We start from the raw sequence: 57671 nt of genomic DNA on the forward strand, positions 1-57671 counted from the left end.
TGCTAACGAGATACCTGAAGCCATCAATTTAGGGTCACTGCTGCCTTGTGTCGCCATAACATCAAAAACAGAGATCATACCGGTTACAGTGCCGAGCAAGCCCAACATCGGGCAAATAGCGACTAACAGCTTAATAAAATTCAAGTTTTGGTTAAGCAAGATACTCGCTTGCCCTAACCAACCTTCACGAATGGCTTTGGCATGCCAAGAAGAGTGATCTTCTCTTTCATGCCATTTCGCTATCCAAGCTTGGCGTTGCTTAGGAAAGTAGAACGCAAGATAAAGCACACGTTCTACCACAAGCACCCAATACACTAGGACGACAGCCGCTAGCCACCACAGGACGAAACCGCCCTGCTCCATAAAGCTTGATAAAGACAGCAGCCAGTCACTCGTTAACCAACTCGCTGGTAATAGAGAACCCGACAAAATATCCATTACGCAGCAGTCCCAACTGGTGAAACAACAGCGTTTGATTCAACGGTCTTTTCAGCCTGCTCAGCAACAAGACCAATACCTTGCTTCTCAAGAATATTGCGAATGTTTTCTGCTTGAGTGCTAAGAATGTTGTGTGCCAGTAGAAGAGGCATTGCCGCAACCAGACCAAGTACCGTAGTTACAAGCGCCATCGAGATACCACCCGCCATAACTTTAGGGTCGCCATTACCAAACTGAGTGATCACTTGGAATGTTTCGATCATGCCGGTTACTGTACCTAAAAGGCCCAACATTGGTGCTAGTGCCGCCAATAGCTTAAGCATCGATAGACCTTTCTCTAGGTGAGTCTGCTCATCAACTACCGCTTCTAAAAGTCGCAACTCTAACGCTTCAACCGTTTGGTTTTGTTCCTTGTTGTACATCGCAAGAACACGACCTAGTGGGTTATCACCCGCTTGCTCAGGGTTCTTAAGTTGCGCGCGAATTTTCTGGCGTGCGATAGCAAGAGAGACACCACGAACTAATGCGATGATTAGACCAATAGCTAGTAGGCCAAGAATCACTTTACCAACCACACCACCCGCTTGTAGACGGTCAGTTAAACTTGGCGTAAGTGCTAATTGCTCTAGCATAAACCCGCGAGAAGGATCGACAACCACGTTAGATACTTCACCATTCGCTAACGAAGAAAGTGACGCTAACGTTGGACCATTTTGTGGTTGCTTAAGGTAAGCGATCGCATCTTCACGCTGAGTGTTCCAGCTAACATAGCCTTGCTCTGTCACAAGACCAATCGAACCTAGTCGGTAAGCGTCAACCTTGTTTGTATTGCCTTCACCATTAATGAATGCAATTTGAGATTTGCTAAGCTCAGAACTCGCTTGGATCTGTTCAACCATGCTCATCCACAAACCGGTCAGCTGTGGCATTGAAGGCAGTGATTTAGCATCAATGATTTGATCAACAGTTGCAGTGTGTTCAGCACGATCAACACTATTCACGGTTGAGCTAAGCTCTGCGCCGAGTTCTTTTGCGTTTTGACGAACGACACCGAACAGCTCGCCTAAGCTACCGGTTTCTAAACGCAGCTTCTCTTCTAAGCGAGCAAGCTTGTTTTCGTTATCACTGAACGTTTGAGTCAGAACATCTGTCGCACCTTGGATAGACGTACGCTTCGCTTCAAGCTGAGCTTTGATCGCTTTCAGTTCTTGTTCTGTCTTTTTGAAATCAGCTTCACGCACTACGTTGTGAGAAGCTTGAGTTCGACTCTCTGATTTTGCTTTATTAACTAGCTGAGCCGTCGTATCTGATGCAGAGAAAGCTGAAAATGAAAGTGATGTAATGCAAAGCAATGCTGCTAATGGCTTTAAGTTCATTACTTAACCTCCGCAACAGTTAAAGAAACAGGTAAAGTAATTAGGCTTGGCGCCGCTTGTTGGCTTGCAATGTCGTAAGCTTTATCTAGCTCAGATTTCATTGAAGAATCTAGCTCTTGCCACTGATTTTGTGTTTGATTCCAAGACCAATATTGGCTGCCATTTAGGTTACGAGCCACCAAAGAGATACGACCTAGGTGCAACACGTCAGCTTCAATCGTTCTGTCGTTGCTCAATGCAACGCGGCCTTGGTAAGCACCGAGCTTGATGCCGTAGTCCATCTCGATTTGGTAAGCTTCCAGGATACGACGATACTTCTCAGCATCACTCACATCAGCACGAGTCATCATTGCTTGTAGCTTTTCTACTCTTTCTAGACGCTGTTCTTTCTTAATCGGCACGTCTTTCTCTACCAACTGTTCAAGACCATCGATCATTTGATACATCAATGGCACAACACCTTGGCGTGTGTATTTGATTTCTTCGATCTGCTCTTCAATGCTTTGAGCTTCTTGGTTTTGGCTCTCAACTAATGCAGCAAGGTGATCGTGATAGATTTCTAGGTTTTTAACTTCTTCTTGCAGACGCTCAATCTCAGCTTGCAGCATTAAAGTCGCTTGTGAGCTTTTATCAATAACCTTTTGGCTCGAAGCCGACGCGTTATTGGTCTTGTTTTGAATTGATTGAGCTTGATCCAAGCTGTTTGCCATAGAAGACGTTGCAACCAAACTGATGGCAAGCGCTAGGCTAGTTTTTAAAAGATTCATAATTGTAGTCATTTACTATAGAAGAAGGTCAAATACATTTTATTGATAAATACTATTATTGATAAGCACTCTCATTATCATTAAAAGTCACTCGCATTACTAGGGATATTTTACTGAATAGCAGAATCACGAAAGGAGAAAGCCGAAACTTTCCCCTTAGTATTTAGGCTAACAATAGTACCCTACTAACAAATTAGTATTTTACCTGTAAAGTCGCCATGTAGTTACGGCCTTCGCCGATTACTACGTCTTCAGCAAATTGGTGGTTTGAAGATGTTGAACCGCCACCCGCTAGGTATTCTTTATCAAATACGTTCTCGACTGTTAGACGCGCTACGAAATCAAGAGAATCGTCGTACTTAAGCGTGTATGCAGCACCCATATCTACACGTGCGTAGCCGTCTTTCTTGAATGTGTTCGCGCTATCGCCGTAACGAGAACCTTCGTAGATAAGACCCAGGTTCACATCAACTTCGTTTGTTGCTGCATAGGTAGACCAAACGCTTGCTGCAAACTCAGGTACGTCTACTGGACGGTTACCTTCATATGTTTCATGGTTCGTGATTTCAGCATCTAAGTACATTGCAGAACCAGACATTGAGAAGCGCTCTGAAATAAAGCCTTGTGCGGCTAGCTCAGCACCACGGTGAACTTGTTCGCCACCTTGTGTCTTCGTCCAATCGCCTGATGAAGTGTCTTCTACATCCATTGAAATGTTTTCTTGGGTAATATCGAATACCGCACCAGAAACGAATAGACGTTCGTCCATCAGTTCCCACTTAGTACCGACTTCGTAAGACACGCCCGTTGCTGCGTCAAGAAGTTCGCCATCGTTGGTGTAGTTGCGGCTTCCGCTAGACACAACACCTTGTGGTTCGAAACTTTCAGAGTAAGAAGCGTAGATACTACCGTTTGATGCTGGGTGGTAAATCAGGCCAAGCTTAGGCGCTACATTTTCTTCTGCTACGCCATCACTTACTTTACGGTCGAAACGAGCACCCGCAAGAACTTGCCATTCATCATTAATAGTAATCAAATCTTGGATGTAGAAGCCCCAAGTATCGTAAGTACTCATCTTACCTAGCGATGTTGGACCCACTGACGGCGCTGGTACTGTTGCATCTGGTGCGTATTCAGCGCTGCTGAAGCGATCCATACCACGGTAATAGCTGTAGCCTAACCAGTTAGCACCGAATAATAGTTGGTGCTCTGTGCCCGCAAGATCAGCGGTTGTTGTTAGATCAACGTAAGCCGTTCTGAAACGCCATTTATCATGACGGTAGTTACCGCCTTGAGTCACGGTGCCCGTACCATCAGGATTCATATTTGAAAAGCTTGGGTAGCTTTCCATATCAATACGTTCGAAATCTTGGTAGTTGAAACCTGTTTTTAATGACCATGTATCAGTCAGGTTAGCAGCAATATCAAAACCAACGTTCTCAACATCATTCTCGATCTGTGACCACTGTGCATCCCAGATGTGCTTGTCGCTACCTACTCGGTTGCCGTTTAGCGTGTATAAAGCGCCAGAATCTACGCTACCTTCGTCGTTAGTTTTGTCGTAATGAACAGAAACTGTCACGTCTTCAGTTACATCGTAATCAACGAATACACCACCAACAAAACGTTCTGTTTGTGGTTCAGTTCCGTCACCATAAGTTCTCCAAGAGCCGTAGCTTTCTTTAGATAGAATCGCGCGACCACGTAGAGTTTCAGCGTCGTTCAAAGCGCCACTTACGTCTACCGTTGTACGAGAATGGTCATTAGAACCAATATCTTGGCTAACACTTACTTGCTTATCGTAAGTTGGCTTTTTGCTTACCATGTTGATCAAACCACCTGGTGCAGAAATACCGTAAAGAAGACCAGAAGGTCCTTTTAGTACTTCAACACGCTCTAGCAGTTCGATTGGTTGGCGGTAGTGAGACCAGTGTTGTTGGCCATTTTTCAGGAAGCCTGAAGAGCTCTCTACCGAGAAACCACGCAGAGAAAAACGCTCACGGTTACGACTAGTACCACCAGCACTGACACTCGCGTCATTCTTAAGAACGTCACCTAAGGTTGTTGCACGCTGTTCATCGATGATTTGCTCATCAATTACTGAAACTTGTCCCGGAGTCTCTAATTGAGTCGCCTCCATGCGCATTGCTGTTGTGTTCGTGTCGGCTTTGTAGCCGTAATCTCGACCTTCAACAACCATATGTTCATCTGTTTTTACTGTTTCTGCCAGTACTGCCGGTGAAGCTAGTACCGCGCCGATCACTAAAGCCAATGGGCTCTTTGAAAACATGTCCTTTACTCCGATTTATTCTTTTATTCGAACACTTTTTATTTTGTTGTGTCCGTTGTTGTCCCGTTTCCGGTACCACTGAGTCATTTCGGAGGTGAATATAAGTGATAATTATTACCATTTGCATTAAATTTACATTCTTTGCATTCGTAAAGTTTTGTAAAGCGCTTAGAAAGACTTTGTCCTCTCCACCAGAAATTGTCGTTCAACACATCATTTGATCCTCTGACTTAATGATTCATTCACAAATAAGTGCACAACACTTTATTACAAGGTTATTTGCTCCATCAATCCAACCCCAAAACCGATAAGAAAACCTTCTATCTTATTTACTACCTTTGAAACGATGTTTTTATGTATAAAAGCCTCGATAAATGTAAATAAATAGTGAATTATTTTGTTTTTATTTGTTTAATTTACACAATTATCAGTGATTTTGATCACATCTATAATTCCAAACTCATTTTTTGTTTTTCGAATTGATTATCCGACTGCTAATCTCCTGCTCACTTTGAAAAGGTATCAAAGTTATAAATAATAAGGAGTGTTCTAAATGAATACCAAGAAACCTATGTCTCTGACTGGTCGAGTAATCCTCGGTATGGTCGTAGGTATATTAACGGGATTCGCCATTCAATCCCTTTTTGCAGACAACGGATTTGTTAACAACTACATCGTTAACGGACTCTTTGAAGTGGGCGGACAAATCTTTGTCGCCAGTTTAAAAATGCTTGTTGTGCCTCTAGTCTTCGTTTCACTAGTGTGCGGTACAAGTTCTCTTAAAGACTTATCAACTCTTGGCCGTATGGGTGGCAAAACGCTTGCACTTTATATCGGTACTACTGCCGTTGCCATCACTCTAGCATTAACTATCGGTAACCTGTTCCAACCTGGAGCTGGTGCGGATCTTACTGCTGCGAGCTCTTTCAAATCAGCGGATGCCCCTTCTCTGGGCCAAGTAATCATCGACATGTTCCCAACCAACCCTATTCAGGCGATGGCTGAGGGCAAAACGTTACAAGTTATCGTATTTGCAGTGTTGTTTGGTATCGCAATCAGTGCAGCGGGCAAACCCGGTGAACGTATCGCTGCAGTTTTCTCTGATCTAAACGAAGTGATCATGAAGCTAGTTGCGCTACTAATGAACCTTGCTCCTTACGGCGTATTCTTCTTGATGGCGAAACTGTTCTCTGGCCTTGGCTTAGGTGCAATTTGGAACCTAGCAGAATACTTCTTAGTGCTTGCTGGTACCCTGCTGTTGCATGGCTTGGTGACTTACAGTGCGATGCTTAAAGGATTCACAGGTCTTAGTCCGATTACGTTCCTACGTAAGATGGAAGATGCAATCATGTTTGCATTCTCAACAGCATCTTCGAACGCAACAATTCCAGTAACTATGGAAACGGCTAAGAACCGTATGGGCGTAGACAACAAAGTCGCTTCTTTCACAGTACCACTAGGTGCAACTGTGAACATGGACGGCACTGCAATCATGCAAGGTGTTGCGACGGCGTTTATCGCGCAAGCGTACAACATCGACCTTTCAATGGGTGATTACCTAATGGTTATCCTAACGGCGACACTGGCGTCTGTTGGTACTGCAGGTGTCCCTGGTGTTGGTCTTGTTATGCTAGCGATGGTATTGAACCAAGTTGGTCTACCGCTTGAAGGTATTGCTCTAATCATGGGTGTTGACCGCCTTCTTGATATGATTCGTACCGCTGTAAACATCACAGGTGATAGTGCCGTATCTATCATCGTTGCTAAGTCTGAAGGCGCTCTAGACGAGTCTCGCTTCAACGACCCAGCAGCAGGTGAGAAAGAAGAAGAAGTTAAGCTAGCTCGCCAACAGGCATAATCTCGCTTATCTTATGCTCTTGTCTTCAAGCTCAGGCGTAATTAATGGCTACGCCTAGCCCATACCAAAGCGCATAAAGAAAAACGCCACTGCAGATGCAGTGGCGTTTTTTATTGGGTATCGCTTAAGTCATTACAACTGAGTTGGGTCAATTATCTATTTAGCGTTCTTCTCAATAAAGAAAGCTAATCACCGATTGGGAACATCAAGTTCACTCTCAGCCCCCCACCTTCTCTATTCTCAGCGTTTACATGTCCATTCATCACACCCATCGCTTCTTTAACAATCGCAAGGCCTAGACCGTAACCGCCAGACTGTTTGTCTCGGGCTGATTCTATTCGTGTAAACGGGTCGAATATACCTGCAATCTTGTTATGAGGAATGCCATCACCGTCATCTTCTACACATATGACACTGTAACGTTTATCTGTGACCTGTTCGTATGTCGTCACGACAACATGAGCGTTCTCACCCGCGTATTTAATGGCATTCCCGACCAAGTTACCAATCACTCGAAGCAGCAGCCTCTCATCAACGTTAACCATTGAAGTCGGTGTCTCTAGAGAGCCAATCAAAGTTTGATTCGGTTTTAAATCGTTTTGCATCTGCGCGATCAACATTGAACAATAGTGCTCAAGGTGCATTAAGCTTAACTTGGAGACATAGCGAGAGGTTTCTAAGCGGCTAAATTCAAGTATCTCACCCACCAGCTTATTCATCTCTTCTGTTTCATTTTCCATTCGTTCTAGCAAACCAATGCTTTTATCATCAACCTTGCTGCGCAGCAGGTGCAGAGCGAGGTTTTGCCTTGCTAATGGCGTTCTTAACTCGTGTGACACATCACGAATCAAACGACGTTGCTTTTCAGCCAGAGATTTAATTTCAAAGGTCATATGATCAAAATCGTGGGCAAGCTCGTTGAACTCCCGCGTGGTGGAATTTAGCTCCGACACCACACTAACAGTGAAGTCACCTTGAGCCAGTCTGCGGCTCGCTTCTCTCAATCGATCCAACGGCTGCTGCAGGCTTTTGGCCATGATAATCGAGAACAGAGACAATACGACCAATGCAATCAGCGCTTTAAGCATATAGGAGTATGGCGCAAAAGATTTTGCGGGGTGAAACTGGTGCGGTAGTTGGATAACCAGTGTTTTACCGTTATCTAGTGGTAGACCGAAGATCGGCTTACTCACACGATCACTAAGTTGGTGATCTAACGTTCTTAAGTATTTGAGCTTAAATTCAAAATGCGGGTGCATGTGACGATGTGTGATCGGGCGATTGTCTTTATCGATGACGAACAGATAATACTGCTGAGCATTACCCCAGTCCGCAAGTTCATCCATGTCCCCTTCTTCAATCAACACATTCGCTTGGTAAGCAAGGTCGAGCATTTCCGCTTTTACCGATTCTGGCACTTTAAGCAGCGCTTTCATCAAGGCTCTTTCAGCAACACCTTGCAGGATCAAAATACTCACCAAAATGACGGTCAGGTAACTGAACAGTTGGAAAGTGAGTCCGTCTTTACGCTTAGCAATAAAATCAGGGCAACGCAGCAGTTTTTTACTCATGCTCCGACCGACTCTAGGTAACTGTAACCTTTACCACGAACGGTTTTTATATGTTGTTTAGACAAACCTGCCTGAACGAGCTTTCTACGTATATTGCTGATATGCATATCTAAATTACGATCGAAGGGACACAATTCTTTCTTGAGTACATGGATTTGCAGATCAGATTTTGAGACGACAATACCGTCATTTTTGACCAAATAATCAAGCAAGTCTTTTTCAGTGCCAGTTAATGGCAAACGAGAGAGTTGTTCACACAAGCCGTGATTAGAGGAAGCTAAAGATTGTCTTTGGCGTTCAAAACCCACTCGGCGCAAGATCACCTTAATACGGGTTAAGAGTTCAGGAACATTGAAAGGTTTAGCGATGTACTGGTCGGCGCCTGCTTGGTAGCCATCGAGCATTGAGGCATCGTCGTTAAGCGCGGTTAGCATAAGAATGGGAGTAGCAAAACGCTGACAAATACGTCTTGCTACTTGAATGCCGCTTAGGTTCGGAAGCATTACATCGAGTAGAACCAAATCGACAGGGTGAGATTGAATAAACTCAAGCGCGGATTCACCGCAATGAACAGTATCAACGTGATACCCCTCATTTTCTAACACTTCACCCAGTAATTCACACAACTGAATATCATCATCAACAACTAAAACGCGAGACATTACACATACCGATAAATAAGAACTGTTTGCATTCTAATTATCGTTATTATTGATTTCAATTATAAAGTGCCCGATTTCCTCTATAGAAGAAAATCTTTTTCAATCGGTACAAATTTTGATGCAGAATCGATAAGATTTTGAGCAGTTAACCCGGGAACACCATACACTTCAACAGGCTTGCCAAAGCGCTCTTTGATTCGCTCTACAAGGATTTCGAAATCACCGTCTCCTGATACCAAAACAATCGTATCAACCGTCTCAGCAAGTTCTATCGCGTCTAACGCAATACCCACATCCCAATCGCCTTTTGCACTGCCATCTCGACGCTGAATAAACGGCTTTAACTTCACATTAAAGCCCACACCACGAAGGATATGATGAAATTGACGCTGCTTTGGATCTTGGCTTGAGATTGCGTAAGCATTAGCTGCAATAACGTTACGCCCTTCCGTGGCAACATACCAAAACTGGTTATAGTCGAAGTTAGAACGGTATTTGTCGCGCGTCGTGTAGTAAACGTTCTGAACGTCGACCAAAATTGCTATGTTTTCCATAAATTCATACCTTTAGATTTTCCGTATACCCTATTCTATTCAATTGTAAAATGCGAGTCGCTTTACTCAATAAAAATGAACCTGCCAGCTATCGTTAACGTAAATCTAATATCTTTAGCGTAAAGCTAAGTGTCTTTACGTAATCCTAACTATGCTTATTGTAAGTGGATTTGTTTTGAGCGTTTCTTAGGTGGTTCTGATCTTCACCTTCTTCTTTACGTAGCGTTCAAATCGTACTCAGGCTTAGAGTTTTTAAAGGGAGGTTGGCAATGCTGCACCGACAAACACACAATTCGATCGTAAGCATCGACACAACCAAAGCGATGCAAACTTTAAATCAACCATCAAACTCTGGTAGCTGGTTTAGTTTGCTTAAACTACTGACCATCAGCACGGTAATAATCATGAGCTTAACCATCAATTCAGTACTCGCCTACCCCGCTTATTCTCACTCAAAGCCTTTGCCACACCGCAGTGTGATTTATTTCGCTCCAAAGGAAGATTCAATCGTTAAAGAGTTTCTGAACGAAGTGTTGCTCAATAACTGTCAATTGGACGAACGAGATGTCGTCATTATGGTTATTGCTGAGAGTGGTTACACAGTCCCAACTTGGTTAGAAGAAGAGTTTAACTTAGAAGCAGTCACCAGTATTTACGAGATCCCGAAAGGATCACATACCGCTGTTTTGATTGGTAAAGACGGGAAAGAGAAGCACCGATGGAGTGGCAAAACAGATTGGAAACAGATCACCAATATCATTGACGAAATGCCGATGCGCCAACAAGAAATGCAGCGACAAGGCAGCCGCTGCAGTATTTGATTCTTGATGGACTCAGTAGTGGCTTAGAGATCCAATTAGAAGGTCAAACGATCAAGCTTGTTTGTTAAACCAAGCAAGTTTTTCATGGAGCTGAGCCACGCTGCCTACAACAATCAGCGCTGGGCTCTTTGCGACGCTCGCAAGGTCAGCTAAATCACGTAACCCACCTCTAAACACCTTTTGTTCTTGGCGTGTACCGTTTTCGATGATCGCAACTGGCATGTCAGCTCGCATACCATTATCGAGTAGATTCTTCTGAATGTTCGGACTCTCTTTCAAGCCCATGTAAAACACGATGGTATGGTTGTGCTGAGCAAGAGATTGCCAGTCAATATCTTCGCCATCTTTCTTCAAGTGACCTGTAATAAACTGCACGCTTTGTGCATGATCACGGTGCGTCAACGGAATGCCCGCATAAGCCGTTGCTCCGGCAGCAGCTGTGATGCCCGGAATCACTTCAAATCTCACGTCATTCTCAGCTAGCGTTTCACACTCTTCACCACCACGACCAAAGATAAACGAGTCACCACCTTTTAGGCGTACTACGTGCTTGTTCTCTTGCGCTTTGGTCACTAATAGTTGGTTGATCTGATCTTGCGGTACACAGTGATGATCAAGCTTTTTGCCCACATACAGCATTTCTGCTTCTGGATTAGCCATCGCCAAAATATCTTTTGATACCAAACGGTCATAAACCAACACGTCTGCTTGTTGAATCACTCGTGCCGCTTTTAACGTAAGTAAGTCTGGGTCGCCCGGACCTGCACCTACTAATGAAACAAATCCTGTGTTTCCTGTTTTAACATTCGATGGCGATACTTCTGACATGCTTTGCTCCGAAAGTTAGCTTGTTATATTTCAAGCTTAATTCTGTATGACGATTCATCGTTGTATGAATCACCAATATCCCTACTTCTTAGACTATCAGTTGTTGCCATAAAACTTTACGATTAATTCTAATCAAGATAGAAGTTTATATAACAAAACAATCTATTACGTTGGAAAACCCTGACATTTGCACCATCATCAAGCACACATTGCTCGCCTTAGGTGCACGGTTATCAAAGTAGAGAGTGTTAAGATCAAAAAAGCCCCAAATCAACAGCTTGGGGCTTAACACACATAATTAGTTGCTCATTAACCTAGAACTATCTAATTACTTAGCGCCTAGAGAAGGAGCTGTTTTAGCATGAGTTAGGTATAGAGGAACACACGTCATTAATAGACCACCAACGATGTTACCTAGGATTGTTGGGATAAGGTTGAAGTTCAACCATGTCGCGATACCAAAATCAGCGCCAAGAATCATACCTAGTGGGAATAGGAACATGTTTACCACTGTGTGCTCAAATACGAGTGCGAAGAAGATGAAGATTGGGAACCACATCATTGCTACGCGGCCAGATACTGTGCGTGCAGTCATGTTGCCAATCACACCTAGACATACCATAAGGTTACAGAAGATACCGCGTACGAAACACGTGATCCATCCGTCCATACCCATGTTTTCAAAACCTAGGCTACGACCTGTAGAAACAGCAATGAACTTTTGAGCAACAGCGTTTGGTTCTAAAGAGAAGTTACCCGTTAGTGATACTGCAACAAGGAAAGCAACAATCAAAGAACCGATAAGGTTACCAAGACCAACAATACCCCAACAACGTAGGATACGACCCCAAGTAATACCTGGGCGGTTGTCGAATTTCGCTAAAGGTGCAAGGCCGAATACGCCAGTTACTAGGTCATAACCCATTACACTTAGAATGACGAAGCCAACTGGGAACACAAGTGCGCCAACAAGGCCAATACCGGTTTGAACCATTGCTGTAATAGCAACAACAACCGCTAGAGAAAGGATGATACCAGCCATAGTGCTTCGAATCAGAAGATCGCGAGTACTTGTTTTCGTTTTCGCTTCACCCACATCAATCATCGTTTGAACGAATTCAGCTGGTTTGTAATCAGGAGACATAAGGTTGTCCTTAAAAAGTTTAAATTAAAAGTTAAAATTGGATAGGAAAAGGCTCTAGTTGCCGAGTTAAGGCAATATCGAGAACTAGAACCCTTGAACTATCAAATCTTACTCATCCGAAGATTAAGCAGAGATTTCTACAGCGCCTTTGGCAACACGAGCTTTGTACGCTTTCACGTTGAAGTTCTCGTCTTCCATGCACACACCTGTTGCTAGGTTAAAGCGTTGCTTCTTAAGTGGGCTTGCTACCCAAAGCTCTTCTTTGTGCTCAACAATCAAACCACGTGATAGCACGTTAGATTGGAAGTATGGGTCTGTGTTGCTAATCGCGAATACTTCTTCAGCCTCAGTTGGGCGGAAGATAGCCACTTGCTCACCACTAACCAACGCACAAACACCTGTACCTGGGATAATGTCTTCGATCTTACAAACTTTGGTAAATGCCATGATGTCGTCTCCCAATTAAACAGATTCTACGTGAATGATGTCGCCCTGATGCTTTGAAGTAATGGCTTCAGGGTGTTTCTCAGTGAATGTCGCAGGACGGTGTTGTTCACGACCATCTTCAACAAACACAACGTTATCATCGCGGTCATCAGCATTGATGAAGTGTGCAAAGCGCTTAAGTTGAGCTTCGTCGTTGATTGTATCTGTCCATTCACAAGCGAAGTTATCAACTAGGCCAGCAATGTCAGTTTCAAGTTGGTCATTGATACCAAGCTTGTTGTCTACAATCACTTCACGTAGGTAATCAACACCACCTTCTAGGTTGTCCATCCATACCGAAGTACGTTGTAATGGCGCAGCCGTGCGGATGTAGAACATCATGAAACGGTCGATGTACTTGATTAGCGTTTCTTGGTCTAGGTCGCTTGCCAGTAAGTCTGCGTGACGAGGTTTCATACCACCGTTACCACATACATACATGTTCCAACCTGCGTCAGTCGCAATAATACCTAAATCTTTACCTTGAGCTTCAGCACACTCACGAGTACAGCCAGACACACCAAACTTCATCTTATGAGGAGTACGGATGCCTTTGTAACGGTTCTCGATCATCACGCCTAGGCCAACTGAATCTTGAACGCCGTAACGACACCAAGTAGAACCTACACATGTTTTCGCCATACGAAGTGCTTTTGCGTAAGCTTGACCCGTTTCGTAACCTGCAGCGATTAACTTCTTCCAGATTGCTGGTAAGTCATCTTTCTGAGCACCAAATAGGCCGATACGTTGTGCACCTGTGATCTTGGTGTACAAGTTGTATTCAGCAGCAACATCAGCAAGAACGCTTAGTGCTTGAGGTGTTACTTCACCACCCGCCATACGAGGGATTACAGAGTAAGTACCGTCTTTTTGCATGTTACCTAGGAAGTTGTCGTTGGTATCGTGCAGCTTCACTAATTCAGGCTTAAGGATGTGTTCACCCCAGCAAGAAGCAAGGATAGAACCTGCTAGAGGCTTACATACTTCACAGCCGTAGCCTTTACCGTATTTCTCTAATAGCTCATCGAACGTTTTGATTTCTTCGATGCGAATTAGGTGGAAAAGCTCTTGGCGAGAGTATGCAAAGTGCTCACACACGTCGTTCTTCACTTCAACACCAGCTTTAGCAAGTTCAGCGTTTAGTACTGAAGTCACTAGTGGAATACAACCACCACAACCAGTACCTGCGCCTGTTACTGCTTTGATATCACCGATTGTGTGGTGACCTTCAGCAACCGCTTGAGCGATCTTGCCTTTAGTCACATCGAAACAAGAACAGATAACAGCAGACTCAGGAAGAGAATCCGCGCCAAGTGTTGGCTTTTCAGCACCAGCATGAGCAGGAAGAATCAATGCATCTGGGTGTTCTGGTAGGTCGATTTCGTTCAGCATAAGCTGTAGAAGATCACCGTAGTCAGACGTGTCACCAACCATTACTGCACCAAGCAGCTTCTTGTTGTCTTCAGAAACGATTAGACGCTTGTAAACTTCTTGTTCTTCGTTTTGGTAAACGTAGCTCTTACAGCCAGGAGTACGACCGTTCGCATCGCCGATAGAGCCTACTTTCACGCCCAAAAGCTTAAGCTTCGCAGACATGTCAGCACCTTCAAATGTGCTTTCGTTACCAACAACGTGGTCAACCGCTACCGTTGCCATTTTGTAACCAGGAGCCACTAGGCCGTAGAACGTTTGGTTCCAAGACGCACACTCACCGATTGCGTAGATGTCTTTGTCTGTCGTTTGACAGTGATCATTAATCTCGATACCGCCACGTGGTGCAATACCCAGCCCCATTTGACGAGCAAGTTTGTCTTGTGGGCGAATACCAGCAGAGAATACGATGAAATCAGTTTCTAGCTCTGTACCGTCTGCAAAGCGCATTACGTTACGAGCTTCAGTGCCTTCAGGAGCAATCTCAAGCGTGTTCTTACTTGTATGTACGTTAACGCCCATACGTTCGATTTTTTGACGAAGTTGGTTACCACCCGCTTGGTCAAGCTGCTCAGCCATTAGCTTTGGAGCAAACTCAACAACGTGCGTGGTTACACCAAGAGCTTTTAGTGCGCCTGCAGCTTCAAGACCAAGCAAACCACCACCAACAACCACACCAGATTTAGAATTCTTAGCGGTTGCTTCGATAGCTTTCAAGTCTTCGATTGTGCGGTAAACGAAACAGTCTTTACCTTCGTTACCTTTGATTGGCGGAACGAATGGGTATGAACCTGTAGCAAGGATTAGCTTGTCGTATTGAATTTCACGACCAGTACTTGAGTAAACTGTTTTCTTTTCACGGTTAACGTTAATAGCACGCTCACCGATCAGCATGTTGATGCCGTGTTTCTCGTAGAAGCCTTCTTTAACTAAAGAAAGTTCGTCCGCAGTATGGTGTGAAAAGTAAGAAGAAAGGTGTACACGATCATAGGCTACGCGAGGCTCTTCACAGAAGACTGTGATGTCCATGTTAGCAACGTCTGTCTTCTCGACTAAATCTTCGATATAGCGATGGCCGACCATCCCGTTACCGATTACGACTAGCTTCATCTTGCTCATAAGAATTCCTGAAGGTTATATATTTCTTAACTGAGCGAATAATGAATTATGAAAGAAAATGAAAATATGATGTAAATCAATTACGAAATCGAACTACCCTAAAGGGGTAGGACAAAAGAGGTAGATCTGCTGATTTATCATACGAAGCAAACGAATAACCGTAGGTTTAATAAGGTTTAGCGGGGTTTTATATACACTTTCGTGCAGTAGATAAGATGTTGTAAAGTTTCACAATAGGTTAGCAGTAACACAAGTAAATGACAATCATTTTCACTTGTGGTCATAATAAGTGTAATAACTCATGAAAGCGTTACAGGATCATGAGCAACTATGTATAAATATGAAGAATTTAATGACGCAAAAGACAGTCGCCCTTTTCCATTCCCCACTCATTCCACTCACAAACGGCGCAATTGGTTAACAGATGCTGTTGGTTGTTTAGCAAATGATAGGTTTACATAAGGAAAAGACCGGCACAAAAGTGATCTGATATAGCTTGTTCTAGTGGTGCTACTGATTAGAGAGCATACGTGGAAGTTTGACCATAGCATGAGGGTTTAGAATTTCAGATAGCAAAAAGGCCAGCATTTCTGCTGGCCTTTCAACTTTGAATAGTGGAGGCGCCTCCCGGAGTCGAACCGAGGTCCACGGATTTGCAATCCGCTGCATAGCCACTCTGCCAAGGCGCCTTCAATAGTGTTTTAAGAGAACAACTCTTTTGATTAATACCAAGCGAGGTAATAATCAAATAGATGGTGCCCCGGGCCGGACTTGAACCGGCACAACGCGAACGTCGAGGGATTTTAAATCCCTTGTGTCTACCAATTCCACCACCAGGGCACGCAATTCTTTATTGCGATGCCGATTACTGAAAAGTAAAACACCATCTTAATGTCGAAATGAATCAACACTACAAAATTTGGAGCGATACATCGGGTTCGAACCGATGACCTCAACCTTGGCAAGGTTGCGCTCTACCAACTGAGCTAGTATCGCATTTTCATTCTTATTATCTCTTAACTTATCAAACTAAGAGAAAGAATGGAGGCGCCTCCCGGAGTCGAACCGAGGTCCACGGATTTGCAATCCGCTGCATAGCCACTCTGCCAAGGCGCCTTTAATAGTGATTTAAGAGAACAACTCTTTGTTCATCACTCTACTCAAAATGTAGAAGCTAGATAGATGGTGCCCCGGGCCGGACTTGAACCGGCACAGCGCGAACGCCGAGGGATTTTAAATCCCTTGTGTCTACCAATTCCACCACCAGGGCAACGCAATCTTGCGAGGCCGATTACTGAAAAGTAAAAACACCATCTCTCAGCGACCTAAGCCGTGAGAACGAGGTGTACTTTAACGGAAGGAAAAAATTCGTCAACAATAAATTTTATCTTTTAATTCAAGTGATTAATTATCGAACTCAAAAGAATAAATTTAGTGCAGCTTGTACGGTTCTTATACTTGGATTTCTAATTTAAACGGACAAATCACTGACAACCATTGATTCAAATACCAATTGAATGCGGTGATTTTATTGTTTTAAACCAAGAAAATGGCGTTTTCATGTGCTTTTCACATTCAACGATTAGAGTTTGAAGTAACTCTTATTAAGAAGTAAACATGTGAAACCACTAAAACGATATCAATATGAGCGCTATGCCGTTCTTTGTAACCTCGCCTACCCTAGAGTTTTTAAGCAGACTCGCTATGGTTTTGACCCTAATGGACAACGCATCATCAAGAACCAGTTTGGTAAAACCATGATTAGAGTGTTGTGGAGTAGCGACAAAGATGAAGTGGTTGTGGTAATCAAAGGATCGCACAGTATCTCAGATTGGCTACTAACCTTTGCTCTATGGACAAGAAGCTGTAAGAGAATTGGGCTCAATTATCGTGTGCATGCGGGTTTCTACCATCTAATGTTTCAAGAGAGCCAGCCAAGTCGTAATGAAGATAAGCTTGGCTTAACCGTTATTGAGCGCTTGGAAGCCACGCTCACACCTCTCATCGAACAAGGAAAAAGAGTGTCTATTACTGGCCACTCTTCCGGAGGCGCTATCGGTTGTGTCTTCGCTGATTACTTTGATCAAAAGTACCCAGGCTGTATTAAACGAATAGTGACTTTTGGCCAACCCGCCATTGGTGATTGGAGCTTTCGAAAGCACTATCGCATGAGTAAGAAGACCTACCGAATTTGCTGTGACATCGACATCGTGACCTTCATGCCACCGGTTCCTTTGCTCTATTGGCATGTAGGTAAAGTGCTTTGGCTTTATAACGGACGAATCTATGAGAACACTCCTACATTAATCCGCCTTGGTCGCTCTATCTTTAGTTGGCTGATAAGACCTTTCTCTTACCACTTGATGAGCAAGTATATCCGTAACAAAGATTTCTTTGATAAGCATTGAAATGGGTACGTAGGAAGCTTTTAGCGGGGCCAGAAACGAAAAAACCAGTCACTAGGACTGGTTTTTTCTGAATTATGGAGGCGCCTCCCGGAGTCGAACCGAGGTCCACGGATTTGCAATCCGCTGCATAGCCACTCTGCCAAGGCGCCTTCAATAGTGTTTTAAGAGAACAACTCTTTTGATCAATACCAAGCGAGGTAATAATCAAATAGATGGTGCCCCGGGCCGGACTTGAACCGGCACAACGCGAACGTCGAGGGATTTTAAATCCCTTGTGTCTACCAATTCCACCACCAGGGCACGCAATTCTTTATTGCGATGCCGATTACTGAAAAGTAAAACACCATCTTAATGTCAAAATGAATCAACACTACAAAATTTGGAGCGATACATCGGGTTCGAACCGATGACCTCAACCTTGGCAAGGTTGCGCTCTACCAACTGAGCTAGTATCGCATTTTCATTCTTAATATCTCTTAACTTATCAAGCTAAGAAAAAGAATGGAGGCGCCTCCCGGAGTCGAACCGAGGTCCACGGATTTGCAATCCGCTGCATAGCCACTCTGCCAAGGCGCCTTTTTAATTCAACACTTTAGGGACTTAAGTAAGCCGCACCGCTGTGTTCGGGTGCCTACTTTACGGATTGAGGGGAGATAGTCAAACAAAAAAGTGAATTTAAATTCCGTTTGCTGACATTTAAATCAAATTGCTGCATGTTCGATCTCTTTAATCAAAAAACACACAGCAAAATCGAGTTAAACAAGATGTTCTAGCGCTACCACTTCTTCATAAAACGACCGACAAGACTCGGATGATACGCCCAGCAGTGGTCAAACATAGTCATAAGTTGAGGGTTGCCATACTTAGAAAGACTAACCGCATGGAAACGGTTTTTGTGTTCTTTCAACTTTTCAACCTGAGCAATCATTTCGTCTGATTGTTTCGGCGCAATAAAGTCAGAAAGTACGATTAAATCGGCATTCTTGTATTTATCACCAGTCATTAGGTCAATCGACTTCATGAGAACAGGTTCCAAATCCGTACCGCCGTGGAATGAGTAACTTAAGAAGTCGCTCGCTTCACGTAGGCCATCTTGCCTTGTTAACTCATAGGTAATCTGCTCAGAAGAAAAAAGAATCACATAACAGTCTCTCTCTTCTGCAAGAGCAATTTGCATTAAGGCATAAGCCATTGCTTTAGCAGACTGCTCAGGGAAACCACTCATAGAACCCGAAGCGTCCACACAGACTATAAACGGGCCCTTTTCAATATCGATGTTCTTGCTATCTGGTTTTTGCGCCTTCACTTTGCGTAACGTGCGTGATTTGCCTTGCGAGCGATAGCTCAGTAAACGCTTGTCGGCCAAGTGCTTGTAAAAGATAACCTCAAGTTCAGGATAAGCTAAGAACATGGTTTCGTTTGGCAGCATCTTGTTAAGGTCATCACTTTCATGAATCCCGACAATATCATCGACCGCTTCATCGCTTTTCTCTTCAACCACCTGCAATTCTTCTACAGGGGCTTTGTGTAGCGAAGGATCATCTTCCTCACCAGCCATACGGCCTAGCTTTTCAGCGATCTCTTGCAAGCCCTTGTGCTTATTCAAGAACTCAGCATGACGTTTCATGATGGTAAGGTCTGTTTTGCTTAATTTGGCAGAAGCCATGTCCCACAAGCGCCCTACACTGCCTTCATCACCCGACTCAGTCACTTTATCCATGTTTTTCATGGTTTCCATGCGCTGATAAAGATCGGCTAAGACTTTTTCTTTGCTTGTTTCAAGTTCAGTTACTTGAGCTTGTTTAATCGCATCAGAAAGTGATTGGTACCATTGGTCGCAAAAGTAGTGTGGAAACATCGCGTTATAAACACCCTTGTTGTTCTCCATAAGGCGTCGAGCTTGTAGATAAAACGCTGAGTGCCACTCGAGCTTTTTGATAACACTGTCTATCTCATCAAAGAACTGAGGTTCATCCCAGTAAATCACTTCTTGATAAAGGGCGATTTCCTCTTGGAATCGATCAGTTTCACACACCTTGGTGACGCGTTTTTTTACTTTACCGCGCCATTTGACTAAGTGGTTTTTCACTGATGTTTTCACACCTTTGTTCTCTGCAGCCATCATGACTTGAGAACGAGCGATGAGATCATTCATCGCGGTATCAATGATTCCGGAATCAGCTACCATCAAAGCGAGGTTTAAGCCGTCTGCTCCTAACATATGCTCTCCTCTTACTCGAAGTACTGGCTCATAAACTTAATACGCTGAGCGATCTTGGCACTCTTCACTTTCGTGGTTTCAAGATCTTGCGTTACCGATTGCAAACTTGCTTCCATCGCTTTTGGTAAATCAGGGTCAATATAGTTATGAGGTAATGCATCATGGAATTCAGTACGAACGCGTTTTAACTTGAATTCAGCTTCAGTTAACTGTTCTAAGGCTTTCTCAGCGCCACTCAACCACTTGTTGTACAGTTCTTGGTCTAAACCGTCAGTAGTAACCACACTCACCAATACAGAGCGATTGGCGATGTCTTTAATCACTAATTGGTTTGATGCATCCAAGTCGAGTTTTAAACGGCATAGGTTTTTATTTTCGTTTACGTAACCGTAAATATCACCGTGACCTTCTTTAAGAACACGATCAAAATCGTCTTTGGCTACGTATACCCAACGGCTATCGCCTTTCTCAGATTCAGAAACCGACATGTTGCTTTGCAGCATAACCAGTTTCACTAGATTGTAAGCACTGCCCACGCTGTACATTTTCGCGTTCTTGATGTCATTCTGGTAAACATCTTTACGCAACAAGCCACTAGTTGACTCCATAGAAAGTGACACCGACAACGTTGATTCAACATCGTCTTGAATCTCTTCTAACTCTTCACGAGACATTTCAATTTGAGCTTTCGACTCTTGTTGATCAAACGCTCGGTTCAATGCAAAGTCTTTCACCACGCTACGAACCACATCACGTGATTCTGGGCTATGCCACAAACAATCTTGCAGAAGCATAATATCCAGCGGGTTCACGCTATCGCGACCACTGAAGAACGCACTCGCTTTCAATAGTTTAACGGCCTTCTTCCAGCGTCTGTCTGATACATACAATTCTGACTCTGAAGCAGAGCCTTGCTTCTTAACCGTCTCTTCAAGCATGGTTTTTAGTTCAAACAACTTATCAAACGAATTGTCTGTCAGTTCCAGCTTATCGAGCTCTTTCTGCCATTGATGGTATTCAATGTCCGTAATCGCCAAACCTTTTGGAATTACCGCTTCTTGAGAAGTACCCGTCGTCAGCATCGATTTGAAGTTTTGTTTGTTTTGAATACGGTTCACGAACACGCGTACCAACATACGGTCATAAAGTGCTTCCAAGCCGCTGTCTTCATCTGGAAGTTCGTTGGATGCCGATACTAGTAGACGCATCGGTACACGTTCAATATCACTGCCGTTTTTGAAAGTCTTTTCGTTAACGACAGTAAGTAGCGTGTTTAGGATTGCAGGGCCGGCTTTCCAGATCTCATCGAGGAAGACGACTTGTGCAGTTGGTAGGTAGCCTTCGGTTAGTCTTACGTAACGACCGTTGTCTTTTAATTCTTGGATACTTAGTGGGCCGAACACTTCCTCGGGAGTAGAGAAACGAGTCATCAAATATTCGAAATAGCTGCTGTTATCAAAAGCCTGAATGAGACGTTTCGCGATAAGGCTTTTTGCGATGCCCGGAGGGCCTAATAGAAACACGCTTTCACCAGCCAAAGCTGCCAGTAAACAAAGCTTAATAGTGTCTTCTCTTTCATAGACTCCATCAGAGAGAGCATGCGCTAATTTATTGATTCTTTCAGAGAGTAGCGCCTTGTCAGCATGTGAAGAAATAGAAGGGTTCATGCGTTACTCCGAAAATCTTTGAACAGTTGAGAGTGTAGAATTGTTTTTATACATTTGTTAGCGCTTTGTTACAAGTGCATTTTATTATTGAGTTGCATTTATATCAGATGGTTACGTCGGTAATTTTGGCGCAATCATAGATTCCAATTATGAGAGTAACATCACGAACGGCGTGAAACTAAATCTATTGCTAACCCTAATTTTTCTTTTATTTTCGACACCATAGACGTTATGGTGGTGCACGTCTTCCGTTATACGAAAAATTGGCAAGGAATGTGGCCAGACTGCATGAGTAAAGTTATCCATAAATGGAAAAGTATTTCTCTCATAGAGGAGAACGTGACGCTCCCTACGAACGTCGTGGTAAAACATACAACAATCAATCACCCTGGCGCGGCAGTTATTCTTCCTATCACTTCGTCTGGAAAAATCATCCTCATTAACCAGTTCCGCCCTTCTCTAAAGAAATGGCTTTTGGAACTACCCGCAGGCACGATGGAAATAGATGAGACACCTCTTCAATGTGCCCAACGCGAACTGGAAGAAGAAACAGGTTACAGTGCAACTTCTTTTCAAAGCTTGGGGCAAGTCACCCCTTTGGCTGGCTTCTGTGATGAGATACAACATCTGTTTGTCGCAAAAGACTTAAGCCTCACTACCCGCTTTGAATGCGATGACGATGAAGTAATAGAAGTGATCGAACTGAGTTTAGAAGAACTGCACGATAAAATACGACACGATCAAATCACTGATACCAAAACTATCGCTTGTTTAAGTAAAGCCCAACTCTGCGGCTACCTATAATACTCTAGGAGAGAAACATGGACTTTCGTTCTGATACCGTAACTAAACCCTCACAAGCAATGCGCGATGTAATGGCAAACGCAGAAGTCGGCGATGATGTATATGGTGACGATCCAACAGTAAACGAGCTTGAGCAGTGGGCAGCAGACGAAACAGGCTTTGAAGCCGCTATGTTCACGTCTTCTGGCACGCAAGCTAACCTACTTGGTTTAATGGCGCACTGTGAGCGTGGTGACGAATACCTTTGTGGCCAACAAGCGCACAACTATAAGTACGAAGCTGGCGGCGCTGCGGTACTTGGTTCTATTCAACCTCAGCCAATTGAAAACAACCCAAATGGCACGTTAGATTTTAAAAAACTTGCTGCTGCGATTAAGCCAGACGACAGCCACTTTGCACGTACTAAGCTGCTTAGTTTAGAAAATACGATTAATGGTAAAGTACTTCCAATGTCTTATTTAGCGGAAGCTCGTGAGTTCGTAAACCAACATGGCTTGCAAATGCACCTAGATGGAGCGCGCGTCTACAATGCGGCAGTCGCGTTAGATGTTCACATTAAAGAGATCGCACAACACTTCGATTCTATGACGATTTGCTTATCGAAAGGTTTAGGCGCTCCAATCGGTTCACTACTTCTTGGTAGTAAAGAGTACATCGCCAAAGCACGCCGCCTACGTAAAATGGTGGGTGGCGGTATGCGTCAGGCAGGTATTCTTGCCGCAGCAGGGAAAATGGCGCTCACGGAGAACGTGGCTCAACTTAAAGCTGACCACGACAATGCAAAAAATCTAGCGATTGGTTTAAACAAGCTAGAAGGCTTTTCTGTTAACCCTAATTTCATCCAAACTAACATTGTGTTTGCTAAATTAGATGAATCAGTAGATATCAACCGCATCGCACGAGAGCTAGGTGAACAAGGTATTACTATGTCACCAGGTAATCCTGTTCGCTTTGTTACTCACCGTGATATTAGTACAGAAGACATTGCTCGATTCCTAACGGAATTAGAAAAAGCGCTGTAACTCTCAGCAAAGTTCTCATCTATCGCTATTAATACTTGAGCTTCCCCTAAGGGGAAGCTTTATACTTTTGTTTTCACAGGAGTATATACGTGTACAACAAGTATCTAATCTTACTAACTGCTTCCCTCTCTTTCACACTTCACGCAGACAACTTTGGTGATCCAGAACTCGGTAAACTGAAATCCCCGAGTTGTGTTTTTTGCCATTCAGTTGCTGGCGACAACACGAATAAAAACTCCCCAGACCTTAAAGGGCAAGACCGCCTCTATTTGTTCAATACTATGACAATGTATAAGAACGACCAACGTGAAGGTGCCTACGCTGACATGATGAAGGCTCAATTAAGTCGACTTTCTGAACAAGATTTAAAAGATATTGCTGCCTATTATTCTTCATTATCTAGATAGCGTTCTATTCCATATCGAGAGTTGGCTTTGTTGTGTAATTCAATCGAACTAAACCTAGAACCTACGACCTGTTCAGCTACGCCCACCCCCTCTCGTAGCTCTGTGCCTAAACCTCGTTACAATACAACCAATCATTTATTAATCGAGGCTTTCTGACCTTTTGGATTGATAAAGAGACAATAGTCGGGTGGACGCAGAGCAAACAGAATAAGCGCGCGTTCAGGCCATGTCGGTTCAATGATTTAACTATCACGACAGCACTCATGGTGAAACGAGTTTTCTCTATGCCACTGACAGCGCTGCAAGGATTTGTAGTCTCGATATTTTGGTTAGCCCATGTGCCGTTAAGTTGTCCGCATTACACCTACATCATTCGTAGAGCCAAGCAAGTTGAGGCCTCATTTAAGACTAAAGCTAGAGGAGCAATACGGCACCTAGCCATCGATGCTACTGGCCTTAAGGTTTATGGTGAATATGAATGGAAAGTCAAAAAACACGGGACGGATGGGAAGCGTAGAGTCTGGCGAAAGCTTCATATTGCAGTCAATACAAACACACATGAGCTCGTTGCCGCCGAGCTAAGTTTATCAACGGTTACAGATAGAGAATTACCCTATCTGGCAGGGTAGATGTCACTGTTAAAATTTAACCAGTTTGGGCGATAAAGAGTAATTGTGTCTCGTATCTCAGTAGAAAGAAAAGAAGCTATATTGAAGAAGCTATTACCTCCCTATTCAATGTCAGTTAAAGAAGTGTCGGAAGAGGAAGGAATTAGCACTGCGACCCTGTATAATTGGCGCCAGCAACTCAGACGTTCAGGAGCCGCCGTGCCAAATAGCAACACTTCATCAGAGCAGTGGTCAGCTCAAACTAAACTTGCCATTGTCGCTGAAACCTACTCAATGACAGAAAGTGAACTCAGCCAATATTGTCGTGAAAAAGGTCTTTTTCCAGAGCAAATCCAAAGCTGGCGCAGCGAATGTATGCAAGGGTTTAAGTCGAGTAAAGAGCAGGAAGCTGAAGCAAAGAAGCAGGCTAAAGCTGACAAACTTGAAATCAAAGAGTTGAAGAAAGATTTACGACTCAAAGAAAAAGCACTCGCTGAAACGGCCGCTCTCTTGGTACTAAGAAAAAAGCTGAGAGCCTTTTACGGGGAAGAGCCAGAGGACGACTAACCTCAACCGATGAAAGGCAGACCATAGTGACTCTTATCCTTGAAGCGAAGCAATGCGGGTGTCGTTTAGAGCCAGCTTGCCATGAAGTTCAAATCGACTTGAGAACGTATCGTCGCTGGTATCAGCAAGGTGAAGTTCAAGCTGACAAAAGGCCAATATGCCTCAGACCTGAGCCTGCTAACAAGCTGTCGCAGGAAGAGCGTGATGCGATAATCGAGGTGTGTAACCGCTCTGAGTTTGCAAGCTTGCCTCCAACTCAAATCGTCCCGACACTGCTTGATAGAGGTGAGTATATCGCCTCTGAGTCGAGCTACTACCGAGTGTTGAGTACGCAGGGGCAACTTCACAAACGAGGTCGTCAGCGGAGCAGACAGAAGCAAGCGAAGCCAACCAGTTACACAGCGACGGACTCGAACCAAGTCTATACGTGGGATATCACTTACTTACCTTCAAAAGTTCGAGGCCAACATTATTACCTGTATGTCATTGAGGACATCTACAGTCGAAAAATTGTTGGTTATGAAGTGTATGAGCATGAATGCGGTGAGCTGGCGTCACAACTTCTGCAACGAACGTTGATGCGAGAGCAGTGCTTCAATCAAGCTCTGGTTCTTCACTCCGATAATGGTGCGCCGATGAAGTCGTTGACGTTCAAAGCCAAAATGGAAGAGTTAGGTATTACTTCATCGTATAGTCGCCCAAGAGTCAGTGATGATAACCCGTATGTTGAGTCATTGTTCCGCACGGTAAAGTACATGCCAAGCTGGCCAACGAAGGGCTTTGAAACAATCGATAGTAGCCAAAGTTGGGTTGAAGCCTTCGTACGCTGGTACAACACCGAGCACAAGCACAGTCAGCTAAATTACGTCACGCCTTCAGAGCGTCACAATGGAAAAGATAAAGAGATCTTGAAGCGTCGTGTAGAGGTATTGCTCGCTGCAAAACAGCGAAAGCCTGAGCGGTGGTCTGGTGATATCAGGAACTGTGCGCCTGTTGGTGACGTTCACCTAAATCCAGAAAGAGAAGCTGCTTAATAAGTAAGCAAATGATGACAACTACCTTGAAAAACACCGATTACCCCCGAACTTACTGAAACAAACTCGTTGAAATATCCTTGAAGTACCTGGTGATGGCGCTCACTCTAAGAAAAAGCGATGTATCGAGTTAAACAGTTGCCAGGAGGACAACTAACCTAACCCATCAACCAACTGGACTATGTTTTCATGTAGCCACAAGTAGAAAGGATCTGACTCCCTTTTTTTGTGTTGATAAAGCAAAATCTGCTTGCTATTGAATGATGGGAGCCTCGCATGACTAACTTCAACTAGGTTATGTGTATTATCGATATACAGTTCTGAAGTTGGAAATAGAGCCTCGGTTTGCGCTGCCACAGCTGCGACATTTGAGATTATTTCGGAACGAAAGACTTCGTTATAATTCAATCCTCTTTGCACCAACATGTTTTCCATCATCCCCTCTTTTTCATTCCACTCAGCCAACTGTGCAATTGCAAATCGACATTCTGAAAGATATTCAAATTCTACAATCTTCTTCAGATGAATAGGATGGGATTTATTCGCATACAACTTAAAGTGATCTTCGGCCAAATGTTTATGCAATATGGCCTTGCTGCCTATTGGGACGTCGTAATTAATGCCTAACTGAATGTTATCTTTCGCTAAATTATCAAGCGTATTCTGGTTCCATATGTGGCAAGAAAATGTCACGTTCGGCGCATGCTTGGCAAGGAATAGAAACAAGATATGAGGCAATGACTGTCCTAAAAGCGGATTAATGGCCAAAGAGATATGCCCAGCGTGGCTGTACGCGTCGAACTTCTTTACCGGAGTTAATGTTTTCTCTAGCAGCGCAATTAAGTCAGGGAGTGACTCTGCGATTTGATTACACCTGTAGGTAGGTTTCATTCCTTGTGGAGTCGAAACAAAGAGCTCATCATCAAGCTGCTCTCGAAGTTTCCGTAACTTCCGACTCACAGAAGGCTGAGCAAGAAAAAGTCGCTCCGCAGCATGGGTAACATTTTGCTCTTCTATCAAAACATGTAGAACCTTAAGTAGGTTCAAATCGATCTTGTTTAGCGCAGCTTTCAAAGTACCAACCTCACAGGTATAACATATTTGTCATACCTGTGATTCTATATAGTCATTTCATAAATACCAAACTTTTACTTACCATTACCTCAACTTAATAAAACAGAATATGGTATTTAAAAATGAAAAAAACTCTACTTTCTTTATTAGTGGTCACGTCTTTCTCTACGGTTGCAGGAACGTCCACAACCAGCTTTAACAATGAAGATAAATCAATTGAAGACGTCTTTGCTAACATTGACTCTTCTTCGTGGGCGGTAAACCCAGAAGATCATGGTATGACGGTGCATGAGTACATAAACCAAGAAGGCATTTGGTTTGCTGACAATTTTGCTCGCAACTTTAAGTTAGGCTTAAACAACCTTCATCACTTCAAAGAACTGGCGAACAAAGACACTCGCTGGGTTGTATCACCATCCATTGATCACTTGTACTCAATGGGCGTTATCGATACCTCCAAACCATTTACAGTCGTTGTACCTGAGAACGATGGGAAATTGGTTACACTTCACCTTCAAGATATGAACCACACTCAACCATTTTATAAGGTTGGCGCAGGAACTTACGAGTTCACTCCTGAAATGTTCGATACAAAATATGTGCTGATAGGCTTGCGTTTTGCGACAGATGGAACAAAACAAAACGTTAAACGGATTACAGAAGAGCTTCAGCCGAAAGTGAAAATTATCGGTGGTGGTCAAGATCTTGAAGGATTGCCAAAGCCAAACACTGAGGCTATGGAAGCAGTTCGTACTGCATTAATGCCAGAATACGATAAGTTAAATGACACATACGATACAGTTCAATACCGAGCGCAAGATGTGACTGACTGGGAAAAGACTACTTACACAATTGCTGGAGCGTTCGGCCTATCGACAGCTGACACCGCAATGTATGCACCTTACGCACTAGAGAATGCCAAAGGTGAACAATGTTACCAAGCGACATACGAAGCACCTAAATTAGCTAGTGACCTAGGTTATTACTCAATCACTGTCTACGATTCAAAAGGTTATCTCATGTCGAACGAGAATAACATCGTTTCGACCAATCAAGGACTGACGCAAAACGAAGACGGTACATTCACGGTGGTATTCGGTGGTTTAGACTGTAAAAAACATGCGGATGGTAATAACGTAAACTTTGCTTACACCCCTAAAGACAACTGGTCTTTCTTATTACGTGTCTATCAACCTAACGTTGAATCAATGAAGGTATACACCCTGCCCGAGATTGAAAAGATCTAAGTGCTTAACTATTGCTATGTATCAGAAGTTAACGTAACCAGTATGACTTAAAAAAAAGCGCCTCAGGCGCTTTCATTTTATACATCTCGAACCCAAACATCATTAACATGTTGCTTAAGTAAATCAATCACGCTTTGGTGAATAAAAACCAAACCATAATCTTCTTCTAGTTTGAAGATCAGCCTTTCTTCTAGTGGAATGCTCTCTAACTTAGAAAAATCAAACTCAGTATTTTCAGCATCGATCCAATTTAACTTACCAAATTGCTTTTCTTGATTGGTCAATTTGTAAGTTTGGTGAATGTAAGGCATCCGATAGTCTTCATACACCTTAATTTGATCGCCCGATGGCTGACTTGGAGAACAATCCACACGAGCATCTAACCATTCCACACCGTGCACCACTAATTGTTCAACTTTTTCAGCGATATCATCGATAATAAATAATTTTGGAGAGAAGGTCATTTCCAGCAACAAATCTGGCTCTACAGGTACAATTGGCTTAGGGCTTTGTTGGAGTTGGAAATTAGCTAAAGATTGTTTAGTTAATACTTGATATTCATCATTCATGAATGGTCTACCTTAAAACTTTGGAGCTAGGTCATTTATATCTATTTTATTTTTTCTCAAAATATCGAATTCCGTTACCGAATCAACAACGTCAAACAACTCTTCACAAAAAAACATTGCTGTCTCAGCACCTTTCACTCTAAATGCAACTCTATTTTCTAAAGGAATTTGTTTTAGCTTTTCTTCTGATAAAAACAATTCATGGACTATGGGCTCACCACTTCTTGGAGATATTTCAATATCTGAGCGATCTTCATCTAAAATATCGATAATGTTGTTGATTGCTATAATATATCGATTTTTGACACTTCCATCTTCGAGATCGAGTTGTGAAGGATAATACTCAACACCGTAAGGGTCGAAGCTCATTAACGCTTCAGCAAATTTAGCGCTTACCGATAAATCACCACAATCAACAATCGGTCCAACTTTTTTGATACTTCCCCCCTCACTATCCAACCATACAATCGGATTTACCGATGAAGTAGGATGATAATGGTTCGTACTGTACAACGATTCTCGATCGTCAACAGGTACAAAGTTCACACTAGATGTGAAATAATTTTCGGAGATTAATGAGAAATACATATACGCCCTACTTTATTTTTGCTCTTTGATCGTTTTTAATCGACGCCCACTGTAGCAAAAAGCTTTTACCTCTAATTTGCTAGGAGCGCTATCTAGACTATTAAAATGTACTCGGTTGGTCATTGAAGCTGCTTCACTGCACATCTCACATCCGCTTTCTCCCGGTGCAAAATGAGCCCCTCTCTGTAAGAGTAATAATTTATTTCGACTAATCTCACCTAGTATATCTATTGATAGATCGTCCAACTTAGCAGTAAATCGTTCTTTATTCGTTCTACAGCTTAGCCCCTTAAGAGCACGCGCCAACTTTACACCTACCACTTTATGATACCCATTTAGAACATCGATTACTGCAATATCGTCCTCTAGGACCTTTTTCTTTTCTCTGTCATTTTCAGCCAACATTTCTTGATCCAGCTTGCTTTGTAAGCCGGCAATGGAAACTCCTAAAGACTTCTCATAATGAGTTACTATTGCGTTGTCTTTATGACTAGATCCATGTAATGGCATTTGATAGTGACAAGCGATTTTATCCTGCATCGGCAAAATAACTAGATTCCAAAGGTGATTCACATCATAGCCTTTGTAAGTGATTTGTTTTCGACGATAACTAGAAAGCCTTCGTGTAGCATCACATGAAATAATATGGTGTGATGCTACAGCCCTATTCATAAAGTTTAGTGGATGCTTCTTTTTAACTGCAGAGTCACGAAGGCTACGCGAACGAATATAGCGACCTTCATTTTCTCTAATACCCATTTTAGCCCCTTACTGTTTTATTTTACTAGCTTCAGCACACTGGCCAATTTTTTTGCCAGCAAGACGACGACAAATCTTACACCGAACAGGATTCTTACCTTTCTCTTCATTTGTCTTACTCGAATTTCTTCCAGATTGCGCCGATTGACCAGTATTGTGTTTCACTTTTGCTGGGTATGCTCTCTCACCTTTACCCAAAACTCGAGCGAATAACTGGTCAAACTCACCCATCGCTTCTTTTAGTTTATCCGGCACCATTTTATCGATGATTTTCACTTCATCGGCTAGCTTTAAGAAGTATTCTGCTAGTTCATCTGCTCCCATGCGATTGGCGTAAGAAGCAAGCTCACTCGCCACTTCGATACAAGGTTTTAGAACATCAGATACAATATTGCTCGCCTGCTTGGCGTAATCAACCCAATCTAATGTACGTAAGAACTTTTCTGGGTCACCTTTACCCATACCACGAAGTACCGCGAGTAAAGTGTCTTTCGATGTACCCTTACCACCTTTCAAAGCAACTTTACATGTACCTTTAACTGCACTGCCAAACGTTGGGACACAACCGATCAAAGTCAAAGAGAGTGCCAACCAATTTTCTGGCTTATCTCGTTCTTCTTCACTTAATAGTGTCATGATATTTGCTGAAAGGTCTCGTACATCTGCTGCTTGGTCTACGACGGGGATCATTGTCAGCGCTGTGTTTGCAATGATTTGCTCTACCGATGCATCATCATTAAAGTCACCTAAAATTACCCCCCAGATCCAGCTGGCAGCGCCAGACATTCTCTTCCAAGAATTTTCCCAGAAACCAACCTCACCTCGTTTGGCTTCTTCAATAATTAATTGGGCATTCGCATTTGGGTTGAAATTAGGGTTGGTTTTAGTTGGGATGTTTGGCATGAATTCGCGACTATCTTCACCATAGTCAATGTTAAATTCACCAGGTGCAACCCCACTCACCGAAGCTTTGCCTACATTATCTAATGTACCTTCAAAGGAAGCGCCGGTTTGATCAATCAGTTTATATGTAGCCCCTTGAACAGGTTCTCCATCAGAATAAGAAAGAAACAGGTCTACCGTATACGTCCCTTCCTGATCTTCCGTCACAGAAACCGAAGGGTTTTGAGCACCGCCTAAACACATGGTGTTGGCTTTATTCATGGTCATTTGATCAGAAAGGCGGCATACACCGACACCTTCGAACTTAACGGTAGGAGAAGCGGATATGAATTCGGCCTCGGCTTCAATAGTACCTGAGGCTACACCCTTTTTATCACCACCGGCATCGCCAGTACTAGCGCTGAATTTACTGCCTTTTATAGCAATGCTGTTACCGCCATCCATAGAGACGGTCGTGGTGCCACCCGCTAAATCGGCGGACTTTGCATTGTTACCATAAGGGATAGGAACAACAGGTTTGCCGACTGTTGTTAAACAAACATCAGGGAGTGTTGCGTTCGCTTCTCCTCCTGAGCCTTGATGAACTACGCTGAGTCCATTCGCACAAACTGTTACGCCCATAGTAAATCCAATTAAATTCCAATAGATGTATGATAAAAGAGATCGCAGGCTGCAATCTCTCTAAGTACGTAGTGAAAATGAAGGATGAGACTGTTACTTCGAGTCTATTTTTAAAAACGGACAGAAGATCTCACAATTAAATCTGATGCTACTGATACACATCCAGAAGCTGCTGAAATTTTAGGTCAATGACCAAGTAAGTCGCGGCATACATAACACCAAAGATGACAGTACTGACGCCAAGAATTAACTTAGGAGAAATAACCCGTTTGAGCGGTTTTTTTAAATACTTCGCCTTTAAGTTAACTAACGTTACTTTTTCCTGTTCGGCTAAACGCTCGTCTCGGACTAAGCGATAAATTGTGTTTCCTATGTCTGAAAGCTTTTCGTTACCGCGCTCTTCTCGGCCGTACTTGCCTTTGAACCCAAGTTGAAGCAATAAATAAAGGAATTCGATAACGTGTCTGTATTTTCGAGGGTCAGCTTTTAAGCGCTCTAAAATAGTAAAAAACTTATCGCCGCCAGATGTCTCGTTATGGAACTCCGACAATAAGCTGTTTGTACTCCAATGGCTGTTTGCCCCCCACTCTTGCCTACACACAGACTCATCTATTGCTGCACATAAGCAATAGCGTATAACCAATATTGATGCCCGATCCAACTCCATTTCATTGAGCTTTCGTTCACCTTTACGAATTTCTCGTGCAACTTGTTCTCTAAAAGGACCAGGATCGTCCAACCAAGGAATCGAAGACATACATGAGAGACTGGCTATTAACCAAGTAAACTGATCGACCAACGGGTTAACACCCATGCTCTCCACGTTTAGGTCTCTTACCGCAATATTTCTAGATAAATCAGGTGCAGGCATAACCTCCATTGGTTTACCTGGTTCTGGTTGAAATAGTACTACGGTGACGTCGTTTTCGGCGTAACTCATAAACGTACAGCCCAAAGCTGTAGTGATAAGTTCGCGAAGTCGCCAGCAATATGGACTGCGATTGCTGCGGTGTTATTCAATGCATTCCATTCGTCACTTGCTTTATCGAGCTCAAAATAGGTATATCCGGCATGATAAGGCAACGCTCTAGGTACCACTGGCATTGGTTTCATTTCAATACCCGGCAATTGTAAGTTGATCAAATCGCGAATATTGTCGATCGAACCAATCTTGGTTTGGCTTACAAACTGCGTATGCAGAATATCAAGTGGTACGTCTGCTTTAACAGCAAGAATAAACGTCGTAGATTCGACAATTTTACTGTCTGGAATTGCTGCAGTTCGAATTCCATAGCTTTGCTCTCTCAATGTTAAAGGTATTGCACGTTGTTCTGACATAACACTTAATGTCATTTTCGCGCTATCAAGCGTACGAGATAAACAATCGGTCAGTTGGCTATGGTTGTATTTTGTAAACTCTTGTGGTCTACGAGATGCGGAACACAGTGTAGATAATTCACCTTCCGCTTGTAACAGGATCCGATAAAATGACTCTGGGTGAACGCCTTCCACACTTGCAAAATGCCAGAACAACGGCTCATAACGATTCAAGGCTTGTAACAACATAAAATCAGCAACAGACGATACGCCCTGCTGGTCAACCACACCTAAACGCTGAACAATCGATTCGGCTCTGTGTTTAAGCATTGACGCGAATTCCGTCGCGAACTTGCTCAAAACTGTAGATGCGTGAATATCAATGCACGTCGGAATATAGTTGTCATCCAGAATGATGCTTCCGTCTGGCTTCACTTCCGAAATTTTCAAAATGGGAATTGATGTATATGCGCTCTTATCTTCATGATCGTACATTAAGAAAAAGTTAAGCTTACCCACCACAATACTTGCCATATCTTCTGATTCATAACATGCATCTACGGCTTCTTGGGTTTCCATATTATAGCGAGCACCGTCTCCATTTCCGCCAAAGAGTTCAGATCGCTCTGATGGCAGTGGACAGCATAAGTACACCACTTTATCCGCAATAGAAGGGTCAACATCTCTTACTTCTGGAAGCTCAGCAAGAAGCGGTAAATCAAATGGAGTACGGTCTTGTAAGATACCTTCTGCTCGTGTGATCCCGATTTTACCAAGAGCCAGTAGCTCAGTGTTAATCTCAATTTTTTTCACTCCCCAGTGTAAGGGAGAGCTATTAGAGCTAAGCATGTTAGATAACTTGCCTTGAGACCTATCGAGTTGCTGAAAGTGTTGAGGCTTCATGAACATACCATCTTGCCAAACAACTGGGTTATATAAAGACATTCGTCAGTTCCTTAAAAATACGTCTGTTCAATACCGCGAGTATTGTTCGAAGATAATTCACTACCCTCTACTTTTAATCTCAGAAAGTACTCACTTTTTTCTTCGATCACTTCAACCTTCCGCCAAGACGAGCCATCAATATCTCTGAATGCCACAGAAAAACCTAATGCTCGCGTCGTTGGATCTAACTCTAAAATCTCATGTAGCTCATCGCCTGGCTGCAGTTGGTATTCATATCGTTTAATATACTCATCACCTAAGGATGCTTTATCATTTTCGAATAGAGCAAAAAAATCCAAACTACGAAATAAAACAGGTGAAGTGAGCTCATGAACTCTCAGAATGACCGGCGAAGATTGTCCCTGCTCTCGAACATTAAGAAGTTCTGAAGCTTCTATTACAAGTTCAATTGAAGATGTTTCTGGTGTAATTCCAGATGATTCTTTAAATTGCTCCCACATTGAGCAACCTGATAATAGAAACAAGGTAATGGGGATTATAAGTTTACGCATGATCAGCTTTTGCAACCTTATTGTATCTGTCTTTCATCAACGCTTTAAAAGTTGACTCATTGAATTGTCTAGTACTTTGCTCATAATGTTCACTGTACTTTTTCCACAACTTTGACTTACTAAGGAAGCGTGTCTCTTGGCTTAAAGTGTTTGCAAACTGCTGAGGATCATTCGCTTTTAGTTGCTCCAATACCAAATCGTTAATTGCCTTCGCATATAAGGTATCGTGCTCGCTAAGTTCATCCAGTATCTGTTCAATTAGCTCATTTGGAGCCAATAGATTTTGACTATTTAGCGTTAACATCAATGTAGTTAGGCTAAGATCATTGTGGGCAAATGAACTTTCGTCAGTAAGCTCTTCAACACTCTGTAAATCTTTGTACAAATTATCGATACACAATCGTAAACAAGCGCCCATTTGTTTAAAAAATAGAGCGTCATATTTCGTGTCAGACTCTAAATCAACACCCAGTCCTTCAAAGAATGCATGTGTTACATTTTCATGTTCGTAAGAAGTTTCACTCAATGCGATATTATTCTGAGTTCTACTCTCACTTTCAACAGGCTGCTCTTGGGGTTCGGTATGAGAGACAAATTCTTGTGTCACCTCTTCCCACTTATGGCTCTGTATGTTTGTAGAATGAGGTATAATAGTGACAGGTGGCACTTCTGGTAGTTTATTTTTGAGAGTCCCTGAACTGCCGTTAGGTGTATCTGACTTAAGATCTGAACCTTCAACGCTTGCTGGTTTTAAACGGTTCGATATCTTAGCTTGATCATCGGCGACATCTTTAGCTTTCAGGTTCGCCTGCTGTTCTTCTTCCATCCCCATCCAATCTTCAGGAATCAAACTAGGAAGGTCAAACTCAGAATGGATACTCAGACTGTCATCAACGACTTGCCTTTGATGTTCTGTCGATGACTTCGTAAGGCTTTTATCGTTGCTTTCGTCTCTAACAAGGTAGTCATCATCTCTTTGCATTGAGAATTTTAAGTGTTCGACGGGATCATGGGTCTCAACACCATCAGGTTTCGTTTCCATAAAGAGATCTTCTAGCGTGCCTGCCTCTGTCTCTTCTTCAACAACGGACTCTTCCAAGTTCATTAAAGGGTCTGTTGAATCTCTTTCTGGTGCTATTTCAGAAGCTATGTCGTATGAAGTCGTTACCAACTCAAGAGAAATACTCACTTCATATTGTCCCAAAGACACTCTATCGCCGTCACATAATGAGACTGGCTGATTCTTAAGGATCTTATTACCATTAACCAATGTGCCATTTGTACTCACATCACTAATGTAATAAGTGTCTCCATATATACTCAATAGACAGTGCGTACCAGATATGAATCGGTTGTGATCCGTTAAAGTCACTGTACAACCTGCTTCTCGCCCTAGAGATCCACCTTCTTCAGGCATCTCGATACTTTTAGCTCCAACATATTCTTCAGGGCACTTCGAGATCACCAAAACCAATTGATTTATACGCATGAATAGCCTTTAAAACAGAAGAGAAACACTAAACTCGACACCACCTAGACCTTCGTTATAAAAAGGTAAGATGTATGAAGCTTGCGGGATTATTTGTAAATGAGCGTCTGGGTTACTTCCTAACTTGATCACACTACCAAAAGTCACAACAGCGCCAGCTTCAAATTGATCGATATCTTCAAGTTGTTCGCCGGAACGAAAGCCTTGGTCGTCAACTTTCCAACGGTTTGAGTATTGCGAGTAACCTAAAGACAAGCCTGCACCTATATAAGGTGTGAACACCGACCAGCTACCTAAAGCATACTGAGGCACAATACGAAATTCGTAATTGGTTACCTCGTTATAAACGCCATTCTTTGGAGCTTCGATGTCGTCTTCAGCCAAATAATTAAAACCTAGCCACCAACGCCATCGGTTGTTACTTTCATCAATTGGACGTGTATGGACGAACCCGTAACGCAGAGCATCTACTTGGCCACTCGGTCCTTCTTCATATTCTATAGTGTCTATGCTCAGCATATTTACTGAACCACCATATCTTTCACCCTTCGCGATTGCGATGGACGAAAAAAGACACATTGTGGATATTAGACCGATTTGACTTAGGTTTCGCATGCTTCCCTCTGAGTTCATCCATATATTAACTAGATGCGCAAGATAGCAAGTATTATGTCTTTTACAATAAGGAGACGGTCACACCCGCCATTTACGACATTATAACTAGCAAAAAAAACGATATATCTACAAGAAAATGCATTACGAATAATTACAAATAAAATTCATTTATAAAATCAAAACTATCAATAATTGAAAAATCAAACGACCAACAACCATCCAAAGAAAGAAGGTTGTTCAATACAAGAAAATTAGCATTTACAAAATTCAAAAAACCTAACATGCCACTTTTTTATCTTTAACCTATAGCATAATCATTTACAGCATTTTTCTAATTTAGTGTTAGTTAATATTTATGCAATCATTGACAAGAGTAATTGTTAATCAATAAAGAACCACACGTAGGAATAGTTAGATTCATATTATTTCTCCCCAAAAAGACCATAAATGTGACTTTCATCACTGAAATTTTATAAAGCCTAGTCTTAAATTGTTACATTTTTGATCTTTTTGTGAATAACGTCACATAGTGCTGAAATTAAGAACTTTTCACATCTTTTAACATTCAAATTATTCTGTTTGACTATAGAATCCTTGAAAAATATAAATAAAAAACAAGCGAGGCTAAATTTATTAGTTATCGCTAAATTTCGATTTCGTTATATATACAGTTGGATATCAAGATTATGTTCTCCTCAGATTTCACAAGACGGCCTATTGACGAAGAAAAGCCTAGCGGAACTAACCCAAACGCATTAGATGATTTTACAGAGATAAAACGTCAAATTAATAACCTTAATAAGGTGACAGGGAGAGTCTCTTGGAAAAAGGTTCAGTCTCTTTCAAAAACGATACTTTCGAAAAACAGCAAAGATTTCCGTTGTAGTTGCTACTTTACTGTCGCAGCAACACATAATGATGGCTTAAAAGGTTTAGCTGAAGGACTCAGTTCTATTCTGGACTTATGCGTCGTTTATTGGTTTACCGCATATCCAGAAGTTACAAAATCAAACGCAAGGATTGGGGCGATAGACTGGATGGTTGAACACACAGAAAAACGAATAAAGTCGATTAAAACAAACCCCGACGACGTACTGCTGATCGAAACTTGCCATCGCTTATGTATGAGAATTGAAGAAGAACTAAGACTACATTACGGTATAAAAGCACCTTCATTAGGTGGGGTACGTCGAATCTTAAAGCAATGGGTTGATGAACATAAAGAGACCGAAGCAAACCTGCGCGAAGCAGAGAATCAACGAAAGTACCGAGCTCCAGAAGAAAATAAACAACCAACACCAGTGGCTCAACCATCAACCATTAAAATTGATGTGTCAAATAAGCAATCTGCAACAACATCGAAAGTCGACGATAAAACACCCTCTAATTATTTAGTCGTCTACCTGTTAGCCGGATTTCTTGCTTTAGCATTGTCCTCTCACTTCTTTTATAAGCAATACCAACTAAAAGATCTGACTAAACAAATCATCACATCTGATATCTCACAACTTAATGAAATAGCACATTCATTAAGATATGAATATGCTCCTATTTCTCAAGATGTTAGACCTAATGTCGTAAACCAATTAGACACACTAATGAAAGGTTGGGTTGCCGATCCAATCAAAGTGTATCAGATCGATATTTTAGACCGATTGACGCTTGATTTGACCAAGCTGTATCCGGACTCGTCTTCTATTCTACGATTACGCCAAGAGTTCACCAATGAACAAGAAAAGTTAAACACAGATTACGCCCAACTTCACCGACGCTTTTCTAACGCCAGGACTGTATTTGCGAATGTAATTAGAGGAAGTGAAAGTAAAAAGACAGCACGAGCTTATGAGTACAGTAACTCTCTTTTTCCATTGATTGGCCGCATTGAATATGCAGAAAAAGAACAACAACAAAAAGAACTACAGAAATCTCTTCGGATACTGAACGTCTATTTACACAAAATAAAAACCTTAGAATCAGATCTGTCAGCAAATAAACCGTAAAACTCATAAAACCGTCTTAAGACTCGGTATTACAACAAACTCAAAACAACGAAATAGGCTTATGTTAAAACACAAACTAATGAGGAACCCTGTTGTTATATCAACGGCCATTTTCCTCTTTCTTGCTGCTACGATCGCTGCAATCTATATCCTTTGGCTAGATATAACAGACAAGTTTTACCTATGGATTGCTTTAGGTGCTATAACAATTTTCTATTCGTTGTTTCAGGTAACGTTGTGGCTAAAAAAGAAAAACAACACTAAAGCCCTAAAGCTGGAAACAGAAGAAGAAGCATTAGCCATGGTCATCCGTCCGCTTCTTTCTGGTTCCAATAAAAAGCCAATCTATTTAATGATTGGCAATAAATACGCGGGTCGAACTCAGTTTCTACTTAACTCCAGTGCAATCAAGCCAATGGATCAGACTCGTACTGCAAAGAATGATTTTTTCGAATGGTATGAGTCAGACTCCGCCGTGTATATCAAACCGGATCAACGCCTATTGTTTCAAGAAGTATCAAGTAACGATAGCGCTCTGTGGAACACATTTGTAGATGAGGTCATTAAACACAAGCCTAGAAAGCCATTTTCTGGTTGCTTGTTTTTTATCGATTTTGAATTTCTAATTGTCTCTGAAACCGAACAAATCGATTACACGTTAACCGCGCTTAACCATCGATTAGAATCAGTAAGTGAAAAAACATCTTCAGCGATCCCTTTATATTTAATGATGTCTAAGCTCGACAAGCTAGAAGGATTTAAGGAATACATACACTTTAGTTCTTTAAAGACCTCGGTTGAATTTCTATCAATTCCATTAAAGGAAGCTAAAGGTGTATTTGTTGAGTACTACCATGATAGCTTCCGTAATTTAGTAAAAGTAATGGAGAGCAATGCGTTAGATTCGTCGTCTCACTCTAATGAAGTTAACGAGAAGCAAGCCATATTAGCATTCCCTAAACAATTCGAATTGTGTCAGTCTGAAATTGCTTCTGTGATAGAACGACTTTCAGAACTCAATACTGGGTCTTATTCTCTTGATATCCGTGAAGTGTTTTTTATATCGAATATCCAAGGTGGTAGAAAATACAACCTATTAGCTAAGAGTTGCAGCAACTACTTTAACTTGCCGATCATTGCGTCGGAACATACTCAGTTAACAGAAACGCCCTATTTTACGCGTTTCTTAATGGACTCTCAGATCCTGCCTGAATCTGATTTCGCAGGTGAAAACAAGACTTACCTTAGGATGATCCAGAGGCAGAGCCGTCTAGCCGTTGCAGCTTCCATTATTTTACTAGGTAGTGGTGCTTACCTGTTTTCAACGACTTTAGATGACAACCTGAGAGTGATTGGTCAGCTTATTGGTATAGATGATTCACAATCGTCTTACCCAAAAGGCAATTCTTTTGAAAGTTCTCTTTCAAGTGCGATCCAAACTGTACAACCATCTTATCAAGCATGGCTTAGTGGCTCACAAGCGCTAGATAATGAACTTGTGAATATGAATGTAAGTCGTCTCGATGAAAGTACGAAAATCGCTTATAACGCCCTCATAATGCAAATTAGAAACCACTTAATGCCAGTAATTGAGCAAGGTTATCGTTTGCAACTAACACAAAATCAAGACAACGTTAATAATGCACTGCCTTTACTAAAAGGTTACTTAATGTTGAATGATCCTACAAAACGCGAGATAAAATTTCTACGTCAGCAAACGATGTCAACGCTCCAAAAACTCAGTGATCAACCAGACACGATCACGACAGTGATGAAATATTTGGACGCATATTTCCGCACTGATTTTGAACCTGTATCGATCAACATGAATATGGTGCGTGCGACAAGACGTTCTCTACTCTCTAGTTCAAATGTAGATCTTGTGTACGCCAGCTTGTTACAACAAGCAGGTGACATTGATTTAGGCACTTTGAATTTACAGCGAGCAGTCGGTTTCGACTTTAATAATGTCTTCAACGACAACTTGGATCCTCAACGATTAGAAATCGATAAAGTTTACACATCTACAGGCTTCAGTACGTTTTACCGCCCTCGCGTCGATTTAATGTCGCAACAAGTCATCACCGACAACTGGGTATTGGGTTTGTCAAACCACGTAATCCCAACAGACAAAGAACAAGAGACATTCAAGAAGCAAGTAAGAAAAAAATATACGGATGACTACATCAGTTATTGGCGAAATGCTTTAAGCGAACTAAAAGTAAAGCGTTATAACAATATAGGGGAGATTACTAACGCCATTGATCTGATCTCTGGTCCCTCTTCTCCTATGACAACCGTTCTAAAACAAGTTTATACAAACACTCAGTTTTCCCCGGTTGGACAACAGAATGCATTAATGGCCCAGGTTAACCCTAAACTTGCTGGTGCCGTAAATGCAGCACCAGAACTCGTTGAAGAACTTGTTCAACCTGACTACTTGTTGATGAAAAGAGTTGAACAAGCTTTCCACATCTTGAATCAATTACAAATTAACGAAACCCCTAACTCCCCTACACCATGGGATGAAACGATAACTGCACTGAGCAGAGTTCGTACGTATATGAAAGATATAGCAGACGCACCGGCCCCTCAAATGGCAGCGTTGTCTGCAGCACAACACCGGATGAGTAGTACGGATGCCGATCCTCTGATTCGTTTAAAACAAATTGCACAAAAATCTCCTGAGCCAGTAAGAAGTTGGCTTTTAGACGTAGTTAACCAGAGCTGGTCCGTGATGATTTCTGAATCATCAAAAGGAATACAGACTCTTTGGTATAGTGAGATCTATTCTAAGTTCAAAGAGTTAGGTTTAGGAAGGTACCCTTTTGATCTAAGTGCAACAGAAGAAATTTCGATCGAAGACTTTGAGCTGCTTTTCGCATCGGGAGGCTTGCTTGATGCATTTATCGATAAAAATTTCGCTCCTTTTTATGACACAAACCTATGGACGCCAAAACAAGTAGAAGGTGAAATTATGCCTCTCTCACCAGAACTACTTGTTCAGTTAAGAAATTACAATGTCATCAGAGATACACTAATCAACAAGAGTACAAACCGTTTGTACCTTCCATTTAGTGCGAAGGTACTTGATCTGGATTCGAGTGCGATCAGAGCAAGCTTAAAAATAGCGGACTCAAATATCAACTATTACCATGGTCCCAGCAGAATTCGTGAACTTGAGTGGCCTCCTCAAAATGGAGATTTCAATATCAGTATAACAATTCAAGATGTAACAGACGAAGGTAAACAACATGTACTGAGCAAGAATGGTCAATGGGCTATCTATCGGTTATTTGGTGACTCAACGTTAACAAATACCCATAACGGTAGCTTCGTGAGTGATATAAAAGTATCAGGCAGAGATCTGAGCTTGCGAATCACTCCTTTGACTCAGAAAAACCCGTTTACGTTAGCGGAGCTGTATAACTTCACTCTACCCGAAGCCATATAGTAAAAATACAAATACAAATACAAATACAAATACAAATACAATAATAATTCAGAAAAGGCAGAACACATGATGTCCAACATTAGTTTACAAGGCTTAGACAAACTAGATCGTAAAATTCTTTCGAATCTACTCTCCAATGGGCGAGAATCGATTGCTAATCTTTCTCGCAACATCGGCTTGTCGCGAACAGCAGTCGCTGAACGCATCAACAGACTTGAAAAAACCGGTATTATCAAAGGGTATACGGCACAAATAAGAGTAGAAAATGACGGGAGAAAAGCGGCAAGTTATTTGCTAATTTCTTGTGAAAAAGGTAAGAAAAATGATGTAAGTAATGCATTAAAAGAACTACCTGAAGTCAGACTTACAAGCATTGTTGGGGGGACCTACGACATTATTTCTTTGATTGAAGCTCCTGATCTGCAATCAATACACCATTTATGTAATGAGATAGAGTCTTTCAATGGCATTCGCTCTCTCAATACAACAGTAGTGCTACACCAGCCAATCAGTCGTTAAAAATAAAGCCGCTCTTATGAGCGGCTTTTTTAAATGCCTCCAATTACTCTAATCTTCGCATCTTTCGTACCTGCTTGACCCAACCAAAAAGTTTGCCCCAAACTCGTCCCATCACCTTGACCGAGTTGGTTCTTTGGAACTGAGTCTAAATCAACGGTTAGCTTTAAATCCCAAGACATGGGGTCACGAAGAATAAAACGCATCAACCCCACTAAAGTTTTATGGAAATCTCCTCCATAGGAGAACTTTCGGAACGTCTCGAAATCAATGTTATCAATACAAAGATTAAACTTACCGTTTAGATCTGGGATGCTCTTACCTAAATGTAAATTTGAACCCAAAATACAATTCGTTCTATTTAATTGATTCCTTTGGCATTCGGCAATTTTTACTCTTCGAAAGACCCACTCTTCGATTCGAACACTTGGTAATGAAAAATAGTGCGCAACAATGCCAGAAATAAGTTTCGGAGAGCGTGTCCTGGTAGATAGCTGATTGACGTAAGACAAAATCTTTGCACGATCAAGCCCGATCGTATCGGACTCTTGAATAACATTAGACAACCCTGCTAGGTGCAGCATACGCCCAGAAAAGTCATCTGTTGCATCGCTTTGATACTGAACATGATAACGGTACTTTTTCCAAACACGATAGATTAAACTGGTATATCTATTATGAAAGAAATCAAAGAAGTCTCTAACTGGATTATCATCATCATCTCTACCTACTAATTTTTCTGTATAGTTCGCGGGCAAAGGTGAACTTGAACCGTGTAATCCTAAGAAGTTAGTTTCAATTCTCGAATAGTGCTCACCAGACCTTTCCATATGACTGATGAATTCCATATCACTTTTGGGGAAACAGAGGTTTGGTGAGACACTAAACGCAATTCTCTCTTGATAAAAATATTTGTTTTCACCAACCGCTACAAAATCACTGCCCGGTAATAGTTGGTAGTGCTTCTCTAACAACAAAACTGCTTGAAAAAAGCTAAATTCGTTTATTTTTTCTGATAATTCATCAATCATAAGATTGTTTGCTGTCCAGTTAAACTTGCCCATTGGTAGCTTTCGCCACTGCGTTCATCGTAGACTTCTAACTCTGTAAATGAGTTAACACTTGAATATAAGCGTATGAACTCATTCAATACATTTGCCATCAAAAACATGTCCCCTTCATTGACAAAAAAACTAGAGTTCATCTTAAGCTTAAATTGATTACCACGAACGGATACCCCTCTAAACACTCTATCGATAGGTTTCATTTCTGATGAGATAATGCCGTCAAGCCTGTGCAACGAAGCCCTATGAGCCTGCCTATCCACTCTAGAATGGAAGTCATATGTAGACAGTAAAACCTTGAGTACATCAATATTAGAGAGCGATAGATAATTCAATGACATATTAGCAATCAGTTGCCATTGGAGTTCGCCATTCACTTGCGGGCTAACAGATTGCGTAGGTTTAGTAATATTACTAAACGTGGCGTAAGTTGGAGATTTATGTGTGGTATATATGATGTCTCCTACAGACAATCTTTCAGACAAATCTGCATTACTGCACAATAACTTCATCAAAACCGTTTCGGTTCCTAGGTCTGCAATATCCCCATTGTGGGTATGAAAAGATATATAACGCTCAAGCCCTCTTCCACTCACTCGCTCTGAAACTTTTGACTTGTAGAAATCACGTTTATCTCTTTGATTTATTTGGTGTTCAAAGGACTCAAATTCAATAAGAGATTTTCGTCGCCTTTCATTTTTGCTCCAACTTTCTACTTGGTTTATTGAATAAACTTCGTAGTGATCCTGGTTGTCACTCTGTGGCCGAACTTTATACTCATTTCGGCGATGTTCAAGCCGAATTGGATCACCATCTTTTTCGAATAGGTTCACAGCTGGCGTGCAATGTAACCTTAAGTGCTTATCTTTCAGGACAACTTCGGCAGGTAATGCTCTCTTAAAATGGAATTTAAGGTTCACGGTACTTCTTTGTGGTATCCCTTTTAGCCAATCGAGACCCGTAATATCAAAAAACATAAATTTGTCTGGTAAAGAAAAATATTCTTGCAACAAACGATAACCTGCAAATGAATTGTCGCTATATGGCAGTATCGCTTCGTCGTCTTGGTACCCAACCGGTTTAACAAATTCAGGTCCAAGTTTACGTTTATACCCACCGCCCACGTCTAACTCGACGTAGTCTAAGTATCTAAATATCCATAAGAAAAGAATTCTAGTTATATGGATCTCACCATGTAAATGAAACCTTAATTTATCTAACCCGATACGAGATAACTCTAGCCCATGTTCAGTCGCAAGTGTCACATCAACAGATGAGCTTGTTCGACTGTTGCTTTGGTCAATGCTTGTGATTTTTAAGGGGAAAAGCTCTACGTCATAGCAGGTTCTGAATAAACATTGCGTACCTTCCACTTGTTCACTAGCCATCTCAGCCCCGCGCTTTACCACTGTTTTTTCAGTGACACTTCCGGAGTGTGGCGTTAGTTCGCTAATGCATAACGAAGGAATCGAGCGCATGTAATGTGGCCACAACAGCGTCATTAACGACTGAGTGAGCTCTGGGAGTTCATCATCAATCTTTTCTCTAATACGGCCAGTAAGAAACGCAAAACCTTCAAGAAGACGTTCTACATCAGGATCGAATGTTCCTTCAGACAAAAAGTTGGTCAGTTTTGGATTGTACTTGGCAAATTCGCTGCCGGATTCTCGTAGATATGTGAGTTCATCTTGAAAGTATTTACTGTTACTCAATGGGCACCTACTAAACGTTAAATTGGCCGTCAGTTCCCATATAGACATCGATAGACATCGGAACTTTTCCACCGTTGTGTAAGACTTCTCCGCATATGCCAAAGCCTAATTGAAGAGGGTTGTTGTGATTTTCTCGGTAATGTACTTCAACACTTCGTAGCCGAGGTTCGAAGCTTTCTATTGTGGAAGTGATGTTCTTTTGGATGTGACGAACTAAATTGGTGTTGTTCGATAGAACATCATTGAAATCAGGTAAGCCATATTCCCGATCGATCATTGAATTACCCGCATGAGTATTAAGCAAATCAGCAAGGTGCAGATGAATGGATTCAATTAAATGCCTATGTGAAACCACTTTTTCATAACAATTTTTCGGCTCACCAAGTTCAATTCGTTCTAATAATCGGTAACCTTTTTCCATATAACACTCTAAGAAAAAAAGCAGCCAGTAAACCTGGCCGCTTATTTATTTCCAAACTTATTATTGGTCTAGCTTACCAACCAAAGATAAGTCAAAGCTCGCGCCCATGTACTTGAAGTGAGGACGAACAGACATCGATACTTTATACCAACCTGGGTCACCCTCAACGTCAGACACTTCGACTTTAGCCGCTCGTAACGGTCGACGACCACGAACTTCTGCTGGCGGGTTCTCTTGGTCAGATACGTATTGACGGATCCATTTATTTAGCTCAACTTCCAAATCGGTACGCTCTTTCCAAGAACCAATTTGCTCACGTTGAAGTACTTTAATGTAATGAGCTAAGCGGTTAATAATGAACATGTAAGGTAGCTGAGTACCCAACTTGTAGTTCATCTCAGCTTGCTTGCCTTCAGGTGTATTCGCAAACACTTTTGGTTTTTGAACTGAGTTTGCCGAGAAGAACGCTGCGTTATCAGAACCTTTACGCATTGTTAAAGCCATAAAGCCTTCTTCTGCAAGTTCATACTCACGGCGGTCAGAAACCAGAATTTCGGTTGGGATCTTAGTTTCGATCTGACCCATCGCTTCAAAGTTATAAACCGGTAAATCGGTTACCGCACCACCACTTTGCGGGCCAATAATGTTTGGACACCAGCGATATTTTGCAAACGACTCACTGATCTTTGAAGCCATAGCATAAGCTGAGTTACCCCAAAGGTAATTGTCATGGCTGTCCGTAACCATTTCATCGTAGTCAAACGCCTTAATTGGGTTGTCTTCAACTGAGTATGGCGTACGCAGCATAAAACGTGATGTACACAGCCCAACATAACGTGCGTCTTCGTGCTCACGGAATCCGCGCCACTTAGTATACTGAGGACCTTCAAATACCGACTTTAAGTCTTTTAAGTTTGGTAATTCTTCATAAGAATCTAAACCAAAGAATTGAGAAGATGCAGAAGTAATAAATGGTGCATGAGACATAGCACCTACATTACCCATATATTCCATTAGTTTAATATCAGGCGAAGACGCAGATAGTTGGTAATCACAAATAACGGCACCTACAGGCTTACCACCAAATTGACCGTATTCACGAGTATAAATCTGCTTATATAAACCTGATTTCACTACTTCAGGAGCATCTTCAAAATCATCCAGAACTTCGTCTTTCTTAGCCGAAATAAGTTCGATTTGAATGTTTTCACGGAAGTCCGTGTGATCAACAAGATATTTAAGACCACGCCATGTTGATTCAATCGCTTGAACTTCTTCGTTGTGAAGAATTGCATCAACCTGTTTAGACAACTTTTGATCAATCTCAGAGATCATCAAATCAACTAAAGACTGGTCTACTTTTTCTACTGTTGAGCTGCTTAATAACTCACCAATGAATGCTTCAACGCCACGCTTTGCAACGTCAAAACCCTCATCACTAGGTTTAATGCGAGTCTCATTTAAAATGCTATCCAGAAGAGAGCCTGACTCAACTAGAGCTGCTTCTTGTTCTGGTGCTTGTGCTTCTGCCGACATGATCTTCCTTACTCTGCTTTTTCGCCTTGGTCTGCACCAATGCTTAGTTCATCCAAAAGTTTCTTTCTTGCTTCTTCATCTTGAAGAACTGCTGCAATCTTCTTACGGAAAGCAGGTACATTCCCTAGAGGGCCTTTCAATGCAACCAAGGCTTCACGAAGTTCTAGTAAACCATTCAGCTCAGGAACGCTCTTCGCAATCGACTCTGGAGTAAAGTCCTTCATATTTTTGAATGTAATATCAACGCCAATTTGCGCACCTTCTTCATCAGAAAGACGGTTTTCAACATTTGCTTTGATATTCGGTGCGTAACCTTCTAATACTTCGTTAAAGTTATCTTTATCGATATTAATCGGATTACGCTCTTCGATCGGAGTTTCATCTGCACGAGCAGTGAAGTCACCGACAACCATCATACTTAGGGGCAGTTCAACATCATCAGACGCATCGCCTGTTGCTGGAACATAACGTATATTAATTCGCTCTTTCGGAGCCACCGAGCCATCACGTGACATAATTAGTCCTTTCTAGTTTATTGCTGGTCATAAATTGTTTCCCATTCGCTATATCTCACAGGTAAAAAATCCTTAGTTCGATATAGTTCCTTTAGAGTTTTTTGAATTAGATTTTCTAAAGAAAAAAACAAATGGGGTTCCCAAATTGATAGATTTAGTTCCTTAGCCACCGCCCAACTTTGTTCCAAGTAAGGCAAGCACAAAGGGTATAAACCAACACTTTGGTAGGCTTTCACTAACTTTAAGTGCAACATGAATTGTCCACGACCGGAGTTATCCAACTCGAGTTTGTTTGACAGTTCAGCCACATATTTACCCAAGTCACCTAGGGCAATATCCTCCATCTCAGATAGATCATCTTCAGCTACAACAATAGTTTGAATTATTGACGACTTACCCGAAGGACAAGCGTTACCTGTAGACAACCAAGTAATCGTTGCTTCATCCGCAAATGGAATAGAATTTTTGAAAGAGAGGTTCTCAATTCCCTCAAAAGAATCGACAAATCTCTTTGTTTCTTGCTTTACAGCCAACGCAGCTTCGTCATACCCAAGATTGTCTAACATTGAATAAACGAAATAATGCCCAGTCAGCCAAAATGGCGCATCAGTAAGTGTTCGCTCTAAACGCTTGATCGTATCGATATCACTTTCTTGATTTGCTTTATCTCGATATTCCGCCTGCTGGTCTGATGACACAGCGAGGCTAAGAGGCGTTAGATTGTCTTTGTGATCAGGTAAACCATCAACGTCGGCCCATGTCAGGTGACGGTAAATCCGATATCCTAAAGGTTCAGTCGGATTTGAATGCACCATGATCTCAGACACTTTTTTTAACGTACGCTTTGATGCAGCCGGAGATGAAAAATCTGTGTCAACGTCTACAGTGCTGTGCTCTCGAGGTTTACTTCGTTTCTGATTAGGCGTGGTGTGCGTCTTCGGACTGTCAGCTTCGTGGCTTTGTGGAACGATCGCTTTCTCGGACAGTGCAACAACATCAATGAGCGGTTCGGAATCAGCCAAACTGTGTTCAACCAACGTTTCTTCATTTAAAGATGCGTTCTGCATTAGTTGATTCAAATGACTTTTTAATTCGAAAAAGTCTACATCAGAGTCTTGAAATATCTCGTCAAACTGACGCTGGATACCTTCAGTTAGTGTGATACATCGAGATAGAACTTCCCAGTCAAGGGATTCTGCAGACAATTTAGTCGCGACGAGTTTGAATTGATGATTGAGCCACTCAACAGCCCCATCTCTACCTCTTTTACGTTTAGGGTATAACTCATGACCAAAACGACTGATTGAGTCATTGAGCAAAGATAATCCTTCCTCAAGCCCTATCTCGCCTTTGTCCTCTACCAAAGAACGGATCAGATAACAAAGCGCTTTGAGATCCTTACTATGCTGACTTAGCACTTCAATCGAATGGACTTTTACTATATGCCAGTCAACAGTCTCACCAAATAATGAACCAAATTTTTTCACTTCGGCTTCCATCATTTCATAGCAAAACTCGTACCTAGCATCCTCACCAGTTGGTGAGTGTTCAGATATTGGTGCTAATAGCGTTTCAGTATCGATCAGACTCAAGTTAACCTCTGCTTTCAGAATTGTAATTTCTAATTGCTCGCTCGATTGCTATAGCACCTCGCGCTGGTTTAGATAGTTGATGACTTTTGTCTATAGAATCACTTGCCATACTATTAAGAATTTCCGTTATTTCGCTGAATTTCTTAGGGGCATTAGTCTCTAGATCAGCTAACGAGTCGTGAAGTTTCTGTCGGCCAAATACTGATTGTTCAGTTACAGTACTGAACAAGATAAATTCGCTTCTTGCTACTTTTAGAGCTCTTACTTTAGCTTTCAATTTTGGCGTGTTACCAAAAAATGATTGCGCAGCTTCTGCCTCAAGAATTGCTTTGGTGTAATAATGCTGCTTTGCATTTTTCTCTATCGAGGCATCTATTCCGCTGAGCACTTTTCGCGGTAATACATGACTATAAAAGTAGGCTCTTGACTGGTTTACTTTCCAAGCAGTTTCAATATCACTGTCTGCAACATCTGATTTCCCATCTAAGATGAGTTCGACTAAACGCTGTTCTTGATTCCCACCAAAGGCGGCAATATTTTGTGAATTGATGGTCGCCTTATTCAGACTTGCCATCGTTTCCGTCAGCGCTTTATCTGCATAAGGAAATAGAGAGCCGTCACTGTTCAGTTTTTCTCGCAAAACAACGAGATCATGCCGGATCGACATCAGAGTTTTAGGAAGTAGATCGACCGCCCCTTCATATTCATTCAAGTCCGATTCATAGTTTTTATACAACTTAGCTAATTTGCTCTGTTGGACTTCATAAGCTTCTCGGTAAGGAGCTGTCGAGACGACATCTTTTTCCATATCTTGTAACGCGAATTCAATATCCCATGGAGACTGCGCTAAAAAAGACGCGGTTTGTGCAGGTTTAATAGTGCTCACAAGGCTACTTGAACTGCTGGTAGATTTAACAATCGATTTCCATTCAGGCTGACCTTGGTTATATAAATATGTGCCAGTGATAATTACGACACACAGAACCAAACTCGCTTCTAAGTATCGGAGTCGACCACTTTGAATTCTGTCAATAGTTCGATGTTTGGTTAGAACGAGATCAGCATTCCGTAAACTACTAAATAAGGGAGCACTTACATCAGCACCAAATTTTTGGGTATCGATCTTAGCTAGTTGCTGCGCAAACGAAGTCGCTGTATACCTGTGCTGTCGAGGGTTGTTGACAACATCTTTAATTAACTTCCATACATGGTTAGGGATTAAACCTGGTCGTTTTTTTGCTTGTAATTGAGTTGTCCAAGCATCACCAAATGCAGCACCAAGAAATAGATGCCCAGTTAATAACGCCAATGAATAGACGTCATCTTGAGGTTGAGCCACGCCAGACTTTATAAATGCAGGAGACGCATAGCTCATGCTTGCTTCAGCGTAAGTATTAGATTCACCAACATAACGAGCAGCACCAAAGTCGATCAACTTTACATAATCGGACTCTGTAACAATAATGTTTGAAGGTTTAATATCTAAATGGCAGACACCTCTCGTGTGCATAAACTCAAGCGCACCAGACAATTGATATATCAGCCACGCAATATGGTCATGCCTAAAACCTTTAGGAGTATGACGAGCCATTTTTTCAGCCAAAGATTCGCCCTGAATCCACTGATACATAAAGTATGGTCGATCGAACTCTTTGCCTATTTTAATGAAATCAGCAACACTCGGATGTTGAGACATCTCAAGACGACTGGCTTCATTAATGATTAATTCATTCGCAAGTTCAGATGAACCTTCATTTAGAACCTTACAGCAAACCTGTTTTTCAGGGTTCCCTTTCTTGGCCAGGTGATAAACAGTCGTTTTGCCATTTTTTGAAGGTAATGTATCTAACACGTCAAATTGGGAGAAAATCACATACTCTAGCTTGGGCCTATTTTTATTAGCCATATTCTGAGCTTGCTGATTTTTCTTTTCGATCGCTTTCACAACCAACTTATCTAGATAACCTTTGGCTGTCCCTTGCTTTTCTGGCACGCTAAACTCTTTATCAAACGAAATAAATTAATGCTGGATAATAATTACTGTCCAATACCCTTTTCAATAGCAGTATTTAAAACCATCGGTAAGACTATTAATTCAGTTATTATTACTAAACAACCGAACATTACGACAAACGCTTTAACTAACTATTTTTGGCTAAAAATTAGAGTACTTATCCACGTAAATAACGAACTAAACATACATTGTTAACTGAGTCACATTTTTAGTTCATTCTAATAAAAACGAATTGTTCGTTTATCTGAGTAATGTTCAGAAATAATATTGATTATCTCTATAATTGGAATAGGTGTTTGGGAAGTGGATTCACCAAATAGGAATTAGGAATAGTTCGATATCAAGTGAGTATGGTAAAGCACTGAAATACTGCTCACTTATCATAAAACCATCAAGCCCCGCTCCTAAGCTTGAGTTCGTCATTGGAATGTACAACGCTATACTTAATTACGATGATAAAAATACACATCAGTTTCATCAAGGTGTTACAAATTTAGAGATAGAGCGGTGCAGCAACTAAAGCGGCTTGATGAATAAGGTGGATCTAAATAAACGCTAAGACTAACTTTGTCTACTGAATCGCCTTTCAGATAATTGTCGTGTGATAATGATTATAATATAAGCGTTTCGTATCACGGCTATGCAGTCAGGTCTGTTTCATACAAGTGAGTTGGAGCAACGCCCTTTCTCCTTTAACATCAAACATTAACAGGGTTACAGGGCTATTATGCGTTACCTCTTGGATAGTGCAGGCCATTAATGCCAATGCAGAACAACTACCCAATGTACCCCATAAATCATTAATTAAAGTGGGCTGCTGTGGGTTATCAAAACATTCGGCGCGTGCACCTAACGCGAACCCATAATCTTCAGTATGAGACCTCAGATTAGTCATATCAGAGAATACAGGCCCAAAACTCTTGATATTGCGACTCGCATTCCTGACGAGCTTCATTACTGACCTTCGCGTTGTATTTGCAGGTTCTACTTCGAAATAACCTAACTTTGCTTTGGGTTTAAGCTTTAACGTTTGCACCAAGTTATTCCGACATAACAGTAAACCCGCCCCGCCCTCACTCGGTATTATGCCCCATGGATTAGTTGAACTCATGACATCTCCAGCTTCGATTAAGTCACTGAGAGCATCAACAAGTGAATCTACTGAGATACTCATTATTGCATCGAATTGGTTCAACTTAGCTAATGATGTGGTCAAGTATGATGGTCCACTTTGTTGAACCACTTCATAACGTGATATTGAATCACAATGCTTACATTCACTTAACCACTGACTCATCTCCACAGCAGAAATAGAGCCCGGTACATTGACGAGTAACGGAATAGGCTTTAATGATGTAGGTAACTGCTTTAAAAGAGAGTCGATCAAGCTCTCAATAAGCACCGAACACTTGTCAAACAATGATGTACTGGAAATGTATTCAATACTAGCGTACGTGAATCTTTCTATCCCATCACCGGCCACTTGCTGATCGAACCTTCCCAAATCCGCTTTGGCAACTGTTGTGGCAATATCAAGATTCATGCCCGTTGGTGTCATGGCTTCCATACCAATAACGAATCGTGCTGAATTGTTATTCATTATCCGACAACTCCTGTTTTTTATGGATCTTCGTTGACACTAAAAGATGCTCCTCGCCTTGACATGGAAAGGCAGCGCTGTAACTGATTGAAAGTATGCGAGCCTCTGTATCAATGAAAACCGTAGAAATAGGCATATCTACTTGATAGTTGGCATTTTTAAATTGAGCTTCTGCTACATACATCTCTTTGGGGAAACGGAAAGAGAGTGCATCATTATGGCAAAAGCCACTCATCATCAATCGTTCACCGCCAGATATGAAGCCTTTGCATTGTTGGTCTAGTGGCGCACTCTGATAAAAACGCTGGTCAAAGTCTACGGGATAAAGAGGTTTCCTATTCTCTAGCCAATCGTCATCAAAAGTGCCAGCATATTGCTGACGAGCCCCGAAAAATGGGGCTAACGGGCCAAATCCAGCAACCCGTGTATTCTTGGGTGTCGCACTCCAATCTTCCGTAGGATAAAAAACCGAAGGAACCTTCTGTTTCAATAGTTCCCCTTTAGTATCAGCAATACCTCCGCCGAGCCGGTTTCTTAAATCGCCTCCGATAGCACAGGAGAAGTCCATCTCTTTTTCCACAAATGGGAGTGGTTTACTTAGCGTTACGCTACCTCCGTGCTCAATCCATTGCCTATCACCAAGTACCGATATGGTTTTGTCGATATGGCCATCAATCAAAAGCCGACACTCATGGTACGTAACTGCCTTTTTCGCGTAGCTTCGGGCCTTACCGAAAATCAGTACATCTGTGTTGGTTTTAACAACTGAGAACTCTTGGTCAGCTTTCATCGCGGAAAGCCCTGCTTCACCCAGATAGACAGGATCGTCATAGATCTCTGCCTCTTCTTGCTCCTTCCAAACAGAACCTACGAGTTGCCATGAGCGTTTTCCAACGACAACCCACACCTCATTGCCATTATGGTCCCGTTGAAAACGGCCTTTGATTGAAAGTTCTGGATGGTTCTCAATATCCCACAACTGCATTATTATTCCTTAGATTAAACCTTTCTGAGGCTGTTGAATTCTGAGTTAGTCGCGTGATATTCCACTCTTGTTGATGAACTGGCATAGCCATATCCCAAGGGATGTATGAGCGAGTATGGAGGCAAACCTGACGCCAAATCCAAACCCTAAAAGCAGCACTGACTTGAGTATCGAACATGGCTTGGATACTGGTTTCTAGAGTCAAAGGTTGTCCCAATCGACCCGGTGACGCTTGTCTGTAGGCACCAATTTCGACCCATTCTTTTAGCTTTTCGAGTATTTCGTGCCACTCAAAGTCTATCCCCAAATTTTTTGGTGTCACTGGTAAACGTTTCCCATAGACAATGTAAAGCGCTTGGATCCAATCTTCACCTTCGAACTCGTCAAGGCTAGATACTAATTCAACTATTTTCGGAACATGTTCATTCAGACCGTGTAATACAAAATCGAACGGAGCCTGTACACTACTCAGATTAAAGCTCTCAAACTCTTTGAGCTCCAAAAGTTTGGCAAAAGTGACCACTTCGGGATCAGATACACTATCGATTGAGGTACCAAATTCATTACGAAACCATGTCCCTCTATCCTCTTTCGCAAGTAATCGCTCAAACAAGTTCTGACTGCTATTTGAGTTTTCAGCTAACCAGTCAACGCTTTCTGCATCGTTTTGTAACGATAAAAACAAATGTGTTTTATGCTCAGAAAACCGCTTGTCTTTAAGCCAACGTTTTAGCAGACCAACTGTGACAGTTTGGCGTAACTGTAAGCACTCCAAGAAAAGCAGGGGCAGTTTACAACCACCTTCAACCATTTCGATTACCACAGAGTCGATACCTGATAATGATGACTGAACAACTAGCAATTTTGCGGTTTGGTAATCCAAATCATCAAGTATCGATAAACCACAAAGTAGGTTTTCTTGCTCTTGTCCAATCTCAGAATTCAACATGAGCCAAGCATAAATGGTTGGTTCGCTCTGCTTTAATTGATGAATCAATCCCGGAGCCAATCGATAGAAAGACAAATAAACATTTTTTAGGTCTTCAATCTGACGCTCAGCCAGCGCTAAATACTCCAGTTTAACGCTTGGGTATCCCCTTTTATGTACTTGTAAGCGTTGCTTTAACAAGAAACCGAATGTCTCCGAAGCCAGTGACAGCTTTTCATTACACATATCCAGCCATTTGATAGGAAGCTCGTTCAATAAAGTGAGCGTAATTTCCGCATTAGCGATGGCCAGTTCCACATCTTCATTAGTAATCGGCTGGTTTAGTTGATCTATACCTATTTTTTGACGCATCCGGGAATCCAATCTAGTAACACGATCAATTGATCGCAATGGTGCCGCCTTGAATTTTTTGAGCCTTCTCAGCTTGAGAAGTCACATATTTGGCTTTGGTGGTAATTCGGCCATCACGGCCGCTGTAACGAGTCTCTGTTTCGCCACTTCTCACAATTAACTCTTGTTCCGTTTCAATAACCATTTTCTTTGCTCTCAGTACAAACTCATCCGAATCATCGAGAATAGAGAAAAAGATATCTGTGACTAAGGGAAGGTTAAAGTCGTTATTTAGAAACTCGATACGACATGAAAGGTTGTTATCAACAGCAAGTTGCAACTCGGCTAATTTAAACCCTCGCCCCAACCTCGCATTAATTGGCTGCAGCAACGGGTTTCCTTCGAAATCGACGCGAACACCACTCTTAGTTTCGTTAATCGATACAATTGTTCCAAAACGCGAAAAGCAAGCCGTTGATTCGGCTTGCTGTTCCGTGATGGTTTGTATAATTGGGGTTTGTTTTTCCATCATTAATTGATCGCTACGTTTCCACCTTTGATTACAACTTTATCGCTTCCTTCGATAGTTATTGAGGAACCTGACAACTTGATTGAGCCGTCACTATTCATCACTAATGAAGACCCACCCGTCTTCAGTACTATCTTGTCACCGCTTATGATCTGGGTCGCACCATCGGCTTTGTATGAAGTGTTTCCTTTAACAGAGACCGTTAAGTTGCCACCAACCGTCTGGTTGTCATCGGCCCCTATATCAGAACTTTTTGATGCACCTACCGTTAAATTGCTGTTTTCACCCACATCCAAATCATCATTCTTACCAATCTTGGTAATTTGATTGTCTCCAATTTCTAAGTCAGAGTTGTTCTTAACATATTGAGTTTCATTAGCGTTGTAAGTAACGGATACATCTTGTTCGACAGTTTCAGTAAACGTGCTGTTAACTTGGGTGGTCTTGTGCCCGTCAATGGTCTCTTTGTGATCACCGTGAACATCATTTGTCTGATGGCGTGCAACCTTTAAGAACTCATCTTGACCTATATCGCGATAGCGGTTATTTAAAACCTTGGTCGACATATCCTTTTGCGCATGGATGTAAACTTCTTCTTGGTTCGCTTCGTCTTCAAAGCTCAACTCGTTATAGCCTGTCCCTTTATGCGTTTGCGTTCTAAAAGTTGTCCGCGTTTTGTTCTCTGGTAACGAATATGGAGGATAATGAAGTCCGTTATAAACTGCGCCAGTAACTAAAGGCCTATCAGGGTCTCCCTCTAGGAAGGTAACAACCACCTCATGGCCGATGCGAGGTAGGTATACCGCCCCCCAAGTCGGTGCAGCCATTGATTGGCTAACTCGAATCCAACAACTCGAATGCTCATCGCTCTCGCCATAACGGTCCCAATGGAACTGGACTTTGATTCGCCCAAGCTTATCGGTATAGATCTCTTCACCTGCAGGCCCCACGACAACCGCTGTTTGCGTACCTTCAACCAAAGGAGCTTCAAGTTTTGGAGCTCTAAACTCAACATGTCTAGGAATACACGCGAACTGATTATGATATGTAGTTGGCAGACCATTAGTTTCGTCTTCATGCACCTGAGGGTCATGACCACTATGCATCACCGACAGCATGAGGTAATCGCGGTTAATTGCCGAACGTGGATGCTCACTGATACTAAAACTGTATCCAGACGCCAGTCTCATGACATTACTGGTCGCCTCTACTTGCTGATTATCTACAACGTGCTCTGACATCCATTCATTTGATCTTACTTGCCCCATTGCTGGGTCAACGTAACGTCCTGGAAAATCGAATAATTTCAAATCTAAATCGAGTTCGCCGGAGCTGCTCATTTCCTGAGGGATCTTCGGAAACTCATAGTTATAATCAGTGTAAGTAACGTGGCCAGTTTTTACTCTATTCACGAGTTCAAGGTCAGAGATATGCTCGCGGTCTGCAACACCGCCACCATCCGCATGATAAACAATAGGGCCTAAATAAGATCCGTTTAGTGGCGTGCTCAATAACTCAGCGATTGCATCATTACTGTCGACAATAACCATTGTGTGGTTAGCTTCTGTATGTTCGAAGTAGTACCACATGCCGTGTTCTGCCAAAATTCGTTGAACAAATTCAAGGTCAGTCTCTCGATATTGCAACACGTATTCTTTTGAAGGGTATACACCAGATAGTTCTAATCGATAATCAGTTACTGACGCATCATCTAAAACTTCAGAAATGATCG

General features: G+C 42.0%; 46 protein-coding genes, 9 tRNA genes and 1 pseudogene (2 of these 56 running past the window's edge). 12 read left to right on the forward strand and 44 right to left on the reverse strand.

Features of this window, described 5'->3' with window-relative positions:
* The 4 genes from BCU07_RS11585 to BCU07_RS11600 all read right to left on the reverse strand — a co-directional run.
* Window positions 1–438: the 5' portion of a MotA/TolQ/ExbB proton channel family protein gene (locus tag BCU07_RS11585; RefSeq protein WP_010429842.1), read on the reverse strand. The gene continues 123 nt to the left of window position 1, outside the view; the window shows 438 of its 561 coding nt (coding positions 1–438); it begins with the start codon at window positions 436–438; the stop codon falls past the left edge of the window.
* A complete protein-coding gene (locus BCU07_RS11590; protein WP_017062549.1) occupies window positions 438–1814 on the reverse strand; it encodes a MotA/TolQ/ExbB proton channel family protein in 1377 nt (458 codons plus the stop codon). The genes BCU07_RS11585 and BCU07_RS11590 overlap by 1 nt, the downstream gene beginning before the upstream one ends.
* A complete protein-coding gene (locus tag BCU07_RS11595) occupies window positions 1814–2581 on the reverse strand; it encodes a DUF3450 domain-containing protein (RefSeq protein WP_017062550.1) in 768 nt (255 codons plus the stop codon). Before BCU07_RS11595 ends, BCU07_RS11590 begins: the two co-directional genes overlap by 1 nt.
* A gap of 193 nt (window positions 2582–2774) precedes the next feature.
* Window positions 2775–4871 carry a TonB-dependent siderophore receptor gene (locus BCU07_RS11600; protein WP_102428349.1) on the reverse strand — a complete coding sequence of 699 codons (2097 nt, stop codon included), beginning with the start codon at window positions 4869–4871 and terminating at the stop codon, window positions 2775–2777.
* A gap of 553 nt (window positions 4872–5424) precedes the next feature.
* Between BCU07_RS11600 and BCU07_RS11605 the strand changes: the two genes are divergently transcribed.
* Window positions 5425–6729, forward strand: coding sequence for a dicarboxylate/amino acid:cation symporter (locus tag BCU07_RS11605; RefSeq protein ID WP_017062553.1), 1305 nt, complete (start codon window positions 5425–5427; stop codon window positions 6727–6729).
* A gap of 185 nt (window positions 6730–6914) precedes the next feature.
* Here BCU07_RS11605 and BCU07_RS11610 read toward each other — a convergent pair whose 3' ends face one another.
* The 3 genes from BCU07_RS11610 to BCU07_RS11620 all read right to left on the reverse strand — a co-directional run bounded on the left by BCU07_RS11610 (window position 6915) and on the right by BCU07_RS11620 (window position 9516).
* Window positions 6915–8300, reverse strand: a complete 1386-nt coding sequence (locus BCU07_RS11610; protein ID WP_102428348.1) for a sensor histidine kinase — start codon at window positions 8298–8300, stop codon at window positions 6915–6917.
* On the reverse strand, window positions 8297–8962 hold the full coding sequence (locus tag BCU07_RS11615; protein ID WP_017062555.1) for a response regulator transcription factor: 666 nt from the start codon (window positions 8960–8962) through the stop codon (window positions 8297–8299). The genes BCU07_RS11610 and BCU07_RS11615 overlap by 4 nt, the downstream gene beginning before the upstream one ends.
* A gap of 80 nt (window positions 8963–9042) precedes the next feature.
* The gene (locus tag BCU07_RS11620) at window positions 9043–9516 is read right to left on the reverse strand and encodes an NYN domain-containing protein (protein ID WP_010429860.1); all 474 of its coding nucleotides are present in this window, start codon (window positions 9514–9516) and stop codon (window positions 9043–9045) included.
* Between the two features lie 323 nt (window positions 9517–9839).
* Here BCU07_RS11620 and BCU07_RS11625 point away from each other — a divergent pair, with 323 nt between their 5' ends.
* A complete protein-coding gene (locus BCU07_RS11625; protein WP_050546503.1) occupies window positions 9840–10337 on the forward strand; it encodes a DUF4174 domain-containing protein in 498 nt (165 codons plus the stop codon).
* Between the two features lie 51 nt (window positions 10338–10388).
* Here BCU07_RS11625 and cobA read toward each other — a convergent pair whose 3' ends face one another.
* The 9 genes from cobA to BCU07_RS11670 all read right to left on the reverse strand — a co-directional run bounded on the left by cobA (window position 10389) and on the right by BCU07_RS11670 (window position 16615).
* Window positions 10389–11165 carry a uroporphyrinogen-III C-methyltransferase gene (cobA, locus tag BCU07_RS11630; protein WP_017066845.1) on the reverse strand — a complete coding sequence of 259 codons (777 nt, stop codon included), beginning with the start codon at window positions 11163–11165 and terminating at the stop codon, window positions 10389–10391.
* A gap of 328 nt (window positions 11166–11493) precedes the next feature.
* Window positions 11494–12309: a formate/nitrite transporter family protein gene (locus tag BCU07_RS11635; protein WP_017062558.1), complete on the reverse strand. Its 816-nt coding sequence runs from the start codon at window positions 12307–12309 to the stop codon at window positions 11494–11496.
* Window positions 12310–12432: 123 nt separating this feature from the next.
* Window positions 12433–12756, reverse strand: a complete 324-nt coding sequence (gene nirD / locus BCU07_RS11640) for a nitrite reductase small subunit NirD (RefSeq protein WP_017062559.1) — start codon at window positions 12754–12756, stop codon at window positions 12433–12435.
* Between the two features lie 15 nt (window positions 12757–12771).
* On the reverse strand, window positions 12772–15345 hold the full coding sequence (nirB, locus tag BCU07_RS11645; RefSeq protein WP_017062560.1) for a nitrite reductase large subunit NirB: 2574 nt from the start codon (window positions 15343–15345) through the stop codon (window positions 12772–12774).
* Between the two features lie 615 nt (window positions 15346–15960).
* Window positions 15961–16034: transfer RNA gene (locus BCU07_RS11650), tRNA-Cys, on the reverse strand.
* 64 nt (window positions 16035–16098) lie between these two features.
* Window positions 16099–16185: transfer RNA gene (locus BCU07_RS11655), tRNA-Leu, on the reverse strand.
* Window positions 16186–16265: 80 nt separating this feature from the next.
* A tRNA-Gly gene (locus tag BCU07_RS11660) sits at window positions 16266–16341 on the reverse strand.
* A gap of 46 nt (window positions 16342–16387) precedes the next feature.
* Window positions 16388–16461 (reverse strand) — tRNA-Cys (locus BCU07_RS11665).
* A 67-nt stretch (window positions 16462–16528) separates the two neighbouring features.
* A tRNA-Leu gene (locus BCU07_RS11670) sits at window positions 16529–16615 on the reverse strand.
* A 349-nt stretch (window positions 16616–16964) separates the two neighbouring features.
* Here BCU07_RS11670 and BCU07_RS11675 point away from each other — a divergent pair.
* Entirely contained in the window at window positions 16965–17753 is a 789-nt protein-coding gene (locus BCU07_RS11675; protein ID WP_017064543.1) for a lipase family protein, read from the forward strand.
* Window positions 17754–17828: 75 nt separating this feature from the next.
* On the opposite strand, the gene BCU07_RS11680 is transcribed toward BCU07_RS11675, so the two are convergent.
* The 6 genes from BCU07_RS11680 to BCU07_RS11705 form a co-directional block, all read right to left on the reverse strand.
* Window positions 17829–17902, reverse strand: a tRNA-Cys gene (locus tag BCU07_RS11680).
* Between the two features lie 64 nt (window positions 17903–17966).
* A tRNA-Leu gene (locus tag BCU07_RS11685) sits at window positions 17967–18053 on the reverse strand.
* Window positions 18054–18133: 80 nt separating this feature from the next.
* Window positions 18134–18209: transfer RNA gene (locus BCU07_RS11690), tRNA-Gly, on the reverse strand.
* Window positions 18210–18255: 46 nt separating this feature from the next.
* Window positions 18256–18329: transfer RNA gene (locus BCU07_RS11695), tRNA-Cys, on the reverse strand.
* Window positions 18330–18528: 199 nt separating this feature from the next.
* The gene (viaA, locus tag BCU07_RS11700; RefSeq protein WP_017064542.1) at window positions 18529–19974 is read right to left on the reverse strand and encodes an ATPase RavA stimulator ViaA; all 1446 of its coding nucleotides are present in this window, start codon (window positions 19972–19974) and stop codon (window positions 18529–18531) included.
* Window positions 19975–19985: 11 nt separating this feature from the next.
* Window positions 19986–21641: an ATPase RavA domain-containing protein gene (locus BCU07_RS11705; RefSeq protein ID WP_017067123.1), complete on the reverse strand. Its 1656-nt coding sequence runs from the start codon at window positions 21639–21641 to the stop codon at window positions 19986–19988.
* A gap of 288 nt (window positions 21642–21929) precedes the next feature.
* On the opposite strand from BCU07_RS11705, the gene BCU07_RS11710 reads away from it, so the two are divergent.
* The 5 genes and pseudogenes from BCU07_RS11710 (at window position 21930) to BCU07_RS11730 (ending at window position 26083) form a co-directional block, all read left to right on the forward strand.
* Window positions 21930–22445: an NUDIX hydrolase gene (locus BCU07_RS11710; RefSeq protein ID WP_102427904.1), complete on the forward strand. Its 516-nt coding sequence runs from the start codon at window positions 21930–21932 to the stop codon at window positions 22443–22445.
* A gap of 17 nt (window positions 22446–22462) precedes the next feature.
* On the forward strand, window positions 22463–23467 hold the full coding sequence (gene ltaE, locus BCU07_RS11715) for a low-specificity L-threonine aldolase (protein WP_102333597.1): 1005 nt from the start codon (window positions 22463–22465) through the stop codon (window positions 23465–23467).
* Window positions 23468–23556: 89 nt separating this feature from the next.
* Entirely contained in the window at window positions 23557–23874 is a 318-nt protein-coding gene (locus tag BCU07_RS11720) for a c-type cytochrome (protein WP_017064539.1), read from the forward strand.
* A 119-nt stretch (window positions 23875–23993) separates the two neighbouring features.
* Window positions 23994–24485, forward strand: a pseudogene (locus BCU07_RS11725) (IS5 family transposase); the annotation flags it as partial.
* Between the two features lie 63 nt (window positions 24486–24548).
* Window positions 24549–26083, forward strand: a protein-coding gene (locus tag BCU07_RS11730; protein ID WP_372112959.1) for an IS3 family transposase whose coding sequence is annotated in 2 segments (ribosomal slippage) — window positions 24549–25002 and window positions 25002–26083 — 1536 coding nt in all. Because the reading frame shifts where the segments join, the coding sequence is not laid out codon by codon here.
* 153 nt (window positions 26084–26236) lie between these two features.
* Here BCU07_RS11730 and BCU07_RS11735 read toward each other — a convergent pair.
* A complete protein-coding gene (locus tag BCU07_RS11735; protein ID WP_076668635.1) occupies window positions 26237–27157 on the reverse strand; it encodes a LysR family transcriptional regulator in 921 nt (306 codons plus the stop codon).
* A gap of 122 nt (window positions 27158–27279) precedes the next feature.
* Here BCU07_RS11735 and BCU07_RS11740 point away from each other — a divergent pair, with 122 nt between their 5' ends.
* Complete coding sequence (locus tag BCU07_RS11740; protein ID WP_017064536.1) at window positions 27280–28404, forward strand: DUF1254 domain-containing protein; 1125 nt, start codon at window positions 27280–27282, stop codon at window positions 28402–28404.
* Between the two features lie 77 nt (window positions 28405–28481).
* On the opposite strand, the gene BCU07_RS11745 is transcribed toward BCU07_RS11740, so the two are convergent.
* The 9 genes from BCU07_RS11745 to BCU07_RS11785 form a co-directional block, all read right to left on the reverse strand.
* Window positions 28482–28973 (reverse strand): hypothetical protein, encoded by a 492-nt coding sequence (locus BCU07_RS11745; protein WP_102429254.1) that lies wholly within the window; start codon window positions 28971–28973, stop codon window positions 28482–28484.
* Window positions 28974–28985: 12 nt separating this feature from the next.
* Window positions 28986–29561, reverse strand: coding sequence for an imm11 family protein (locus BCU07_RS11750; protein WP_102429255.1), 576 nt, complete (start codon window positions 29559–29561; stop codon window positions 28986–28988).
* Between the two features lie 12 nt (window positions 29562–29573).
* Window positions 29574–30320 carry an AHH domain-containing protein gene (locus tag BCU07_RS11755; RefSeq protein WP_102429256.1) on the reverse strand — a complete coding sequence of 249 codons (747 nt, stop codon included), beginning with the start codon at window positions 30318–30320 and terminating at the stop codon, window positions 29574–29576.
* Between the two features lie 9 nt (window positions 30321–30329).
* A complete protein-coding gene (locus tag BCU07_RS11760; RefSeq protein WP_102429257.1) occupies window positions 30330–31844 on the reverse strand; it encodes a PAAR-like domain-containing protein in 1515 nt (504 codons plus the stop codon).
* Between the two features lie 148 nt (window positions 31845–31992).
* Window positions 31993–32784 (reverse strand): type IVB secretion system protein IcmH/DotU, encoded by a 792-nt coding sequence (gene icmH / locus BCU07_RS11765; RefSeq protein ID WP_029224648.1) that lies wholly within the window; start codon window positions 32782–32784, stop codon window positions 31993–31995.
* A complete protein-coding gene (gene tssK, locus BCU07_RS11770; RefSeq protein ID WP_017062572.1) occupies window positions 32781–34106 on the reverse strand; it encodes a type VI secretion system baseplate subunit TssK in 1326 nt (441 codons plus the stop codon). Before tssK ends, icmH begins: the two co-directional genes overlap by 4 nt.
* Window positions 34107–34117: 11 nt before the next feature.
* On the reverse strand, window positions 34118–34618 hold the full coding sequence (gene tssJ / locus BCU07_RS11775; RefSeq protein ID WP_029222546.1) for a type VI secretion system lipoprotein TssJ: 501 nt from the start codon (window positions 34616–34618) through the stop codon (window positions 34118–34120).
* Window positions 34611–36107 carry an FHA domain-containing protein gene (locus tag BCU07_RS11780; RefSeq protein WP_017066222.1) on the reverse strand — a complete coding sequence of 499 codons (1497 nt, stop codon included), beginning with the start codon at window positions 36105–36107 and terminating at the stop codon, window positions 34611–34613. Before BCU07_RS11780 ends, tssJ begins: the two co-directional genes overlap by 8 nt.
* Before the next feature lie 9 nt (window positions 36108–36116).
* Window positions 36117–36722, reverse strand: a complete 606-nt coding sequence (locus BCU07_RS11785) for a hypothetical protein (RefSeq protein WP_029235799.1) — start codon at window positions 36720–36722, stop codon at window positions 36117–36119.
* Between the two features lie 686 nt (window positions 36723–37408).
* Here BCU07_RS11785 and BCU07_RS11790 point away from each other — a divergent pair.
* From BCU07_RS11790 to BCU07_RS11800, 3 genes are all read left to right on the forward strand, one after another.
* Window positions 37409–38722, forward strand: coding sequence for a type VI secretion system ImpA family N-terminal domain-containing protein (locus tag BCU07_RS11790; protein WP_102429258.1), 1314 nt, complete (start codon window positions 37409–37411; stop codon window positions 38720–38722).
* Between the two features lie 61 nt (window positions 38723–38783).
* The gene (gene tssM / locus BCU07_RS11795) at window positions 38784–42176 is read left to right on the forward strand and encodes a type VI secretion system membrane subunit TssM (protein WP_102429259.1); all 3393 of its coding nucleotides are present in this window, start codon (window positions 38784–38786) and stop codon (window positions 42174–42176) included.
* A 66-nt stretch (window positions 42177–42242) separates the two neighbouring features.
* Entirely contained in the window at window positions 42243–42695 is a 453-nt protein-coding gene (locus BCU07_RS11800) for an Lrp/AsnC family transcriptional regulator (protein ID WP_017062578.1), read from the forward strand.
* Window positions 42696–42724: 29 nt separating this feature from the next.
* Here BCU07_RS11800 and tssG read toward each other — a convergent pair whose 3' ends face one another.
* The 12 genes from tssG to tssI form a co-directional block, all read right to left on the reverse strand.
* Window positions 42725–43723: a type VI secretion system baseplate subunit TssG gene (tssG, locus tag BCU07_RS11805; protein ID WP_029235222.1), complete on the reverse strand. Its 999-nt coding sequence runs from the start codon at window positions 43721–43723 to the stop codon at window positions 42725–42727.
* A complete protein-coding gene (gene tssF, locus BCU07_RS11810) occupies window positions 43720–45468 on the reverse strand; it encodes a type VI secretion system baseplate subunit TssF (RefSeq protein ID WP_017064523.1) in 1749 nt (582 codons plus the stop codon). The genes tssG and tssF overlap by 4 nt, the downstream gene beginning before the upstream one ends.
* 10 nt (window positions 45469–45478) lie before the next feature.
* Window positions 45479–45889 carry a type VI secretion system baseplate subunit TssE gene (gene tssE, locus BCU07_RS11815; protein WP_017064522.1) on the reverse strand — a complete coding sequence of 137 codons (411 nt, stop codon included), beginning with the start codon at window positions 45887–45889 and terminating at the stop codon, window positions 45479–45481.
* Between the two features lie 60 nt (window positions 45890–45949).
* A complete protein-coding gene (tssC, locus tag BCU07_RS11820) occupies window positions 45950–47425 on the reverse strand; it encodes a type VI secretion system contractile sheath large subunit (protein WP_017067544.1) in 1476 nt (491 codons plus the stop codon).
* Between the two features lie 8 nt (window positions 47426–47433).
* The gene (gene tssB / locus BCU07_RS11825) at window positions 47434–47940 is read right to left on the reverse strand and encodes a type VI secretion system contractile sheath small subunit (RefSeq protein ID WP_017064520.1); all 507 of its coding nucleotides are present in this window, start codon (window positions 47938–47940) and stop codon (window positions 47434–47436) included.
* Window positions 47941–47957: 17 nt separating this feature from the next.
* Window positions 47958–49532 (reverse strand): type VI secretion system protein TssA, encoded by a 1575-nt coding sequence (tssA, locus tag BCU07_RS11830; protein WP_029235906.1) that lies wholly within the window; start codon window positions 49530–49532, stop codon window positions 47958–47960.
* 1 nt (window position 49533) lies between these two features.
* Window positions 49534–51525 carry a serine/threonine protein kinase gene (locus BCU07_RS11835; protein ID WP_102429260.1) on the reverse strand — a complete coding sequence of 664 codons (1992 nt, stop codon included), beginning with the start codon at window positions 51523–51525 and terminating at the stop codon, window positions 49534–49536.
* Between the two features lie 667 nt (window positions 51526–52192).
* Window positions 52193–53146: a hypothetical protein gene (locus BCU07_RS11840; protein ID WP_102429261.1), complete on the reverse strand. Its 954-nt coding sequence runs from the start codon at window positions 53144–53146 to the stop codon at window positions 52193–52195.
* Window positions 53139–54131, reverse strand: coding sequence for a DUF2169 domain-containing protein (locus tag BCU07_RS11845; RefSeq protein WP_102333580.1), 993 nt, complete (start codon window positions 54129–54131; stop codon window positions 53139–53141). Before BCU07_RS11845 ends, BCU07_RS11840 begins: the two co-directional genes overlap by 8 nt.
* The gene (locus BCU07_RS11850) at window positions 54112–55431 is read right to left on the reverse strand and encodes a hypothetical protein (RefSeq protein ID WP_198599073.1); all 1320 of its coding nucleotides are present in this window, start codon (window positions 55429–55431) and stop codon (window positions 54112–54114) included. The genes BCU07_RS11845 and BCU07_RS11850 overlap by 20 nt, the downstream gene beginning before the upstream one ends.
* Window positions 55432–55456: 25 nt before the next feature.
* Window positions 55457–55942: a hypothetical protein gene (locus BCU07_RS11855; protein WP_102429262.1), complete on the reverse strand. Its 486-nt coding sequence runs from the start codon at window positions 55940–55942 to the stop codon at window positions 55457–55459.
* On the reverse strand, window positions 55942–57671 hold the 3' portion of the coding sequence (gene tssI / locus BCU07_RS11860; protein WP_102429263.1) for a type VI secretion system tip protein VgrG. It continues 349 nt past the right edge of the window; 1730 of the gene's 2079 nt are visible here — the last part of the coding sequence; the start codon falls outside the window, past its right edge — the gene reads right to left on this strand; it ends in the stop codon at window positions 55942–55944. The genes BCU07_RS11855 and tssI overlap by 1 nt, the downstream gene beginning before the upstream one ends.

The organism is Vibrio sp. 10N.261.54.E10, from assembly GCF_002877735.2.
GTDB classification, from domain to species: Bacteria; Pseudomonadota; Gammaproteobacteria; order Enterobacterales; family Vibrionaceae; genus Vibrio; species Vibrio crassostreae_C.

What these genes read in the sequence shown, in the direction of transcription:
- BCU07_RS11590 (WP_017062549.1), bottom strand. Translation starts at nt 1,814, where the DNA reads ATGAACTTAAAGCCATTAGCAGCATTGCTTTGCATTACATCACTTTCA.
- BCU07_RS11595 (WP_017062550.1), bottom strand. Translation starts at nt 2,581, where the DNA reads ATGAATCTTTTAAAAACTAGCCTAGCGCTTGCCATCAGTTTGGTTGCA.
- BCU07_RS11600 (WP_102428349.1), bottom strand. Translation starts at nt 4,871, where the DNA reads ATGTTTTCAAAGAGCCCATTGGCTTTAGTGATCGGCGCGGTACTAGCT.
- BCU07_RS11605 (WP_017062553.1), top strand. Translation starts at nt 5,425, where the DNA reads ATGAATACCAAGAAACCTATGTCTCTGACTGGTCGAGTAATCCTCGGT.
- BCU07_RS11610 (WP_102428348.1), bottom strand. Translation starts at nt 8,300, where the DNA reads ATGAGTAAAAAACTGCTGCGTTGCCCTGATTTTATTGCTAAGCGTAAA.
- BCU07_RS11615 (WP_017062555.1), bottom strand. Translation starts at nt 8,962, where the DNA reads ATGTCTCGCGTTTTAGTTGTTGATGATGATATTCAGTTGTGTGAATTA.
- BCU07_RS11620 (WP_010429860.1), bottom strand. Translation starts at nt 9,516, where the DNA reads ATGGAAAACATAGCAATTTTGGTCGACGTTCAGAACGTTTACTACACG.
- BCU07_RS11625 (WP_050546503.1), top strand. Translation starts at nt 9,840, where the DNA reads ATGCAAACTTTAAATCAACCATCAAACTCTGGTAGCTGGTTTAGTTTG.
- cobA (WP_017066845.1), bottom strand. Translation starts at nt 11,165, where the DNA reads ATGTCAGAAGTATCGCCATCGAATGTTAAAACAGGAAACACAGGATTT.
- BCU07_RS11635 (WP_017062558.1), bottom strand. Translation starts at nt 12,309, where the DNA reads ATGTCTCCTGATTACAAACCAGCTGAATTCGTTCAAACGATGATTGAT.
- nirD (WP_017062559.1), bottom strand. Translation starts at nt 12,756, where the DNA reads ATGGCATTTACCAAAGTTTGTAAGATCGAAGACATTATCCCAGGTACA.
- nirB (WP_017062560.1), bottom strand. Translation starts at nt 15,345, where the DNA reads ATGAGCAAGATGAAGCTAGTCGTAATCGGTAACGGGATGGTCGGCCAT.
- viaA (WP_017064542.1), bottom strand. Translation starts at nt 19,974, where the DNA reads ATGTTAGGAGCAGACGGCTTAAACCTCGCTTTGATGGTAGCTGATTCC.
- BCU07_RS11705 (WP_017067123.1), bottom strand. Translation starts at nt 21,641, where the DNA reads ATGAACCCTTCTATTTCTTCACATGCTGACAAGGCGCTACTCTCTGAA.
- BCU07_RS11710 (WP_102427904.1), top strand. Translation starts at nt 21,930, where the DNA reads ATGAGTAAAGTTATCCATAAATGGAAAAGTATTTCTCTCATAGAGGAG.
- ltaE (WP_102333597.1), top strand. Translation starts at nt 22,463, where the DNA reads ATGGACTTTCGTTCTGATACCGTAACTAAACCCTCACAAGCAATGCGC.
- BCU07_RS11740 (WP_017064536.1), top strand. Translation starts at nt 27,280, where the DNA reads ATGAAAAAAACTCTACTTTCTTTATTAGTGGTCACGTCTTTCTCTACG.
- BCU07_RS11745 (WP_102429254.1), bottom strand. Translation starts at nt 28,973, where the DNA reads ATGAATGATGAATATCAAGTATTAACTAAACAATCTTTAGCTAATTTC.
- BCU07_RS11750 (WP_102429255.1), bottom strand. Translation starts at nt 29,561, where the DNA reads ATGTATTTCTCATTAATCTCCGAAAATTATTTCACATCTAGTGTGAAC.
- BCU07_RS11755 (WP_102429256.1), bottom strand. Translation starts at nt 30,320, where the DNA reads ATGGGTATTAGAGAAAATGAAGGTCGCTATATTCGTTCGCGTAGCCTT.
- BCU07_RS11760 (WP_102429257.1), bottom strand. Translation starts at nt 31,844, where the DNA reads ATGGGCGTAACAGTTTGTGCGAATGGACTCAGCGTAGTTCATCAAGGC.
- icmH (WP_029224648.1), bottom strand. Translation starts at nt 32,784, where the DNA reads ATGAGTTACGCCGAAAACGACGTCACCGTAGTACTATTTCAACCAGAA.
- tssK (WP_017062572.1), bottom strand. Translation starts at nt 34,106, where the DNA reads ATGTCTTTATATAACCCAGTTGTTTGGCAAGATGGTATGTTCATGAAG.
- tssJ (WP_029222546.1), bottom strand. Translation starts at nt 34,618, where the DNA reads ATGCGTAAACTTATAATCCCCATTACCTTGTTTCTATTATCAGGTTGC.
- BCU07_RS11780 (WP_017066222.1), bottom strand. Translation starts at nt 36,107, where the DNA reads ATGCGTATAAATCAATTGGTTTTGGTGATCTCGAAGTGCCCTGAAGAA.
- BCU07_RS11785 (WP_029235799.1), bottom strand. Translation starts at nt 36,722, where the DNA reads ATGCGAAACCTAAGTCAAATCGGTCTAATATCCACAATGTGTCTTTTT.
- BCU07_RS11790 (WP_102429258.1), top strand. Translation starts at nt 37,409, where the DNA reads ATGTTCTCCTCAGATTTCACAAGACGGCCTATTGACGAAGAAAAGCCT.
- tssM (WP_102429259.1), top strand. Translation starts at nt 38,784, where the DNA reads ATGTTAAAACACAAACTAATGAGGAACCCTGTTGTTATATCAACGGCC.
- BCU07_RS11800 (WP_017062578.1), top strand. Translation starts at nt 42,243, where the DNA reads ATGATGTCCAACATTAGTTTACAAGGCTTAGACAAACTAGATCGTAAA.
- tssG (WP_029235222.1), bottom strand. Translation starts at nt 43,723, where the DNA reads ATGATTGATGAATTATCAGAAAAAATAAACGAATTTAGCTTTTTTCAA.
- tssE (WP_017064522.1), bottom strand. Translation starts at nt 45,889, where the DNA reads ATGGAAAAAGGTTACCGATTATTAGAACGAATTGAACTTGGTGAGCCG.
- tssC (WP_017067544.1), bottom strand. Translation starts at nt 47,425, where the DNA reads ATGTCGGCAGAAGCACAAGCACCAGAACAAGAAGCAGCTCTAGTTGAG.
- tssB (WP_017064520.1), bottom strand. Translation starts at nt 47,940, where the DNA reads ATGTCACGTGATGGCTCGGTGGCTCCGAAAGAGCGAATTAATATACGT.
- BCU07_RS11840 (WP_102429261.1), bottom strand. Translation starts at nt 53,146, where the DNA reads ATGAATAACAATTCAGCACGATTCGTTATTGGTATGGAAGCCATGACA.
- BCU07_RS11845 (WP_102333580.1), bottom strand. Translation starts at nt 54,131, where the DNA reads ATGCAGTTGTGGGATATTGAGAACCATCCAGAACTTTCAATCAAAGGC.
- BCU07_RS11850 (WP_198599073.1), bottom strand. Translation starts at nt 55,431, where the DNA reads ATGCGTCAAAAAATAGGTATAGATCAACTAAACCAGCCGATTACTAAT.
- BCU07_RS11855 (WP_102429262.1), bottom strand. Translation starts at nt 55,942, where the DNA reads ATGATGGAAAAACAAACCCCAATTATACAAACCATCACGGAACAGCAA.